The sequence below is a fragment of the Pseudomonas sp. HD6422 genome (assembly GCF_025377065.1).
In the GTDB taxonomy this organism is placed as follows: domain Bacteria; phylum Pseudomonadota; class Gammaproteobacteria; order Pseudomonadales; family Pseudomonadaceae; genus Aquipseudomonas; species Aquipseudomonas putida_U.
The window spans coordinates 57,254-113,516 of record NZ_JAHWIW010000019.1; the positions used below are offsets into that span (position 1 = coordinate 57,254).

The window sequence follows — 56,263 nt, forward strand, 5'->3', positions numbered from 1 at the left end:
TGCCGAAGGAGGCATCGCTCTCGTCGATGACGAAGCCCGGTGCCAGCTGGCCAAAGGTCGGACGCACCACGCTGTTGGTCCAGGCCGCACGGATCGCCGTCGAGGGCGACAGCTGATAACGGGCGTGCACACCTGGCAGCCAGTGGTCGTAGCGGTTGTCGCTGCTGATGTCCTCGTAGACACCGTCGCGCAGCCCGGTGCCTTTGGCCGAGAACTCGGTGCCCTCGTAGCGCAGGCCGGCAATCAGCCGCCAGTCACCAATGTCCAGGGTGTTCATCAGGTAGGCGGCATTGATGTCCTCGCTCATGTCGAAGTCATTGATCCGCGACGCCTCCTCGTCGTAGAACGCCGCCTTGTCCAGGCCGGCGATCAAGCTCTTGATCGCACTGGCACTGATGCCGTTGCCGTAATGGCCCAGGGCGTAGTCGACGCTGCCGCTCTGGTAGTCCGCGAGGCTGATGTCGTCGAAATCGTCGTAGACCCAGGTCTCGGTGTCGCTGGTCTTGTCGCGACGGCTGAGCTTGCCGCCGAACTTGACCTGTGAGGCGTTGCCTTGCCATTCATAATCACGGGCCAGGTCCAGGCGGATGTTCTTTTCCTGATCCTTGCCGTCGACTTTTTCCCACTCCACTTCGTCGAGGGTAAAACGTGTCGGGTCGTAGAAGTCGCTGCCGACGCTGAGGCTTGGCTTGCGTGTGCCATCGAAGCCGACATCGGCGAAATCGCCGACGAACTTGGCGCCGGCGATGCCGCCCGGATCGTGCTCGGTGGCCTGGCTGTAGCCGGCCTGGGCGCTGATGGTCCACAGATCGATGATGCGCTCGCCACCGAGTACGTAGGACTGGATTTCCTGAGTGTCCTCGCGGGACTTGAGATCACGCCAGCCCTCAGCTTCGCCCCGCGCGCCGGAGGCCTGTGGGTCAGCGAACTCCAGGCCCATGGCGTTACGTGTCTCGGTATCCTTGAACTTGCTGTAGAGAGTGCGCAGGTAGTAACTGGAGAAGTCGTCTGGCTGATAGTCGAAGTTCAGACCCAGACCGGTGCGCTCGCGGGTGATTTCATAATCGCGGGCCTCGACCTCTTCGAGTCGGGCGCCGTCGTCGAAGTCCCAGTTGCCACCGGTTTCGACGTTGTCCGATCCGAACTTGCGCTTCTGCCAGCTGAACGCCGCGGCCACACCGAAGTTGTCGATGCCGTCACCGAGGCTGAAGCGGTCGCTGACCGCGCCGGAAAACTTCGGGCTGTCGCGGTCGACGTTGGTGTCATGGCTGGCTTCGCCGCTAAGGGTGTAGAACAGCCCGTCATGATCGAAGGCCGACAGGCTCTCGACCTCGATGGTGCCGCCCAGGGAGTTGGCGTCCATGTCCGGCGTCAGGCTCTTGACCACCGATAGCGACTGCACCAACTCAGCCGGCAACACATCCAGGGCCACTGCTCGGCGATCGCCTTCGGGGGCGGGCACCAGTGTGCCGTTGATGGTAACGCTGTTGAGGTCCGGCGCGATGCCGCGCACGCTGACGAAACGCCCTTCACCCTGGTCGCGTTCAACCGACACCCCGGGAATCCGCTGCAGGGCCTCGGCGGCGTTGTCATCGGGCAGTTGGCCAACGGCATCGGCGTGCACCACGCTCTCGATGCTGTCGGAGCGCTTCTGCTCCTGCAGCGCCTTGTCGATGCTGGCGGCCTGGCCGATCACCTCGACCCGCTCCACCACCTCTTCCTGCCCCCAGGCGGGGGCGGCGGTGATCGCGACGGTCAGCAGGCTGAACCTGAACCCGGCATTGCGGATGTGACGAAACGGCATTGCCACCTTGAAATCCTCGCTTGCAGTGGCCCGGTGATTCCGGGAATGGCTGCGAAAGCTAGAAATTGTCTGTGGCAGTTACGTGACAGGCTCTGCTTCGCAGGCTCTGAAACGCTCGTTTTCAGACTATTTCGGGGTGAATCTGAGCTGATATGACCTACCCATGCGTTCGTGTAGGAGCGGGTTTACCCGCGAACACCGGCACCGCCGGTGCCATCCACGCGGTTGTTCTTCGCGGGTTTACCCGCTCCTGCAAGAGACGGTTTCGCCCGATAAATCGCGATTTTTCTGATAGTCATCTGAGCTAAATCGACCCCCTGCCGCGTCACCGAACCGTCATCTGGCTTTGTTTCCTTTGCGCCCCAACACGCCTTACGGGCCTAAAGAGGAAACCCCATGCATCGCCCCCTGCTGTTCGCCACCCTGCTGTGCGTCGCCCTGCCCTTGGCCGCCGCGCAGCCCGAAGCCCAGCCGCTGCCGCGCTCGGCCGGTCTGCCCTACGCGGCCAAAGGCCTGGCCGACCGTATCGTGCTCACGCCTGGGCAGAACGCCGCCACCCAGATGGCCGTCAGCTACCGCACCGACCTGGCCCAGGCAGACGCCGTACTGGAACTGGGCCCAGCTCTTGCCGGCCCCTCGCTGGCAGCCAAGGCCACGCAGGTCGAAGGCATCACCCAGCGCCTGGACAGCGATAATGGCCCGGCCAACTACCATCAGGTGCGCCTGGACCATCTGCGGTCCGACACCGCCTATGTATACCGAGTCAAAGGCAGTGCCGGATGGAGCGAATGGCATCAATTCCGCACCGCCAAGGCGACCTTCGCGCCGTTCACTTTCGTCTACCTCGGCGACACCCAGAACGACATCCTCGCCATCGCCTCGCGCACCATCCGCCAAGCCCTGCGCAGCGTCGCCCATCCAGCCCTGGTGGTGCACGCCGGCGACCTGGTGGCCTCACGCGACGACCTGGCCCATGACGACGAATGGGGCGAATGGAACCAGGCCGGCGGCTGGTCCTATGCAGCTGTCCCGCAGTTGCCGGCGTTCGGCAACCACGAATACCTCGAGGCGCGTAATCCGGATGGCAGCGAAAGCCGCACCCTCAGCCCCCATGTACCGGCGCAGTTCGCCTTGCCACGCAACGGCGCAGCTGGCGTCCAGGCCACCAGCTACTTCAGCGACTACCAGAACGTGCGCTTCGTGGTCCTCGACGGCACCTCAGCCCTGGACCTGGGCACCTTGGAAGCACAAACACGCTGGTTGGAAGACACGCTGGCCAACAGCAAGGCACGCTGGAACATCGTGGTGATGCACCAGCCGGTCTACACCTGCGCCCGACCGGACGACACCGAGGTACTCAAGACGGCCTGGCAACCCCTGCTCGAGCGCTACAAGGTCGATCTGGTGCTGCAAGGTCATGATCACTGTTACAGCCGCCTGACCCATGCCCAGGGCCGCGTTGCTACCCAGGCAGCGCAACGCAACAAACGCCCCATCGGGCCGGTATACATGGTTTCGGTCACCGGCTCGAAGATGTATGGCCTGAACGACCGCGCCCACACCCAGCCCGATCGTATTGCCGAGGATACCCAGCTGTACCAGACCGTCGTGGTCGAGCAGAACCGCCTGCGCGTACGCGCCTACTCGGCGGACGACCAGCTCTACGATGCGTTCGACATCCAGCGCGACGCCAAGGGCCGTAAATTCCTGCAAGCGCCCAGACTAGCGCTGGCGCAAGAACGCTTCTGTCGCGAGAACACAGGGCCGGACGGGCTGCCCTGCACTACACGGGGCAAGTGAGCGTCATCGGATTGAGATAAACCCCAGGCATGCTGCGCAAGCCCCTGGCGCTTGCGCAGGCATCCATGCCAGGGCCGCACTCGACTACAACAATGAAGGATCACCCGCACATGCGCCTTCCCCCGCTTCTGAAACAGCATGGGCTGACCCTGGCCTGTTTGGTCCTGGCAGCCAACTGCGGCCTGCTCATCTACCTGGCCGCCGGCACCGTCAAACCCTGGGCCGAGATCAACTGGATGGACGTCGCCGGCGAAGGAGGCACCTGCCTGATCCTCTGCGGTTGGCTGGTGATGCTGCTGCGCGGACGCCCTGCCGGGCGAGTCACCCGCTTGCTGTCCCTGGGATTGTGCTGCATCGCCTTCTCGGTGTGGATGGACACCCTCGACGAATTCATCCGCCTAGCCCCCGAGGCGATCTGGGATAACTGGCTGGAAACCGCACCGATGCCGATCGGCATGCTGCTGATGACCCTCGGCATGTATCACCTGCAACAGGAGCAGCGCGCCATCACCGAACAGATGCGCAAGCGCGAGCAACTGTTTCGCGAACATCGCCTGTTCGACAAGCTGACCCCGCTGGCTGGCGCCCAATATCTGCGCCAACACCTGCAGCAGGCGCTGGTCCAGGCTGCCGACGAGCAGCAACCGCTGTCGCTGGTGGCCATCGACCTCGACAGTTTCAACCTGATCAACCAGCGCTACGGCCAGGACGAGGGCGACCAGGTACTTCAGGTGGTCGCCCAATTGCTGGTGCTGAACCTGCGTCAGCAGGACATGCTCTGCCGTCTGGCGGGTGATCGCTTCGTCGCCGTGCTACCCAACACCGGCGAGCGCCAGGCCCAGGCAATGGGCGACGCCCTGCGCCTGAGCGTCGCCCACCTTGCCCACCATACCCGGCGTCATGGCGAGCGCCTGCAACTCAGCGCAACGGTGGCCAGCGTGATGGCTCTGGACGAAGACCCGGCGCAGCTGCTCAAGCGCCTCAACCTGGCACTGAGCCGCGCCAAACCACGCCAGGTACGCAGCGCATGAACGGCTACGAAGGCGACAACCGATTCATCGCCGCCCACCACCTGCCGGCGGTACTCATCGACCTGGCCCGCTCGCGGGGTATCGACACCCATCACTTGCTGCGCGGTTGCGGGCTGTTTTACGACGACATCATCACCGGCAACGCACTGATCAGTGCGCAGCAGTTCTTGCGCCTGATCGGCAACGCCCAGCGTCTGCTGGATGCTGCCGACAGCAGCTTTCTCTACGGTCAGCGCCTGTGGCCTGGGCACTATGGCCCGGCCAGCCTGTTGCTGGAGCAGGCCGACCACTTGCTCCAGGCACTGGAGCGCATCGGTCAGTATCGGGCGCTGCTATCGCCTCTTGTGACCCCGGTGTTGCACCTGGACGAGCGCTACCTGCATCTGCACTGGCGGGAAAGCTGCGCAGTGGACGAGCACCGAGTGTTCCTGCTCGAAGCCAGCATGACCGCGGTGGTGGCCCTCGCCCGCCGCCAACAGCAGGCGCAGTTGCCCTGGCGCTTCCAGTTCGCCCATGCCGAACCTGCGTACGTGGAGCAGTACTGGGTACACCTGGGCGACGCACTGAGCTTTGGCTGCCCGTCGACGGTCATGAGCCTGCCCCGTGAGTGCCTGCTGCAACCCTGGCCCGAAGCCGGCTCGACGGCCCAGCAGGTGGCTCGCCAGGCGTGCGATGCGCAACTGACGGTCTGGGGCTGGCACAGTAGCTTTCTGGATAGCCTGCAAGAATACCTGCTCGGCTTGATCCGCCAGCCATTGAACCTGGAGCGCGTGGCGGCGGCGTTCGGCAACAGCCCGGCGTCGTTCAAACGCCGCCTGGCCAAGCATGGCACGCATTTTCAGGAGCAACTGGATCTGGTGCGACGAGACTTGGCGCTGTACCTGTACCAGATCAAGGGTTACGGCAATGACGAGGTCGCCCAGTACTTGGGCTTCAACGACAACACCAACTTTCGTCGCTCATTCAAACGCTGGACCGGCCGGGTTCCCAGCGAGCTTGGCCTGTTGAGCAACTGACCCATTAAGGCCTGTGCGGCAGCGATCAGGTAGGCAGCCACGCGGCGCTCCGCTACAGTGTGCTGCATGGACACAGACAATGCCGCGAACATGGCCGTACCGCAACAGCCCACGCTCACCGCTGGCAGACCAACTGCTAATGATGCCCAACAGCGCCCCTGCGCTACCGAGCGCCTAACCGTGCAAGCCAAGCCATGCAGTTGAACAACCTGATCCGCCGCCTCGACCTGGTCACCCTGCAACTGTTCGTGGCGATCCACGAAGAAGGCAGCCTGACCCGCGCCGCCACGCGCGAGGCGATCGCCCTGTCGGCGGCGAGCAAACGGCTGAACGAGCTCGAGAGCGCCCTGGGTACGCCGCTGTTCGCCCGCCAGGCACGCGGCATGCAGTTGACGCCGGCAGGTGAGACGCTGCTGCACCATGCTCGGCGCATGCTGTTCAACCTGGAGAAAATCGGCCTGGAGCTGGGCGAGCATTTACAAGGCGTGCGCGGTTACGTGCGCATGCTGGCCAATCTCTCGGCGATCATCCAGTTCCTGCCAGAAGATCTCGCTGAGTTTTCCGCACGCCACGAGCGGATCAAGGTGGAGCTCGAGGAACGCCCGAGCAATGGCGTGGTCCAGGGCTTGCTCGACGGCGTCGCCGACCTTGGCATCTGCTCCAGCGACTGCGATACCCGGGGCCTGCACACGGTGCGCTACAAGCGCGACCAGCTGGTGCTGGTCGTGCAAGCGGGCCATCCGTTGGCCGTTGCCCGACAAGTGGCCTTCTGCGACACCCTGGACAACGATTTCGTCGGCCTGCACGCCGCCAGTTCGATCAACATGCGCAGCGTCGAGGCGGCCCGTCGGGCCGGCAAGGTGTTGCGCCTGCGCATCCACGTGCCGAGCTTCGACGCCGTGTGCCGCATGGTCCAGGCCGACATGGGTGTGGGCATTCTGCCGCGCAAGGCGTTCGAGCTGTTCGGCGCGGCGCTAGGGCTGAGCGCGGTGACCCTGGAGGATGAATGGGCCGAGCGTGAACTGCTGTTGGTGGCCCGTGAACGCGAGGCGCTGTCACCGGTGAGCCGGTTGCTGTTCGAACACCTGAGCGGCAACCCCTGCTGAGGACCCTTCGCGTTTGGCGAAGGGTTGTTGCCAACACGGAAGTGGTGCCGCGTGCACAGGCTGCTTACGCTCTGCCTCAAAGTCCAAGAACAAAGAGGTCTGCAGCATGCCTGCCCCGCTCGAAGGCATCAGGGTCCTGGAAATCGGCACCCTGATCGCCGCCCCCTTCGCCGCTCGCCTGCTCGGTGAGTTCGGCGCCGAAGTGATCAAGATCGAAGCCCTGGGTCAGGGTGATCCTCTTCGCAAGTGGCGAAAGCTGCACGAAGGCACCTCGCTCTGGTGGTATCTGCAATCGCGCAACAAGAAGTCCCTGGCACTCGACCTCAAGGCCGGCGAAGGCCTCGAGATCGTCAAGCGCCTGCTCGGCGAAACCGATGTGTTGATCGAAAACCTGCGCCCAGGCGCCCTGGAAAAGCTCGGTTTAGGCTGGGACGTGCTGCACGCACTCAATCCCAAGCTGACCCTGGTGCGTATCTCCGGCTATGGCCAGAGCGGTCCGTACCGTGACCGGCCGGGTTTCGGCGCGATCGGCGAAGCCATGGGCGGCATCCGCTACACCACGGGTGAGCAAGGTTCGGCACCGGCCCGCGCCGGGGTCAGCCTGGGCGACTCGCTGGCCTCGCTGCACGCGGTGATGGGCGCCCTCCTGTCGCTGTTCAACGTGCGCGCCAACGGCGGCGTCGGCCAGGTGGTGGATGTGTCGCTGGTCGAAAGCGTGTTCAACCTCATGGAAAGCCTGGTGCCGGAGTACGATCTGCTCGGTCACGTCCGCGAACGCAGTGGTGGCTCGCTGCCGGGTATCGCCCCGTCCAACACCTACCGCACCGCCGATGGCGCCTTCGTGGTCATCGCCGGCAACAGCGACCCGATTTTCCGCCGCCTGATGCAGGTCATCGGCCGCCCGGACCTGGGCGAGGCGCCGCAATTCGCTCACAACGATGGCCGCGCCGCCCAGGCTGCGCTGCTTGACGAGGCTATCGAGGCCTGGACGCGTCGCCATGACATCGAACAGGTGCTGACCGCGCTTGAGGCCGCAGAGGTGCCCGCCGGGCGCATCTACTCGGTGGCCGATATCGTCAACGACCCGCATTACAACGCCCGCGACATGTTGCTCGACAGCCGTTTGCCGGACGGCACGCCGGTGCGCATGCCGGGCATCGTCCCCAAACTTTCGGCGACCCCAGGACGAGTCGACTGGCAGGGCCCGGCGTTGGGCGAGCATACCGATGCGCTGCTCGGCGGCCTCGGCATGGATACCGCTCAGATTGCCCAACTGCGAGCCCAGGGGGTGGTGCAATGATTCCGACCCATCCAGATCGCATGCTGATCCAAGAGGTGGCCCCGCGTGACGGCCTACAGATCGAGCCCACCTGGGTCCCCAGCGAAGACAAGATCACGTTGATCGATGGCCTCTCACAACTGGGCTTCAGTCGTATCGAGGCGGGCTCGTTCGTGTCGCCCAAGGCGATTCCGGCGCTGCGCGATGGCGACCAGGTATTCCGTGGTATCCAGCGTGCGCCCGGCGTGGTCTACGTAGCCCTGATTCCCAACCTGAAGGGCGCCGAGCGGGCGCTGGCAGCGGGTGCCGACGAGTTGAACCTGGTGCTGTCGGCCAGCCAGTCGCACAACCTGGCGAACATGCGCATGCGCCGGGAGCAATCCCTGGCCGGCTTCGGCGATATCGTCCAGGCCGTGCAAGGCCGGGATGTGAGCCTCAACGCGACGGTGGCCACGGCCTTCGGCTGCCCATTCGAGGGTCGGATCGACGGGGATCAGGTCATGCGCCTGGTCGATGCCTACCTAGCGCTGGGCGTGCAGGGCGTGACCCTGGCCGACACCACTGGCATGGCCAACCCGCGTCAGGTCGAACGTCTGGTGCGGCGCAGCCTGGAGCGACTGCCGGCGGCGATGCTCACCCTGCACTTCCACAACACCCGCGGCCTTGGCCTGTGCAATGTGCTGGCCGCCTTCGAAGCCGGAGCGAGGCGTTTCGACGCTGCGCTCGGCGGACTCGGCGGCTGCCCTTTCGCACCCGGCGCCTCGGGCAACATCTGCACCGAAGACCTGGTCAACCTGTGCATGGAAACCGGCATCCCGACCGGTATCGACCTCGACGGCCTACTGGCCTTGTCCCGCGGTCTGCCCGCTTTGCTCGGCCATGAAGTACCTGGCCAGTTGGCCAAGGCCGGACGCAACTGCGACCTGCACCCGCTGCCGGCTGACCTGCCAGCCTGATTCACCGCTGTAGATCGGGGGCTTGCCCCCACCAGAAAACAAGAACAACAGGGCTGCCCTCAGGTGGCCCAACTGGAGAAACTACCCATGAGTCTTACTGCTCTGCAGTCGGCCGCCGAAGGCGTGGCCGATACTGAAAAAGCGTTGATCCGCAAGGTAGCCTGGCGCCTGATGCCGCTGATCATGGTCTGCTACCTGTTCGCCTTCTTCGATCGCATCAACATCAGCTTCGCCAAGTTCCAGCTGCAGACCGACTTGGGCTTCAGCGACACTGCCTATGGCCTTGGCGCCAGCCTGTTCGTGGTGGGCTACGTGCTGTTCGAGGTTCCCAGCAACCTGATGCTTTACAAAGTCGGCGCACGCCGCTGGATCGCCCGCATCATGATCTCCTGGGGGCTGGCGACGGCGGCCATGGTGTTCGTCACCACCGAATGGCAGTTCTATGCCCTGCGCTTCGTCATCGGTGCGATGGAGGCTGGTTTTGCGCCCGGCGTGCTGTACTACCTGACCCTATGGTTCCCGCGCCATTATCGCGGCCGTATCACCTCGTTGCTGTTCCTCGCCTCGGCATTCGCCGGGCTGTTCGGGGCACCGATCTCCGGCCTGGTACTGGGCCATCTCGATGGTGCCTTGCAGATTCGCGGCTGGCACTGGCTGTTTCTGCTCGGCGGCATCCCCTGCGTAGCCCTGGGTCTGCTGGTGCTGACGCTGCTCAAAGACCGCATCGAGGATGCCGGCTGGCTCGATGCCGGTGAAAAACGCCTATTGCTGTCGCGAATCGACCCACCCCAGGCCGGGCATGGCCAGGGCTCGCTGCTGCAGGCCATTCGCATTCCCGGTTTCCTGACCTTGGGGCTGATCTACTTCCTGATCCAGATAGCGTCCTACGGCCTGAACTTCTGGGCACCCCAATTGATTCGCAGTGCCGGTACCGAGAATCCAACGGTGATCGGCCTGCTCACCGCTGTGCCATACATCTGCGGGGCTATCGCCATGGTGGTGTGCGGACGGCTGTCCGATGCTACGGGCGAGCGGCGCTGGTTCACCGCTGGCCTGATCGGCTTGGGTGCGGTGGGCTTCCTGTGCGCGGGCCTGTTCGATGACAACACGCCGTTGCTGCTGGTTTCCCTGGGCCTGCTGGGTGCGGGGGTGGTCGCATCGATCCCGAGCTTCTGGGCATTGCCACCGAAACTGTTGGCCGGCGCCGGCGCCGGAGCCGCAGGCGGAATCGCGTTGATCAACACCATGGGGCAATTGGGCGGCATCGTCAGCCCGGTGCTGGTGGGACGTATCCGTGACCTGACCGGCACGACCACGCCAGCGCTGTATCTGATTGCCGGAGCCTGCGTGGCGACGGTGCTGCTGCTGTTGTTCGCTCTGCCGGAGAAGCTGCGCAGCCGAGATGTGCCGACTCCTTAGCGGTCCCGGCATCTGCATGGCACCGGCCTTGCCGGTGTTCGCAGCGGTTCGCCACTCCGACGAGCCCGCTCCTTGTATCCTGAGATGCCGTCCTGCCACGATTGCGCCGCTCTAGTACGTGGGGTCTAATTCGGCCCACCGCAATACTTTCGGCAATCCAAGGACGCTTCATCATGTACAGGAAGATCGTACCCCTGGCGCTGCTATCGGCGCTGGCCGGCTGCTCCGGCAACGAGCAGCCGAACAAGGCCACATTCCAAGCAGCCGCCCAGGCCTACCTCGATACGCAATATCCCCACTGCTTCGTGATCAGCGCGTTTCCCACCCAGACCAAGGACTTCGACATCCACGGCACCAACCAGGCCCTGCATGCGCTGGCCAAGGTGGGCGTGGTCAGTGAACAGGAGATTTCCCGCACGGAGGTGCCGGCGCGCCTGTGGCAACCTGCTCGTACCGATATCTACTACGCCTACGACCTGACCGAGGAAGGCCGCAAGTACTACAAGGCCAATGTCGGCCGGCAACGCGATGGCAAAGCCGTCGGCGGGCTGTGCTTCGGCAAGGCGCAGGTCACGGATGTCAAACGCTTCAGCGAACCTACGCGCAGCAACGGCAAACAGACTTCACAAGTGACCTATGCCTACAAGGTCATTGGGCTGCCACAGTGGGCAAAGCAGCAAAGCGTTCGCAACGGCATCGCCGACCTGGACAAGGCGGTGGCCAGCGCAGAGCGACCGCTCCAGGCCACCGATGCCATGGTCCTGACCGACGCTGGCTGGAAACATGAGCGTCTGGTCACGCCCTGACCGTCCGCACGGCTGCCACTGGAGCCAGAACCTTCACAGGGTCCACGAAAGCACCAGCGGCAGCCAGGCGAAGGACAGCACCGTCGAACACATCACCAGGTTCGCCACCTGCTCGGGTTCACGGTTGGCGCGCACCGCCATGAGGTAATTGAACACCGCAACCGGCATCGACGACTGCACCATCAGCACCGCCCGCTCCAACTCCCCCATGCCCAGTACCAGGCCGGCCAGCCAACCCACCGCCGCCCCCAATACAAGACGCAGACCGCCCAGCAGCAGACCGCTGCCAACATGGCGCAAGCGCAGGCTGGCCAGAGACACGCCAAGAGTCAGCAGCATCAACGGAATGCTCATCCCGCCGAGCAGGTCGACCGTATTGGCCAGCCAGCGCGGCAACTCGACACCCAGGAAGATGATCGGCATCGCCCCCGCCAGGCTAATGACAATAGGGTTGCGCACAAAGGCCTTGAACGAGGCGGCAGTGCCGGAAATGGCCAGCCCCAAGGTGAACTGGAATACCGACAAGGTCAGGAAGAACGCCACGGCCAGTGCCAGGCCATGCTCACCGAACGCATACAGGCTGATCGGCAGCCCCATGTTGCCGGTATTGGGAAACATGAATGCCGGCATCAGCACCCGCCACTGATACCCACCCACCCGGCACGCCAGCCAACCCGCCAGGGCCATGCCGACCAGACACAGGCTGCAAGCGCCGGCCATGCTGAGAAAGGCTTCGGCCTGCAAGTCGGTCCGGCTCAGTGTCGACAGCACCAACGAGGGCGTGCCGACAGTCATGACCATGCGCGCGACAAACTCGGTGGGGTAGTCGAACCCTTTTCGGGCCCAGAGGTAGCCTATGCCAGCAACGATGAATACGGGTGCCAAAATGGCAGACAACGACGCCAGCATGAACCTTGCCCTCCTTGGAAATGCGACAGTATGCCGCAGCCAGGGCCGTGTGGGGCAGGCATATGTGATCGCAACCGTCATCCATTTGCCTATTGCAGACACCGCCCCGGCAAATCCTGCGGTGCGGCGTCTCGTCGCAGGTGTCAGCCCCTTGGGCAAATCGTTCGCAGGGCTTAGAATCGCGCCTCCTTTTCGGCCGTCGCCTTGAACGGTGGCAACCGGCAGCAACGACAAAGTCCGTGCCTGAACACATGCCCGCCCATGTGCAATAGGCTCAACCGACCCCGCCCGACCTACTTCCTGACAGGTTTAGCGGTTGAGTCTTGCCCAGGTCGCATCCAGCTTAGGCACACCCGTGCAGCCCACCGGCCCGTCATGGCCCGGTGCGCCGTGCGTGTTCGAAGAGGCGCTCATCCCGTCTTCATCCATTCGAGGTAACTATGTCTCCGCGTTTGCTGGCCATGGCGCTGGCACCCCTGCTCGGGCTTTTCATCATCGCCTTGGGCAATGGCTTCATGTCTTCCCTGACGACTCTGCGCCTGGGCGCTGCCGGCGAATCGGCAACCATGATCGGTATCGTCTCGTCGGCCTATTTCATTGGCCTGACCCTGGGCGCCGTATTCAACGACCGGCTGATCCTGCGAATCGGCCACATCCGCGCCTACAGCAGTTTCGCCTCACTGATCGCCGCGACCATCCTGGCCCAAGGCCTGTTCTACGACACCACCTGGTGGATCGCCCTACGCCTGATCAACGGCTGGGCAACGGTGGGGGTGTTCCTGGTGATCGAGAGTTGGTTGCTGCTGGCCGGTGACGCGAAGATCCGTGGCCGCCTGCTGGCGCTGTACATGATCGCCTTCTATGGAGCCGGAGTGATCGCCCAGGCCACCTTGGGCGAGATCACCGGTTGGGGCGAGACCGCGCCATTCATGGTCGCCGGCATGCTCGCGGCACTTTCGGTGATGCCCATCGTGATCCTGCCACAAGTCTCGCCGTTGCTGGAGCAGGTCGAACCCCTCAAGCCCCGCCAACTGCTGGGCGTCGCGCCGACCGGGCTGGTCGGTTGCTTCGGCTCGGGCGCGGCCATTGCCGGGATCTACGCGCTGCTGCCGTTGTACCTGCAACGTATCGGCATGGACGTGGGTGAGATCGGCAACATGATGGCCTGGGTGATCCTCGGTGCGATGCTGCTGCAATACCCGGTCGGTCGCTGGTCCGACCGCAAGGACCGCCAGGACGTCCTGATCGCACTGGCAGCACTGTGCACCGTGCTGTCGGTGATCGTCGTGCTGCTGCCGGCGAATTCGATGCTACTGCCGGTCTTGCTGTTCCTGCTCGGGGGCGGGGTGTTCGCGCTGTACCCGGTCGCGGTCAGCAGTGCAGCCGACCGTGCGCCTTCCGATGCCCTGGTGCCGATGATCCAGGGCTTGCTGCTGATCAACTCGCTGGGCTCGGCGCTGGCACCGCTGGCGATTTCACCGGTAATGACCTCGTTCGGCGAGGTCGGCCTGTTCTGGGCCTTCACCGTGATCAATGGAGCGATGTTCGGCTTCTTCCTTTGGCGTCGCGGCAAGCGGCCCAAGGCCGAACACCCGGCGCCGTTCGCCGCCACCGCGACATTCTCGCCCACCGGTGCCGAACTGCGGGTGACCGAAGACCTGATGCACGCCGCCCAGGAACATCCGCCGCTCGAGGCGGCGGAGCAAAGCCCGCCGCAAACGGCAGCGCATGCCGAGCATTCTTGACTGCACCAGGGCCGCCATCGCGGCCCTGTTCACGACCGCCTGTCGGCCGGACAGCACTGCGCCATGATTGCAACGCCCAACGAATGACACATCGTTCGCACAGGAGATCGACCATGAAGCGCATTCGTCCGCTTTCGCTCAGCCTTGCCCTGGCACTCGGCCTGGCCTCGGCAGCCAGTTTCGCCGCCAGCGAGGGCAGCACCGATACCCGGCCCTCTGCCACCCAACCGGCCGACCCGACGCCTGGCAAGACGGCAGGTGAAGGGAGCAGTGTGAATACCCCAGGCGGAACCGGCGACAACGACAGCGCCGACACCGGCAGCAATTCCGATGCCGCCGACGGCGCTGCCGGCGGCTCCAACAACACCGGCGAAGGCACAGGTTCCGGTGCCGGTGCCTCGGGCGGTACGGCCGAGGATCAGGACAGCCGCTGAGGGCAGCTGTTTCGCTCGGTGCACTTGGGATCGAGGGTAGTGCGTAAATTGTGCGCCGCGCCGGCGGCGCGCGATATCGGCGCCGCCGATGAATCAGCTAGCCGCCCTTCCCCAGTCACCGCCAATAACGCTGGTCGTCCACCACCCGCTCATGGCTCTGGAACAGCGCCGGTAACTCTTCCTTGAGGTAATCGATCCAGGTCCGCACCTTGGCGTCGAGGTAATGTCGCGACGGGTAGATCGCATACAGCATGCTCTCGCGCAGCCTGTACGGCGCCAGCAGACGGCGGAGGCGGCCCTGCTCGATGGCTTCGCTTGCCGTATAGAAGGGCAACAGACCGATCCCCATCCCCAACTCACTGGCCACCAGCATGGCATCGGCCACATTGGTCAGGAAGCTGTCCCGCGGGGCGATCACGAATTGATCGACCCCCTGTGGGAACACCCAGTCCCCTTCGTACATCGGATAGGCCATACGCAGGCAGCGATGGTCGTGCAGGTCTTCGGGACGCTCCGGTACGCCATGGGCGTCGAGGTAGCTGGGCGCCGCGCAGGGAATGCTGAAGATGTTGCCCAACGGCACTGCGATCAGTTGTGAATCGGGCAGCGCCTCGTCGACCGTGATCACCACATCGTGCCCCTCGGCCAGCGGGTCGGGATTGCGCTGTGACAGCGTAAGCTCGATCACCACCTCCGGGCACAAGGCGTTGTAGCCAGCCACCAGGGGCATCAGCAACATGCCCATGCCATGCGGGCAGTGCAGGCGCAGGCGCCCGCGCGGCGTGAGGTGCGCACCACGGGCCTCGTCCATGGCTTCGTCGGTCAGCAGCAAGATCTGCCGTGCCCGTTCGAGAAACCGCTCGCCCGCCTCGCTCATGCGCAAACGCCGGGTGGTGCGATGCAGCAAGCGCGTCTGTAGCTGGTTCTCCAGCTCCGCGATGATCCGTGAGACTTGCGCAGCGGAAATGTCCAGGGCATTGGCAGCAGCCGCAAAACTGCCGCACTCGATGACCCGGGTGAAGGTACGCATGGCGTGCAACATGTCCATCCGCGTGGCATCCTCGCTATATTCTTACGCCGAAGGCAGGAATCTATCACGGTATAGCCCATTTATTGTGCATGACCATTGAATACATCATGAGAAATCCACGATAAAGGAGCCTGCCATGAAACATTCGATCGCTTTCCTTGCCCTGTCGGCCACCCTCGCCTCTTTCACCGCGTTGGCGGCCCAACCAGTCCCTCAATCGGCGAACAGCAGCAACTACGAATACGGCATACCTATGGATGTGGCCAAGGTCGTCTCGATCACGCCGGACAGCAATGCTGCCGACTGTGAAGTGGGTACCTCGCACATGGTCTATATCGACCACCAAGGCCAGACCCACGAAATCGCCTACCGGGAAATGGGTAACTGTTCGCGCCTGTGATTCAGGCCAGGACCTCGTTGATCCAACTGACCTGCCGCTCGAAATCGCGGGTCTTATGTTCCGGGACCGTCGCCCGGGCACGTTGGAAATTCGCCAGGGTCTGTTGTTTCTGCCGTAGCATGCGCTGCCATTTGTTCAAGAACGCAGGGCTGCGCTGGCGCAATAACAAAGGTCCGAAATACAGTTCCTGCGCGCTATAGGCCTGCCCCTCGCCCGGCTCGGCGACAATGATCTCGTAATCGAAACGGTGTTCGCGCAGCAGTTCTTCGCTGACGATGCGGTAGCCGTTCGCCGCCAGCCACTCACGCAGTTCGCGCTCATCGCCATTGGGCTGCAGGATCAGCCGCTCGCGCCCCGACAGATGCCGGCGGCCGCGCTCGAGGATGTCGCGAATGGTCTGGCCGCCCATGCCGCAGAAGGTGATGGCGGTAATCCGATCATCCGCCTCGATGGCCGCCAGGCCATCGGCAAGACGCACACTGATACTCGCTTGCAGGCCGTTTTCACGTACCGTGCGTTGGGCAGAGGCGAACGGTGTCTGCGCCACTTCACCCGCTACTGCCGCTTCGATCACCCCACGCAGGCGCAACGCCACCGGCAGGTAGCCGTGGTCCGAGCCGATATCCGCCAGGCGCGCGCCCTGCGGCACCTGCGCCGCCACGCGCTCAAGGCGCCTCGACAATGTCTGTTCGTTCAACGTTAACCCCTAGCGTCAGAATCGGGCGCGATTCTGACCTGCACGGCCGGTGATGACAATGCTCGATGGCCCAGCGGTGCCTTGACCGGGCCATCGTGCTCGACCCGCCCGTGCCGCTCGCGTAGGCTTGCACTTTTTCCCACGTCGCAAGGCAAAACGACTCATGGCAAACGCAGACATCATCTTCACTCCGGACACCGATGCCGAATCCATTTCCTCCGACGTCGCCGAGTTCAATGGCGTACTGGTCACCACCCAAGTGCCGATTCGTGCCGACGGTAGCCTGGAATTGGGCGACATCGTCACCCAGTGCGAATGCACCCTGCAGGCCCTGAAGGACGCTCTGGAAAAAGCCGGTAGCAGCATGGACCGCGTCCTGCACCTGACCATCTACCTCACCGATATGGCCGACCGCGCCGTGTTCAACGAGGTATACCAGCGCTTCTTCAGCAAGCCCTGGCCGGTCCGCGCCGCCGTTGGCGTGGCATCGCTTGCGTTCGAGGGCATGCGTGTAGAAGTGACCGCCATGGCGGCCAAGGCCTGACCGACCCCAGGATGCTGCACCAGCAGGACGCTGCCCGATGCCCGATACCTCTCTACGCCGCAGAGCGCTGAGCGCCTTGCTCCCCGGCCTGAGCCTGTGCCCCTTGGCCCAGGCCGAACCGCCCAGCCGTTTCGAGTTGCTCGAGCCGGTGGTGATCACCGGCAGCTACGTACCCAATCCGACTTTCGACCTGCCGTACTCGATCGACACCGTCGACCGAGCGCAGATCGCCGACGGCCAGTTGGGCGTGAACCTGTCGGAGGCGCTCAATCGGGTGCCGGGCCTGGTGGTGCAAAACCGCCAGAACTACGCCCAAGACCTGCAAATCTCTTCACGCGGCTACGGCGCCCGCTCGGCGTTCGGCGTGCGCGGTATCAAGCTGCTCAGCGATGGAATTCCGGCCAGTACGCCGGACGGCCAAGGCCAGGCTGCCACCTTGAACCTGGATGTGGCCGATCGCATAGAAGTCCTGCGTGGCCCGGCCTCTGCCATCTACGGCAGCAATGCAGGCGGTGTCATCCAGATGTTTTCCCGCGACGGCGCAGGTCCACCCAAGGTGGGCGCCGAAACCACCTTCGGTAGCGACGGGTTCAACAAGCACCACGTGTACAGCGAAGGTGGCGACGACAAGGCCGGTTTCCTGGTGGACGCTTCGCGGATGGACACCGATGGCTACCGCGACCACAGCTCGGCCCGCCGCGACCAGACCTTCGCCAAGGTGCACGTGCGGCCCGACGAGGACAGCCGTCTGGCGCTGATCTTCAGTACCTTGGAGCAAAACGGCACCGAGGATCCGCTTGGGCAGACCTGGGAGGCCTACAAGCATGATCCGCGGTCGGTGTCCGAGCGAGCCGAGCAATACGACACGCGCAAGAGCATCCATCACCAGCAACTGGGCATGAACTACGAGCGCGCCTTTGGCGATGCGACCTTGCAGTTCAACCTGTATGCCGGCAAGCGCAGCGTGATCCAGTACCTGTCGATTCCCAAGGGCGCGCCAGCCAACGACCGCGGCGGTGGCGTGGTCGACTTCGACCGTGAATTCCATGGGGGCACGTTGCGCTGGATCCAGCCCATCGCCGCCGCTCCCGGCAACCTTACCGTGACCGTCGGCGCCGACTACGACCGCAGCACCGACGACCGTCGCGGCTACCAGAACTTCAGCGGCGCCACCCTGGGCGTCAAGGGCGAGTTGCGACGCAAGGAAAAGGACACCGCCACCAGCCTCGACCCTTATATCCAGGCCCACTGGGAGCTGGACCGCTGGACCGTGGACGCGGGCCTGCGTCATAACACCATGAAGATGGAGGTCGACGACCACTACCTGGCCAACGGCGATGCCAGTGGCTCGAAGAAATACCAGCGCGCCACACCAACCTTGTCGGTGATGTACGCCTTCACCCCCGACCTGCACGGCTATATCAGTGCCGGCAAGGCCTTCGAGACCCCGACCCAGGCCGAGATGGCCTATGCGCCCGGCGCCGTGGAAGGTTTCAACTTCGGACTCGACCCGGCCACCAGCACCCAATACGAGCTCGGCCTCAAGGCGCGTCCGGATGAACGCACCCGGGTCAACGCCGCGATCTTCGAGATCCGCACCAAGGACGAGATCGTGGTGGCGGCCTCGGAAGGCGGGCGCACCAGCTACCGTAACGCCGGCAAGACGCTGCGCCGCGGGTTCGAACTCAGCGTACAACGCCAGTTCAATGCCCAATGGCAGGCCAATCTGGCCTATACCCTGCTCGATGCGACCTATGACGAAGCATTCAGCCAAGGTACCACCAGCATCGACAAGGGCAATCATCTCCCAGGCGTGCCTCAGGCCAGCCTGTTCGGCGAACTGATCTGGAAACCGCGCGACGGCATCAGCATGGGGCTTGAAGGGCAATACCGGAGCAAGGTGTACGTCGAGGACAGCAACGACCAGCATGTCGCGCCCAGCTATGCCGTATTCAACTGGCGAACCCGGTTCGAACAGCACTACGGGCCGTGGACCTTCCACCAGTTATTGCGGCTGGATAACCTGCTGGACCGCCAGTACGTCGGCTCGGTGATCGTCGGCGACAGCAACGGGCGCTACTACGAGGCGGCGCCGGGGCGGTCCTGGTATGCGGGGGCTGGGCTGCAATACCAGTTCTGACAATGGGCCGCCAAGCGGCCCCCGACACTCCCCTGTCTAGCGCCGCACCTGCATCCCCAACAGAGCCGCCCCCAGGCACTTGCCATGTGCATCCAGCGCCAGCGACCGTGTCACGCCACCGCGCAGCAGCCCAGGCAACACGAAGTTCAGCGCCCGTAACTGCGGCAGCTCGTAACGCCGAACCGGTCCCGCATCGGCATCGCGCAAATGGGCGAACCAGGCCTCGACCTTATCCACCGTGACCTCGCGCAACAGCACGGCGTAGTCCTCCGCCCGATAGGCGATCAGCGAAATGTTCGAAGTATCGCCCTTGTCTCCGGTACGGGTATGGGCAATTTCATGTAATGCGACGGTCATGGGCAGACCTCCAGATGGACACGGGCGATGGCGAACTCACGGGGCAGGTACAGGCTGGCCACTGCCAACACCTCGCGCACTTGGCGGGTGGCACCGCCGCCGCCGGCAGGGCCGTTGGTGTACAGGGTCTCCACTTCGTTGGCCAAGGCCTGGGCAGCCGCCCGCGTGGCGCAGCGCCCGGCCACGCGCAAGCGCACTTCCCAGGGCTCGCCAGAGTGGCCGAAATCACTGCCGTGCAGCGAGTCGATGCCCATTAACTCGCAACGTAGCTCCTCGACCGGCACGCCGGTCAGGGTCAGCCGCTGCTCGACTATCTTCCCGGCCAGGCGGGCTCGCGCCAGCGCATTGGGGCCACCATAGGAAATCTGCCCTTCACCGATCCAACCGTCACGATAGCCAACGGTCACTTTCAGTCGTTCGGGTCGCTGAGTGCCGGTGGCACCGCTGACCTGCACCGTGTCCGGCCCCTGCAAGGCAAAGTGCACAGCGGAAAAGTCAGCGACCACATCGGGGGTGAAGTAGCAGCCCGGGTCGTGCACCTCGTACAGCAGTTGCTCGGTGCAGGTCGCGACGTCGATGCGCCCGCCGCTGCCGGCGACCTTGGTGATGCATGCCTGGCCCTCGGAGTCGATTTCGGCGAGGGGGAAACCCAGCCGCGCCAGGTCGGGGACATCCTTCACGCCGGGGTCGGCGAAATAACCTCCGCTGACCTGCCCGGCGCATTCGAGCAGGTGACCGATGAGCGTGCCGCGGCCACGCCGCAGCCAATCGTCTGCCGCCCAGCCAAAGGCATGCAACTGTGGCGCAAGGAACAACGAAGGATCGGCGACGCGCCCAGTGATCACCACATCGGCATCCTCGGCCAAGGCCTGGAGAATGCCCTCGACCCCAAGGTAGGCGTTGGCCGACACCATGCGCTCGCCCAGAGCGGCCACATTCAGACCGTTGTCCAACTGCCAATCTGGGTGTTCGCGCAGCACGGCGAGTACGTCGTCGCCCTCCACTGCCGCCACCTTGAGCCCGTGCAACCCCAATTCAGTGGCGACAGCGACGACCTGGCGAGCTGCTGCACGTGGGTTGGCGGCGCCCATGTTGCTGATGATCCGCAGGCGTCGACTGCCCTGACGGACGAAGGGCAGCACGGCCCGCATGCGCGTGACCAGCAAAGGATCGAAGCCGGCTTCGGGTTCGGCCAGGCGTGCTTGCTGGGCCAAGGCGATAGTCCGCTCGGCCAGGCATTCGAATATCAGGTAGTCAAGATCGCCGTCACGGGCCAGTTCGACGGCAGGCTCCACGCGGTCGCCGGAATAACCGGCGCCAGCGCCGATGCGCAGGGTGTTCATCTTCAGAATACTCCCAGTGCCAACGCGGTCAGAGTCATCAGCACCGACGCGGCAAACAGTAATGGCAGGGTGAACCGTTGGTGGTCGGCCAGCTCCAGCTTGCACAGGCCGACCAGCAGGAAGGTGGCCGGGGTCAGCGGGCTAACCGGGAACCCGGTGGTATGCACCCCAAGCAGCGAAGCCTGGGCCACCTGCACCGGGTCGACGCCAAGCGAACGGCCGACTTCGGCGATCACCGGCATCACGCCGAAGTAGAAGGAGTCAGGGTCGAACAGCAGGCTCAGTGGCATCGATACGAAACCCACCAGCGCGGGGATCAACTTCCCGTGCCCTGGTGGAATCTGCTGCACCGCCACCTCAGCCATGGCCTTGAGCATGCCGGTACCTTGCATGATGCCGGTGAACACGCCAGCGGCCAGGAGGATGCTGGCCATGGTCAGCGCGGTCTTGGCGTGGGCGTCGATGCGTTCGCGCTGATGATCGACGCGAGGATAGTTCAGGCACAGCGCAATCACGGTACCGAGCATGAACATCACCACCGGGTCGACCCAGCCGGCGATCATCACGGCCATGACCAATACCGTCAGCAACAGGTTCGGCCAGAACAGGCGCGGTCGGCGCAACGCCTGCTCCTCGGTGCTGAGGGCACGCTGCGGCGCGGCGACATCGCTGCCGCCACACAGGCCCAGGCGCTTTTCCTCCCGCCGGCCCAGCCACCAGGCACAGGCGAAGACGAACGCCAGGCCCACCAGTTGCACCGGAATGAGCGGCTGGAACAGGTCCGCCACCGGCACGTGCAGGGCCGCGGAAGAGCGCAGCACAGGTCCGGTCCACGGCAGGAAGTTGACTCCGGCAGCCATCGCTGCGACACAGGCCAGCACCCGTCGGTCGATACCCAGGCGGGTATACAACGGCAGCATCGCCGGCACCGTGACCAGAAAGGTCACCGCACCCGAACCGTCCAGGTGCACCAGCAACGCCAGCAACGCAGTGCCACAGACGATGCGCGTGGGCCGGGTGCCGACGGCGCGCAGGATGCGGTCAATGATCGGATCGAGCATGCCGGCATCGGTCATCACACCGAAGAACAGGATGGCGAAGATGAACATGCCCACTACCGGCGCGACATTCTTGATCCCGGTGAGGATGAAACCGCTGGTCTGCAGGCCGAAGCCGGCCAACAGGGCTGCAATGATGGGAAAGGCGATCAACGCCACCAACGGCGAGAGGCGTTTGCTCATCACCGCGACAAGCAGAGACAGAATGGTAATGACGCCATAGAGGGCGAGCATGGGCGACTCCAGCATGTGATTTTTGTTGTTGCCTGGAGTATCAGGAAGGGCCACGGCGCGTGTAAATTGCAATTTAAAGCCACTCACGTTCGAAAAAACAAAATGAAGAATGCCTTGCAGCACATCCGCGCCTTCATCACCGTGGTCCAACGCGGCAACTTCGCCCGCGCCGCCGACGACCTGCACCTGTCGCCGTCGGCACTGACCGTGCAGATCCGCCAGTTGGAAGGTTGGTTGGGGGTGGAACTGCTGGAGCGCAGCCCTCGCCATGTGGCATTGACCGCAGCCGGGCGCGAGGCGCTGCCGGCGATGGAGAAACTGCTGCTGGACCTGGGCAACATCGTCAGCGCCAGCCAAGGCCTGGCCGCCGTGCGTCGCGGCGTGGTCAGCGTGGCAGCCCTGCCCTCGCTGTGTGCCGGTGCCCTCCCCGAACGACTGGCCGTGTTCCATGAGCAATACCCAGGTATCGAAGTGCGCTTGCGCGATCTGGTGGCCGAGCGCATCACCGAGCGGGTGCGCGATGGCGACGTCGATTTTGGCCTGGGAGTACGGGCCAGGCTTGGCCATGGGCTGTCGTTCACACCGCTGCTGCACGACCGCCTGTGTCTGTTCGTACCTGCCGGGCATCCGCTGGTCAGCGGTGAGTTGGGCCTTGTCGACCTGCACGAGCAGCCAATGATCCTCACTGGCCGCGACAGCAGCGTGCGGGCGCAGATCGAGCAGGTGTTCCAGGCGCGTGGATTGACGTTACGAGTGGCCATGGAGGCCAACTACATGTCCACGGTCTTGGCGCTGGTGCGCAATGGCTTGGGTATCGCGTTGCTGCCGGAATCGGCGGATGACGGTGAGCGGCGTCTGGTCCGCCGGTATCTGCCCGAGCCTGGGCTGGAACGGGAACTGGGGGTGATCACCCGCAGCGAGAGCAGTCTGTCGCCGGCAGCGTTGCGCCTGGTCGAGTGCTTGAAGGGGATCAGCCTTTGATCTTCGGCACAGACCACACACCTCTTGGCAGGCAAAGATGCCACCAATCCATTTCACCGCTACAATGCCGCCCTAAACCGTGACCGCCCGAAACCATAACGATATGTCCCTTCCAAAGAATCACCTGGAACTGCTCAGCCCTGCCCGTGACGTGGCCATCGCCCGCGAGGCGATCCTGCACGGCGCTGATGCCATCTACATCGGCGGCCCGAGCTTCGGCGCACGCCATAACGCCTGTAACGAAGTCGGCGATATCGCCGAACTGGTCGAATTCGCCCACCGCTACCATGCGCGCGTGTTCACCACCATCAATACCATCCTCCACGACAACGAGCTCGAACCTGCGCGCAAGCTGATCCACCAGCTGTACGACGCCGGTGTCGACGCGTTGATCGTGCAGGACCTGGGCGTGATGGAACTGGACATCCCGCCGATCGAGTTGCATGCCAGCACCCAGACCGACATCCGTACCCTGGAGCGGGCGAAGTTCCTCGACCAGGCCGGTTTCTCCCAACTGGTGCTGGCCCGCGAGCTGAACCTGCAGCAGATCCGTGCCATCGCCGCCGAAACCGATGCCGCCATCGAGTTCTTCATCCATGGCGCCCTGTGCGTAGCCTTCTCCGGCCAGTGCAACATCTCCCACGCCCAGACCGGGCGCAGTGCCAACCGTGGCGACTGCTCCCAGGCTTGCCGCCTGCCGTACACCCTCAAGGACGACCAGGGCCGCGTCGTCGCCTTCGAGAAGCACCTGCTGTCGATGAAGGACAACAACCAGACCGCCAACCTGGCCGACCTGGTGGATGCCGGCGTGCGCTCGTTCAAGATCGAGGGTCGCTACAAGGACATGGGCTACGTGAAGAACATCACGGCCCACTACCGTCAGCAGCTCGACGCCATCCTCGAAGGCCGCCCGGAACTGGCCCGCGCTTCCAGCGGGCGTACCGAACACTTCTTCCTGCCCGACCCGGACAAGACGTTCCACCGCGGCAGTACCGACTATTTCGTCAGTGAGCGTAAGGTCGACATCGGCGCCTTCGACTCGCCGACCTTCACCGGCCTGCCGGTGGGCGTCGTCGAAAAAGTCGGCAAGCGCGACATGTTGGTGGTCACCGAAGTGCCGTTGACCAACGGCGACGGCCTCAATGTGCTGGTCAAGCGCGAAGTGGTCGGGTTCCGCGCCAACATCGCCGAGCCACGCGGTGAATTCGATGAGGACGGTCAAAAACGCTACCGCTACCGCGTCGAGCCCAACGAGATGCCCGAAGGGCTGCACAAGCTGCGTCCCAACCACCCGCTGTCACGTAATCTCGACCACAACTGGCAACAAGCCCTGCTGCGCACCTCGGCCGAACGCCGGGTCGGCGTGCAGTGGCAGGCGCGGTTGCGCGAGGAGCGTCTGACCCTGACCGCGACCAGCGAAGAAGGCGTCAGTGTCCAGCTGGCCCTGGACGGACCGTTCGGCGTGGCCAACAAGCCAGCCCAGGCCCTCGACCAACTGCGCGACCTGCTCGGTCAGCTGGGGACTACCCAGTACCACGCCAGCGCCATCGAACTCGATGCTCCGCAAGCGTTCTTCATTCCCAATTCGCAGCTCAAGGCTTTGCGCCGCGAAGCTATCGAGGCACTCACCGAGGCGCGGGTCAAGGCTCACCCGCGCGGTGGGCGAAAGGCCGAAACCACGCCACCTCCGGTGTACCCGGAATCGCACTTGTCGTTCCTCGCCAACGTGTACAACCAGAAGGCGCGTGACTTCTATCACCGCCACGGTGTGCAACTGATCGACGCGGCCTACGAGGCCCATGAAGAGCACGGCGAGGTGCCGGTGATGATCACCAAGCACTGCCTGCGCTTCTCGTTCAACCTCTGCCCCAAGCAGGCCAAAGGCGTCACCGGCGTACGCACCAAGGTCGCCCCCATGCAGCTAATCCAGGGCGACGAGGTACTGACCCTGAAGTTCGACTGCAAGCCGTGTGAAATGCACGTGATCGGCAAGATGAAGAGTCACATCATCGACCTGCCGACACCCGGCAGTGCGGTGGCGCAGGTGGTCGGTCACATCAGTCCTGAAGACCTGCTCAAGACCATTCCCCGCGCGCCCCATTGATCGACGAGGTGGCAAGGCCGGTCATCGACTGGCCTTGCCCTCCACGTCGCGCAAGCGTTTTTCGATGGCCTCGGTCTGTTCTTCGACCTCCTGGGTCGAGGTGGGGGTGATCACCTTGTCCACTGCCTCGGTATCAGGATCCGGGCGTTCCAGTACGGGCTTGGGCGCACGTTCACCCTGCTGCGCCTGCTCCGATGACACCACGTGGGGGACTTTGTCAGCGGGTTTACGGTCGTCGTGTTCCATGCTCGGCTCCTTCATGCGAGGGTTGTTGTTCAGAAGAACCCAACGGGCCGTGAAAGTTTGATTGCGACGACCCGGTGCAAGTGAACACGCTACGCAACATCAGAACGATCTTTCGCTCCCCGAGCGAGGCTTCGGCCAGGTAATGCTCGGCATTGGCCAGGTGGACAGCCAATCGGTCGCGGACCGCCTCCTCGCCGCACAGGGCCAGTAAGGTGGACTTGCCGTGATCCTTGTCAGGATCCTTGCCGGTACCTGCGTCGCGGTCTCGCAGGTCGTCATACAGTTGGAAGGCTTGGCCAAGCTCGCCGGCGAAGCGCTGCAGCGATGCCTGCAGCGCAGCGGTGGCATCGGCCAGGTGTCCTGCCATGGCCAGGATCGCGCCGAACAACGCACCGGTCTTCAACTGGTTGGTCTCGACGATCTGCTCGGCGCTGCGCGGCAGGATGCCGTCACGCAAGTCCTGCAACTGGCCCTTGACCAGCCCCTGGCTACCGATCGCGTCGGCCAAGGTCGCGACCAGATCGGCACGCACCTGGGGCGAGACACCCTCGAGCCTGGCCACCAGGGCGAATGCACGGGACAGCAAGGCGATCGCCGCCAGCAGCGCCACATCCTCGCCGAACGCCAAGTGCAAGGTGGCCCGGCCTCGACGCAAGGTGGCGTCGTCCATGCAGGGCAGATCATCGAGCACCAACGATGCCGCATGGACCATCTCTATCGCACAACCAACGTCCAGTGCGGCCTTGGGGCAGGCGCCCAGCCCTTCTGCTGCCAGGACCAGCAGCAACGGGCGCAGGCGCTTGCCTGGCGCCAGGGTGCAATCACGCATGGCAGCGGCCACCAGGTCGCGCTCGCTACCGGCGGCGGGCAACAACGCCTCGAGGCGGGCTTCGATGGCGCCCTGCAGGTGGATCAGCGAATCAAGCGAGCCGGTCTCGGCGGCCTGGGGCGAGTGGGCGATGGTGGTCATCCTTGCCTCATTGGTTGCGCGGCACCCGGTGCACAGGTCGAAGGAACGAACCGACAGTTGCCGTTGCCTCACATGCTGTGCCGTTTTGGGCTTAGCTATACAAATCGGGCTGCGTTGTACAACCCCCCTGTCTTTTGCACAGACCTCACGCGCCCTCGGATGATTCCCTGGCAATGGAGCGGGCATGAAGAAAAGCTTGCTGAGTCAACGCAAGGACGACCACCTGGACATCGTGCTGGCCCCCGGACAAGCTGCCTCCGCCGTCGACCCGGGCTGGTCGGCCATTCGCTTCGAGCACTGCGCGCTGCCGGAGATGGCCCTGGACGAGATCGACCTGGGCACCTCGCTGCTGGGCATTTCCCTGCGTGCGCCGTTGTTGATCAGTTCGATGACCGGCGGTGCGCAGCGCGCCGAGCACATCAATCATCACTTGGCGGAAGCGGCCCAAGCGCTAGGCATCGCTATGGGGGTAGGCTCGCAGCGAGTGAGCCTGCAAGGGGGCCCGGCCACGGGCCTGACCCCTGCTCTACGACGGCTTGCTCCCAGCATTCCATTGCTCGCCAACCTTGGCGCGGCGCAACTGCGCGAGGTCGATGGCCTGGATCTGGCGCGCAGGGCCGTCGACAGCCTGCAAGCCAATGCCTTGATCATCCACCTGAACCCGCTGCAGGAGGCGGTCCAGCCCGAGGGCGACCGCGATTGGCGGGGCGTGCTGGACAGGATCGAGGCACTCACCCGCGTCCTGGACGTACCGGTGATCGCCAAGGAAGTGGGTGCCGGCGTCTCGCCTACGGTGGCCCGGGCGCTGGTCGATGCCGGCGTACAGATCATCGACGTGGCCGGTGCTGGCGGTACCAGCTGGGCAGCGGTCGAGGCCCAGCGCGCCAGCAGCGCCGCCGATCGCGCCGTGGCCCTGGCCTTTCGCGATTGGGGCATTCCGACCGCGCAATGCCTGTTGGGTGTGCGCAGGGCGTTACCGGAGGTCGGCCTGATCGCTTCGGGAGGTGTCAGTGACGGCCTGGAAGCCGCCAAGGCCATTCGTTTGGGCGCCGATCTGGTCGGCCAGGCGGCTGGAGTGCTCGAGGCAGCACTGACCTCCACCGAGGCCGTCATCGAACACTTCGACGTGGTCTTGCGTCAATTGCGTATTGCCTGCTTTTGCACCGGCTCGCGCAATCTCGCGCAACTGCGCCGGGCGCGCTTACTCGGACCCGGGCCGCAACCGGCATGAAGCATGACCTGATCCTGGTCGGCGGCGGCCTGGCCAACGGCCTGATCGCCTGGCGTTTGCGCCAGGCGCGTCCGGAGCTCGATCTGGTGTGCCTGGAACAGGCGCCGCGGATCGGCGGCAACCATACCTGGTCGTTCCACGATACCGACCTCACCCCAGCTCAGCAGCACTGGTTGGCACCGCTAGTGGTCAAGCGTTGGCCGGCCTACCACGTGCACTTCCCGAACCTGTCGCGTCGTGTCGCCAGCGGTTATGCCAGCATCACCAGCGAGCATTTCGCCGAGCGCCTCGAGCTCGCCCTGGGGCCGGCGCTACGCACCCACTGTGCGGTTAGCCAGGTCAGCGCACAGCAGGTGACGCTGGAAGGCGGCGAGCGCCTGCAGGCCCGCGTGGTGATCGATGGCCGTGGCGCCCAGGCCAGTCCGCACCGGGTGCTGGGCCAGCAGGCATTTCTCGGCCAGGTGTTGCGCATGATGCGGCCTCACGGCCTGAGCGCACCGATCCTCATGGACGCCCGCGTGTACCAGGGCCAAGGCTATCGCTTCGTTTACGTGCTGCCGTTGAGCGCCGATACGTTGTTGATCGAAGACACCCACTACGTCGATGGGCAACCTCCCGAGCCTGAACAGTTGCGCGGGCATATCGCCGAATATGCCTGCCAGCACGGCTGGCAGGTGCACGCATGCATACGTGAAGAGCACGGCGTCCTGCCCATCACCCTGGCCGAGGATTTTCCTGCCTGGTGGGCCGCGCAGGGAGGCCAGCCCTTGGCTGGCCTGCGCGCCGGTCTGTTCCATTGCACCACCGGTTACTCGCTGCCCGAAGCGGTCTGCCTGGCCGATTGGCTCGCCCAGCAGCCGCTGTCTGACGCCGACGGTCTGGCAGACCAGCTGGGCCGTTATCTGCACCGACGCTGGCGAGATCAGAGCTTCTATCGATTGCTCAACCGCATGTTGTTCCTGGCTGGACGCCCCGACGACCGCTGGCGAGTGATGGAGCGTTTTCATCGCCTGCCCGAACCGTTGATCGGCCGTTTCTACGCCGGCCACAGCCATTGGCGTGACCGCCTGCGCATCCTCGTCGGCAAACCACCCGTCCCGGTGGCCGAGGCGTTGAGGGCCGCACTGCGCCATTCCCCTCAATCGTTCAAGGAGCCTGCATGACTCAAGGAAAATCAGCCGTGGTGGTGGGCGCAGGGATCGGCGGGCTGGCCTTGGCCATACGACTCCAGGCCAGCGGTATCCACACCACCTTGCTGGAGCGACGCGATCGGCCAGGAGGCCGCGCCTACGTGTACCACGACCAAGGCTTCACGTTCGACGCGGGGCCTACGGTGATCACCGATCCCACGGCCATCGAGGCGCTGTTCACCCTCGCTGGCAAACCCATGGGCGAATACCTCGAACTGTTGCCCGTGAACCCGTTCTATCGCTTGTGCTGGGAGGATGGCACGACGTTCGACTACAGCAACGACCAAGAGCAGCTGGAGCGCCAGATCCATGCCTTGGACGCTGCCGATGTAGAAGGCTACCGGCGTTTTCTGGCGTACTCGCGATCGGTGCTCGATGAGGGCTACCTGAAGCTCGGCGCGGTGCCGTTCCTGTCGTTTCGCAGCATGCTCCAGGCCGGCCCGCAACTGGCCCGTCTGCAGGCCTGGCGTAGCGTTTATGCCATGGTGTCGCGCTTCGTGCGCAGCGAACGGTTGCGCCAAGTGTTGTCGTTTCATGCGTTGCTGGTCGGCGGCAACCCGTTCGCGACCTCGTCGATCTACACACTCATCCACGCACTGGAACGGCAATGGGGCGTATGGTTCGCCAAGGGCGGCACGGGCGCCCTGGTCAACGGCCTGGCGCAGTTGTTTCGCGACCTGGGCGGGACTTTGGAGCTCAACGCCGAGGTCGCCGCCTTCGACACCCACGGCCAGCGCCTGACCGGAGTGCGCAGCCGGGATGGGCGGCATTGGCAGGCCGATGCCGTGGCCTCCAATGCCGACGTGGTGCACACCTATACGGAACTCCTGGGCCAGCATCGACGAGGCGCTCAGGAAGGCCGCCGGTTGCTGGGCAAGCGCTTCAGCAACTCGTTGTTCGTGGTGCATTTCGGCCTTCGCCGTGCCCAGCCGCAGCTGCGCCACCACACTGTGTGCTTCGGCCCACGTTACCAGGCGCTGGTCGAGGAGATCTTCAACGGACCCGCGCTGCCGACGGACTTCTCATTGTATCTGCACGCACCCTGCGCCACCGACCCGAGCCTGGCGCCGCCCGGCTGTTCGAGCCACTATGTGCTGGCACCGGTGCCGCACCTGGGCAACGCTCCGATCGACTGGGCGAGCGAAGGGCCCCGATATCGCGATCGCATCTTCGCCTACCTGGAGCGTCACTACATACCGGGTCTGCGCGACGACCTGGTGACCTGCCGCACCTTCACCCCGCTGGATTTCCGCGAACAGCTCAACGCCCATCTGGGTTCGGCCTTTTCGCTGGAGCCTTTGCTGACCCAGAGCGCGTGGTTCCGTCCGCACAATCGCGACGCCCACCTGCACAACCTGTATCTGGTCGGGGCCGGTACCCACCCCGGTGCCGGCGTACCTGGGGTGATCGCATCGGCCAAGGCCACCGCTGGGCTGATGCTGGAGGACCTGTCACGATGAGCGAACAACGATCCGACCCGCTGCTGCGGCATGCCGAACACAGCATCGCGGTAGGCTCCAAGAGCTTCGCCGCAGCCGCCCGGCTGTTCGATCCGGCGACCCGGCGCAGCGCCATGTTGCTGTATGCCTGGTGCCGCCACTGCGATGATGTGATCGATGGCCAGCAGGCCGGCCATGATGCCCTGCCCCTGCCCGCGGAGCAGGCCCGCCGGCGCCTTGCCGACTTGCAAAGGCAGACCCGCGAGATCTACGCCGGGTTGCCCGCCCAGACGCCCGCGTTCGCAGCACTGGGTGATGTTGCCCAGCGCCACGGCATCCCGCCCGACGAAGCCTTCGACCTGCTCGAAGGCTTTGCCCAGGATGTCGCGGGTCAGCGCTACGCGCGCCCGCAGGACGTCCTGGGTTACTGCTACCACGTCGCCGGCGTGGTGGGCCTGATGATGGCGCGGGTGATGGGCGTGCGCGATCCGGCTGTGCTGGACCGGGCATGCGATCTGGGCCTGGCCATGCAACTGACCAACATCGCCCGCGACATCGTCGAAGACGCCCGCGTCGGGCGTTGTTACCTGCCCCAGGCTTGGCTGGATGAGTTCGAGGTGCCGGCCTGGGGCCTGGCCGAGCCGCGCTACCGGCCAGCCGTGGCGGCCATGGCCGAGCGTTTGCTGGCAGAGGCCGAACCTTACTACCGCAGCGCGCAGGCGGGGCTCGCTGCCCTGCCCTGGCGCTCGGCCTGGGCAGTGGCAACGGCAGCGCTGGTATATCGACGGATCGGAATCAAGGTGCAGGCCGCCGGCGTCAATGCCTGGGATGGGCGCTTGGCGACTTCGCGCAGGGAAAAGCTCGGCGCGATTCTCAGCGGTCTGTGGCGCTCGCTGACGCGTCGGCTGTGCCGTGCCCAGGCTCGGGACGGGCGACTCTGGCAGCGTCCTGGCGGGATAGCGGCCCGTCATGGCGCGCGCGCAACTGACGGCGTAAGCGCTCGATAGGCGGGGCATACAGGAACCCGAACGATACGCAGCCGTCACGGCCTTGTACCGCATGGTGCATCAGGTGAGCCTGGTACAACCGCTTGAGGTAACCGCTGCGGGGCACCCAACGCAGCGGCCAGCGCCGATGCACCAGGCCATCATGGGCGATGAAGTACAGCGCGCCATATCCCGTCATGCCCGCGCCGATCCACTGCAAAGGAAACAGCCCGGCGCTGCCCAGGGCGATCAGGGCAATGGCCAGCACCGCGAACACCACCGCGAACAGATCGTTTTTCTCGAATGCACCATGGCGTGGTTGGTGGTGAGAGCGATGCCAACCCCACCCCACCCCATGCATGACGTACTTGTGCACCAGGTAGGCGACGACCTCCATGGCAACCAAGGTGGTGAAAAAGCTGATCGCGCTGATAAGCATGGCAAGATTCCGTTTTGCGCCGTTGCTGCAATGGAGTGTCTGCGTGGCTCGACGTTCCCCCGTTCGGCGAATCCGACTGAACAGTCCTGGGGCGACCGCTGCCTACCGCACGACATCAACCAGGAGACCTGCCATGACCCACCCCAATCACCCCGATCCCTATGTCGACGAGATACCCCATGACCCCGGTGAGCCAGTGCCTACGCCTGAGCCTGAACAGGAGGCGCCTGATTGGCCGGAGGGGCAAGTGCCGCCGGAGGAACAATCCGATGGTTGAGCGACAAGCGCCTCGGCGAAGGCCCGCCCCGGGCAGTGACCTTCTGTGGCATGATCGGGGCAATCCTACCTGAGCCTTCGGCATGCTGATCGACGAAGAACTGACCCTGAAGAAACTGGAAACCTTTCTCGCCTTCATGCGCAGCGGCAACCTGGGCCGGGCCGCTGCCGAGCTTTCGACCAGCGCGGTCAGCGTACACCGGGCGATCCATTCCCTGGAAAGTGCCCTGCGTTGTCCCTTGTTCAAGCATGAAGGCCGCCAGTTGATCCCTTTGGAAAGCGCCTACGTACTGGAGAAAAAGGCCCGGCAATTGATCCAGGATGCCGAGCAGCTGGTACGTCAGACTCGCGAGGCAGCAGGGTTCTATGCAGAGCGTTTTCGTCTCGGCGCCCTCTACTCGCTGACCGTCAAGACCGTCCCGAAGTTGGTCATGGGCTTGAAGCTGCGCCGCAGCGAGCTCAACATCGATCTCAACCTGGGCTCGAACGTCGATTTGCTGCAGCGCCTGAAGAACCATGAACTCGAGGCGATCCTGGTATCGCTGGACGACAGCATCAACGACCCGACCTGTGCGCAGTTGCCGCTGTTCTCCGACGATATCTTTCTGGCCGTACCCATCGATTCCCCCTTCGCCGAGCAGGCCGAGGTCGACCTGGCCGACCTGGCCGACTCGACCTTCATCACCCTGACCCAAGGCTTCGCCACTCACCGTGACGGTGCGCGGGTGTTCCAGCAGGCCGGTTTCGAACCGAAGGTGGCGATGCAGGTCAACGACATCTTCACCCTCCTCAGCATGGTCAGCTCTGGCGTCGGCTTCGCCCTGCTGCCAGGGCGCATCGCCGCCGTGTATGAAAACCGCGTGCGGTTGATCCTGCTGCAGCCGCGCTACCGGCTGCAGCAGCATATCGGCGTGGTGTTTCTCAAGGCCCGCGAGCGCGAGCCGAACCTGTTGGCGTTACTGGCCGAATGCCGGATGTACAGCGCCGCCCTGACCTGAGGCCAGGCAGCACTGCCTTACAGCGCAATGGCGCGCATGATGAAAAACAGCAGAGACGGCCCGAGCAGGCAACCCAGCGCAGTGTAGAACGCAGCGGTCAGGCAACCGTAGGGCACCAGCTTCGGATCGGTCGCGGCCAGGCCGCCGGCGACGCCGCTGGAAGTGCCCATCAAACCACCGAAGATCACCGCCGTGCGCGGGTTGTTGAGACCGATCATGGGTGCCACGAAGGGGGTCACCACCATCACCAGGATCGCCTTGACCAGGCCTGCGGCAATCGACAGGGCCATGACTTCGGAGCTGGCACCGATCGCCGCGCCGGTCACCGGGCCAACGATATAGGTCACCGCGCCAGCACCGATGGTGGTCAGGCTCACCGCATCGGTATAACCGAATGCCATGGCCACGCCGACACCCGCCACGAACGAAACGGCGATACCGAAGAACAGCGAAATGACGCCAGATACCCCAGCGCGCTTGAGTTCGTCGATGTTGACGCCGAAGGCCGTGGCGACGATCGCGAAATCACGCAACATCGCCCCGCCCAGCAAGCCAACACCAGAGAGCAACGGGATGTCCACCAACCCTTTATGCCCACCGGTCATCACACCGCCGAAATAAGACAGCACCAGCCCCAGGAAGATGGCGATCGCCGAGCCGTGCAGACGGCCGTGGGTGAGTTTCGCGCTCAACCAGTAGGACAACCACATGGTCACGCCGATGACGGCGAAGCCGCTGATCAGACCGTAACCGTTGATCACTTTAATCATGGATTCGTACATGGCGGTCACCGTTGCGGCGTGGTCAGGGATTTGTCGGTTACCGCCTCAGGCTTCTTTTGCCCAAGGCGATCGAGCAGCGGCACCATGGCGAAGCTCGCCAAGACCGCCACGGTCCCTGCCAGAATGGCCATGGGCCCGCCAGACAGCGCACCGAGCACGTTCTGCTGTGCCGCCATGGCCACCACGATCGGGATATAGATGGCGCTCCAGAACTCCACACCCTGTTCGGCTTTACCGGTGAACAAGCCACGTTTGCTGAGGTAGCTGCCGAGGAAGATGAGCAGGAGCATGGCGATACCGACACCGCCGACGTTGGCCGGGATGCCCAGGAGCTTGCCCAGGAGCTCACCGATGAACAGGCCGAAAAGCGTACACAAGGCCAGGAAGGCCACACCGTAGATAATCATTGTTATTGTCCTCGCGTTGGGTCGAAGTTGCTTGTTGTTGTCCTTCGAAAAACACGGCAGTTATTGGCGCCGGCTCACCTCCTGACGCAGCAAGGCGTCGACGGTATCGGGCAAGGTCATTTCCAGGGCCAGGCAGCGGCCCTGTTCGAACACCGGTCGTGCCAAGCCACTGAGTACGCTGCCGGGGGGCATTTCCAGATGCAGGCGCACGCCACGCTCATAGGCGTTGCGCAACGTAGCACGCCAATCGACGACCCGCGCCATGTTGCCGGCCAGATCGTCGCGCAGGCGTTGTGGATCGAAGATCGGCCGTGCGCTGCTGCCACTGAGATACGTGATGCGCGGGCGACGCACGGTGACGCTGGCGAAGGCAGCAGCCAGTTCGGCGGCCGGGCCGTCGAGCAGCCTGCAGTGCGACGGCACGCTCACCGCCAGGCGACGGGCCATACCCTGACCTCGGTGGCGAGCACGCGCTGCCACTTCGGCCATGGCGGCGTCGGCACCGGCGATCACGATCTGGTTTTCGCTGTTGAGGTTGGCAACGAAGACTTCGCCGCCAACCTCGGCCAGCAACTGTTCGACGCAGCCTAGGTCCAGGCCGTTCAAGGCGGTCATGCCATAGCCCTGCGGGTAGGCGCGCTGCATCAGCTCGCCGCGCAGCGCCACCAGGCGCACGGCATCGGTGAAATCCAAGGCCTCGGCCACCACCGCCGCCGGATAGGCACCGATGGACAAACCAGCCACATAGTCCGGGGCCGGGCTGCGCTGGATCAACTCGCCAGCCCAGGCCACTCCGGCGAGCAGCAGGCACAGCTGCACGGCACGGGTGGACTGCAAGGCCTGTTCGCTGTCCAACTCCAGCACCTGTTCGCCGAGCACGTCGCTGGCAGCTTCGAGCAAGGGCCGAGCCCCGGCAGGCAGGCGATGCAACATGCCTGCCTGCTGGGCGCCCTGGCCAGGAAAGGCGAACAGACTGCTCATGCCGCGTCCTCGCAGGCTCGCCACGGATCGGCCAGCAAGCGCGCACCGTGGGCCGACTTGAGCAAAACCCGCGAAGCACCGCTGGCCCATTCACGCAAGGCAATGGCGCCAGCCGGCGTTTCCAGTTGAACATCGATGCGACAGGGGCCGCGATCGAGAATATCCAGCAGGTCACGCGCCATGCTTCGCGCCACGAAACGTGGCGTACGCAGTACCAGGTCGAGATCACTGTCCAGGTGCAGGACCTGTTGACCGGTGGCCAGGTAATAGCCCACGCCGCCGGTCGGCCCCCAGCCCAGGCCAGTCGCATCGAGTACCGGCGTTGCGCTGGCCAGGGCCCGGAGTGCCGGCCAGGGGCTTTCCTCGCCTTGCCAGCGCAACGCCTCCGGGCCTGACTGGCACTGTATATCCATCAGCCGCATGACGACGCCCAGGCGCTGATCGCGCCCCTGCCCGCGCACGCCCACCGCCACCAGGCCCGCCGCGCACAATGCTCGGCGCACGACCACTGGCTGCCCGCTAGCCACCACCTGCCTCGCCCACTCTGGGCTGTCCTCAGGCAAATCTGCCGGGGTCATGCCCCAGAGCAGGTCGTGCGGGCGTGGCGCATTCATCTCACGCCTCCTGCCACTGCTGGCGCAGACGGGCCCGGACCTCGCGAGAGGCGCGGCGGTTCTCGCCGTCCAGGCGCGAGGTCAGGTCGGTGGAGGCGCCGATATCGCGGACCGCCTCAGCCAGGCAGGCGCGCACTTGGGCGATGTCTGCCGGGGTCGGCGACTCGGCGTCCTGGACGCTCAAGCGGCGCCACAACAGCCCCAGCGAGGCATAGCTGTCCAGGTCGTAGGCCATCGGCGCAATCTCGGCGGCAAGGGCTTCGAGTTGTTCGACGCTGCGCAAGGTGATGCGCGCTGCCGCCGCCTTGCCCATGGCGTGCACCAGCACACCGCTGTCATCCAGGGCGATCAGCCGCTGCGCCTGGTAGCCATGGGCGAGAAACGCACCCGACATCGCCTTGCCTACCAGCAGACCGATCACCGGGTGCCCGGCCAGCCGCGCCTGGGCATAGGCCTCGACCGCGCCGGCCAGTGCCTGGTGGATCCCCAACGCTTCTTCGCGACGGCCGTAGGCCTGGCTGGGCACATCGATGACGGCGACGATGGCGCGTTTTTCGCCATGCCGATCCGCCGCCACGGCCTCGTTCACCGCCTTGGCCAGGCCCCAGCCCTCGAGCAATCCGACCTCGCCGGCGCGAGCCCGGGGAAAGGGGTTGTCGGCATCGGGCACCACCGCGATGAAGCGTGCCAGACGATTGTCCAGTTCCGCGTCGACCACCCGCAGCGAAGCGGGATAGCCAGGCAGGCTTTCGCCGCCAGCCAGGCCAGGGAGCCAATTGAGGGCACGGTTCATCGGGCATCTCCTTGATAGAGGGCACGCACGTCGGCGCCGTCGAGTTGGGCGACGTCGCTGCCTAGGCTGGACAAGCGTTCGAGGTACCAGTCAGGACGGCTGGCGCGGGCAGCGCTGGGCGCCTGCAACAGCTGCAGCACCTGCTCGCGCACAGCAGTCAGGTCGTCGGACACGTAGGCATCGGCCAAGCCACTGGCATGACGCTGCTCGCCGCCGGTCAGGCTCCAGATGAATGGACGGTCCTTGGCATCGTACTCGTCGATGCCCGCCTCCTGTTCGATGACCTGCGGGCCATTGAGCCCCAGGCGCGCTTCGCGGGTGACCAACAGGTGACTGCACAGCCCGGCGGCGATGGACATGCCACCGAAACAGCCGACCGAACCTGCGATCAACCCGATCACCGGCTGGTGGCCACGCAACTGGACGATCGCCGCCTGGATCTCGGCGATCGCCGCCAGGCCAAGGTTGGCTTCCTGCAGGCGCACACCACCGGTTTCCAGGAGCAGCACGGCGCAGGTAGGGATGCCGTTACGGTTGTCCTCGATGGCCAGCTCAAGGGCAGCGGCGATCTTGGCGCCGCCCACCTCGCCCATACTGCCCCCCTGAAAACCACCTTCGATTGCAGCCACTACTGCGTTGCGCCCGGCCAGGCGCCCCTTGGCGATGACCACGCCGTCATCGGCCTGGGGCACGATGCCTTGGCGTGGCAGCCAGGGCGACATTAGTCGGTCGAACGGACCGAGCAACTCGCGGAACGTGTCCGGATCGAGCAAGGCCTGGGCACGCTGGCGCGCGCCGAGCTCGACGAAGCTGCGGCTTTGCAGCAGACGTTCGGAATCAGTCATGGGTGATCTCCTCGAATCCTTGTTCCAGGCGTAAGCGCACCACGCCCGGAGTGGCGCCGAAGTCGTGGATATCGATCTTCACGGCCGGCAAACTGCGGCCTTCGAACAGGCGCTGGAACAACTGCGTCCAACGGGCAGCGCTGCCGTTGACCGAAGTCACCACCTGAATGTCCAGGCTGCCGGGATTGCCCGGCTCGATCAGCACTTCGAGGTCGCCGGAACTGACGCAACCGACCAGGGTGCGGCCACGTCCGGGTTCGGCGGCGGGGTATTTGAAGGTCAGGGTTTCCATGTCACAGGCTCCCGGCTTTGTCGAGGAACAGGCAGGCGGCCAGCAGGTCGGCAGCGCCCCCCGGAGAAGCGTTGAGTTGCAGCAACTGGGCGTCCAGCACGCGCAGCAGACGACGGCCCGCCAGCGTGGCACTGCCACCTGCGCCGAGCACATTGCGCGCGCCCTGCTGCACGGCTTGCAAACCATCGGCACCGGCCCGCCAGAGCACGCAGGTGTCGCTAAGGGCGGCCATGATCGCGAGCAAGGCATCGAGCCGTGCATGGTTTTCGCTGGCGCCATTGGCGCGGCTGCGATGCAGTTGCACCAAGCCGTGGTCGATGACCGCAGGAAACCCCTGCTGGGCCTGCTCGCGGGCGCCGCCGGCGCCATAACGCTGGCGGACCTGGCTACCATGGCTGTCGCCAGCGCTGACGTATGGGTCGGCGATCAGGGCGATTCGCCCTGCCCGCGCGGCCAGCGCCTGGGGATCGGCCTCGCTGTCCAGGGCACGGGCCGCCACCAGCAGGCCGAGCGCCCAGATCGCACCCCGATGGGTGTTGACCCCGCCGGTGGTCGCCAGCATCGCCGCTTCGCCTTCCCTGCCGATACGGCCCAGCGCGGCGCGCAGCGGCACGCCGATCGTAGCGTGGGCCTGGGCGGCTTCGGCCATTGCCCGCAGGCAGGGCCACAGTGCCAAGGCCGAGGCGTGCATCATGCTCAGGCTCATGTCGGCATGGGCGCCGCTGCCGCGCCGGTCGACCAGGCCCGGTTTGGGCGACAGATCGGCCTCGTCGATGAGGGCTTCGACTGCCAGGTCGGCCAGATGGTCGGCCAAGGCCACGTCGCTGTTCTGGGCTGACCGCTTCGCGTGCATGCCCGTTGCCACAAGGTTGAGTGCCATCATCACCAGCTCCTGAAGCGCGCAGGCGGGTTGTAGAGACCGCCGGACCATCCGACCAGATCGGCGATGCTACGCGCGGCCAGGAGCTCACGGCTGGCATCGGTGCGGCGGATGCCGAGGTCTTCTGGCAGCGCCACTAGCCCTTGCTGGCGCAGGCGCAAAGTGTCCTTGGGGTCGTGCCGCAAGCCGATGGCGGTGACGCCGGCGACAGCGGCGATCATCTGCCGGCGCTCTTCGAGGGTGCGGGCCTTGTACAGGTAGGCAATGCCTTCTTCGGTCAGCAGGTGGGTGACGTCATCGCCGTAGATCATCACCGGTGCCAGAGGCATGCCCGCCTGCTTCGCCACGCCAACTGCGTCGAGGGTCTCGACGAAGGTGGGCTTGCCGCCTTCCTGGTAGGTTTCGACCATTTGCACGACCAGCTTGCGACCGCGCTCGAGCATCGTGTCGGGTACCGTCATGTCCAACCAGGCTGGCGTCGCATGGCGGCGGCCACGGGGGTCATGGCCCATGTTCGGGGCGCCGCCGAAGCCAGCCAGACGTCCGCGGGTCACCGTGGAAGAATGGCCATCGCCATCGACCTGCAAGGTCGCGCCGATGAACAGGTCGACCGCGTACTGCCCGGCCAACTGGCACATCATGCGGTTGGAGCGCATTGAGCCGTCGCGACCGGTGAAGAACACGTCTGGACGCTGGGCGATGTAGTCCTCCATGCCCAGTTCGGTGCCAAAGCAGTGCACGCTTTCGACCCAACCGGTTTCGATGGCGGGAATGAGCGTCGGGTGCGGATTGAGGGTCCAGTTGCGGCAGATCTTGCCTTTGAGCCCCAGTGACTCGCCGTAGGTCGGCAGGATCAGTTCGATGGCCGCGGTGTTGAAGCCGATTCCGTGGTTGAGCGACTGCACCTGGTGTTTCTCATAGATCCCGCGGATCGCCATCATCGCCATCAGCACGTGCACCGGCTTGATGTGGCGCGGGTCTCGGGTGAACAACGGCTCGATGTAGAACGGCTGGTCGGCCACCACCACGAAATCGACCCAAGACGCCGGGATGTCCACCCGTGGCAGGTCATCCACGCGGTCTACCAGTTGGTTGACCTGGGCGATGACGATGCCGTCGCTGAACGCCGCGGGCTCCACCAGCGCCGGCGTGTCCTCGGTGCTTGGGCCGGTGTAGAGGTTGCCATCGCGGTCGGCCATGAAGCCGGCGACCAGGGTGACGTTGGGAATCAGATCCACCAGCAGGCGCGAATACAGTTCGATATAGGTGTGGATGGCGCCTACTTCGAGCAGGCCATCTTCGAGCAACTGGCCGATGCGCAGGCTCTGGGGACCAGCGAAGGAGAAGTCGAGCTTGCGGGCGATGCCCCGCTCGAAGAGGTCGAGGTGTTCGGCCCGGCTCACGCTGGGCATGATCATGTGCAGATCGTGCAGACGCTCCGGGTCAGCCTTGGCCAGCGAGCGGGATAGAAAATCGGCCTGTTTCTGGTTGTTGCCTTCCAGCACCACGCGGTCGCCGGGCGCGATGAGCAACTGCAGAGCCTCGACGATGCGCTCGGTCGGCAGTACCACGCCGTCGGCGAGGTGGCTGACCTGGTCCAGGCGGCGCTGCTTTTCGGCGCGTCGCCGCGACCATTGCGGCGGTGGATTCTTGGTTGTAGTCATTGGTGACTCCACGGTTTCGCTGTCGTGGACGCACCTTAGGCCGCTGCCGATGGGGGATCAATCAAGGTGGACGGCGGTTCGTTACGCTCAGGGTAAAGGATCCCGTTGCGGCGCTTCTCCATCGCTATACATAGGGACCACTGCAGAAACTTGCTATTGTCAGCAGGAGATAAAAATGCACGATGCCCCTGCACTTTTATCCATTGTGCCAGGCAATTACGCATGCCAGGATCCCAACATCCTCCAGCGCACCCCAGACGTTACGTGGAAAACCAATAAAAAAGCAGGGAGAACGCGATGACCGCGCACGCTCACATCTCGGCAACGGATCATGTACTGGCCGAGGTACGTAACCAGATTGGCCACCTCACGCTCAATCGTCCCTCCGGCCTCAACGCCTTGACGCTCGACATGGTTCGCAGCTTGCGCCAGCACTTGGACCAATGGGCCGTGGACCCGCAGGTACACGCCGTGGTCCTGCGTGGCGAAGGCCCCAAAGGCTTCTGCGCCGGCGGCGATATCCGCTCGCTGCACGACAGCTTCAAGGCCGGCGACAGCCTGCACGAGACCTTCTTCGTCGAAGAGTACGCCCTCGACCTGTGCATCCACCACTACCGCAAGCCGGTGCTGGTGCTGATGGACGGCTTCACCCTGGGCGGCGGCATGGGCCTGGCCCAGGGCTGCGACCTGCGTATCGTCACCGAGCGCAGCCGCCTGGCCATGCCGGAGGTCGGTATAGGCTATTTCCCGGATGTCGGCGGCAGCTATTTCCTCTCGCGTATCCCCGGTGAATTGGGCACCTACCTTGGGGTCAGCGGTAGTCAGATCCAAGCAGCCGATGCCCTGTACTGCGGACTGGCCGACTGGTACCTGCCAAGCGACAAGCTTACCGCCTTCGACCAGGGCTTGGAGCGCCTGGAGCTGGGCGATCATCCGCTCAAAGCCCTGCAGCAACTACTGGCTCGCCTGGGTTCGCAGACCTTGCCCAATGCGCCCCTGGAGGCGCTGCGTCCAGTCATCGATCACTTCTTCGCCCTGCCCGACGTGCCTTCGATCGTCGAGCAACTACGCACCGTGACCGTCGGCGACAGCCATGCCTGGGCCCTGGCCACTGCCGACTTGCTGGAAAGCCGCTCGCCGCTGGCCATGGCGGTAACCCTGGAAATGCTTCGTCGCGGCCGCCACCAGCCCCTCGAAGCCTGTTTCGCCATGGAGCTGCACCTGGACCGCCAGTGGTTCCAGCACGGCGACATCATCGAAGGCGTGCGCGCACTGATCGTCGACAAGGACAAGCAACCCCGCTGGAACCCGCCAACCCTGGCTGGCCTGGACCGCCATCGGGTGGACCAATTCTTCGAAGGCCTGTGAGCCGGGAGTACACAGATGCAAGACCTGGAACTGAGCGAAGAGCAGATCATGATCCGCGACATGGCCCGGGACTTCGCCCGTGGCGAGATCGCCCCCCATGCCCAGGCCTGGGAAAAGGCCGGCTGGATCGATGACGGCGTGGTGCGCAAGATGGGCGAACTGGGCCTGCTGGGCATGGTGGTGCCGGAAGACTTCGGCGGCAGCTACACCGACTATGTCGCCTATGCCCTGGCGGTCGAGGAAATCTCCGCCGGCTGCGGCGCCACTGGGGCAATGATGAGCATCCACAACTCGGTAGGCTGCGGCCCCCTGTTGGCCTACGGCAGCCCCGAGCAGCAAGAAGCCTGGCTGCCCCGCCTGGCCAGCGGCGAGGTGATCGGCTGTTTTTGCCTGACCGAGCCCCAGGCCGGCTCCGAAGCCCACAACCTGCGCACCCGCGCCGAATTGGTCGATGGCCATTGGGTGATCAATGGGGCCAAGCAATTCGTCAGCAACGCACGCCGGGCGGGCTTGGCCATCGTCTTCGCGGTGACCGACCCGGAGCTGGGCAAGAAGGGACTTTCGGCCTTCCTGGTGCCGACCGACAACCCAGGTTTCAAGGTTGATCGCAGCGAACACAAGATGGGCATCCGCGCTTCCGACACCTGCGCGGTGACCCTCGATGACTGCCGCATTCCCGCAGCCAACCTCCTCGGTGAGCGCGGCAAGGGCCTGGCCATCGCCCTGTCCAACCTCGAAGGCGGGCGCATCGGTATCGCCGCCCAGGCGCTGGGCATCGCCCGGGCGGCATTCGAAGCGGCACTGGCCTACTCGCGTGACCGTATCCAGTTCGGCAAACCCATCAACGAGCATCAGAGCGTCGCCAACCTGCTGGCCGACATGCAGGTCCAGGTCAACGCCGCACGCCTGTTGATCTTGCATGCGGCGCGCCTGCGCAGCGCAGGCAAGGCGTGTCTGTCCGAAGCGTCGCAGGCCAAACTGTTCGCCTCGGAAATGGCCGAGCGGGTGTGCTCGATGGCGATCCAGGTGCATGGCGGTTATGGCTACCTGGAGGATTACCCGGTCGAGCGCTATTACCGCGATGCACGCATCACCCAGATCTACGAAGGCTCGAGCGAGATCCAGCGCATGCTGATTGCCCGGGAACTCAAGCACTATCCGTTGTGAAAAAGCTGCAGATAATCACGCCGATAGGATTTAACCATTGAACAGCCTGGGCTGCCTGCAGTAAGCTCAGGCCCATTCACTGGAGAGCAACATGTCGAACCTCACCTGCAACTCTGCCAACCACACCGGTCGCCCGCAGCGCCGCGTGCTGGCCGTTGCCGGTCGTAAGGCTCCCGTGAGCTTTTATTTTGGGTATTGGTTTAGCCACTAGGCGCCGCTGATACCCACACGGCGCCCACCTTCGAGGGGCCGCCGAACATGAGAATACTCAAACCCCCGGTCGGCTCCCCGACCGGGGGTTTTGCTTTTCCAGGCCTTCACAAACACCGATTCTCACCGAGGACAGATTCATGAACTACGCCACCTATTACTACGCAAGCACCTTCGCCTGGCGATTTAGCCAATCCCGCTCGGGCCAGCCTGCCGCCTCCGATCGGTCCGTCTCCGGTGGCAATGCTGCAGACAACACGCAATCAACGATCAGTCGAACACCTCGATAGGGCCGACCGAGCGGGACCGAACCCGCCGTCCGCCCAGGGAATCCAAACGCCATGCAAGCTTCCAACCTCGCCGTGCCCCTGACCCCAGCGCAAGCTGCCAATACCACCGTCAGCCAGCGTCTGCCCAGCCCACACCTGCTCAAACAGCAGATGCCGCTTTCCAACGAGCTCGCCCAGCAAGTGCAAACGCAGCGCCTGGCCATCCGCGCGATCCTCGAAGGCCGCGACCCGCGCCTGCTTGTGGTGGTTGGCCCCTGTTCTCTGCACGACCCGCGCTCAGCCCTCGAATACGCCGACCGCCTGGCCGCGCTCAGCCGTGAACTCGACGACCAACTGCTGCTGGTGATGCGCGCCTATGTCGAGAAGCCACGCACCACAGTGGGCTGGAAAGGCCTGGCCTATGACCCGCACCTGGACGGCAGCGACGACATGCACGCGGGCCTGACGCTGTCGCGGGGGCTCATGCTCAACATGATCGAGCGTGGCTTGCCGGTGGCGACCGAGCTGCTGCAACCGATGGCAGCGGGATACTTCGACGACCTGCTGGGCTGGGCGGCGATCGGTGCCCGCACCACCGAATCGCAGGTCCACCGCGAGATGGTCAGCGGCCTGGAGCTGCCGGTCGGCTTCAAGAACGGCACCGACGGCGGCGTCGGCATTGCCTGCGATGCCATGCGCAGCGCTGCCCACCCCCACCGGCATTTCGGCATGGATGCCCAAGGCCACCCGGCGATCATCGAGACGCTGGGCAACCCCGATACCCATCTGGTACTGCGCGGCGGCCACACAGGCCCCAACTACGATGCAGCGAGCATCGCCCAGGCACGCCAGGGCCTGGCCAAGGCCGGGCTGGATACGCGGATCATGGTCGATTGCAGCCACGCCAACAGCGGCAAGGACCCTGCGCGCCAACCTGCGGTGTTCGAGGACGTGCTCGGTCAGCGCCTGGCCGGTGACCGTTCGATCGTCGGGGTGATGCTCGAAGGTCACCTGTTCGACGGTTGCCAGACACTGGGCAAAGGCCCGCTCAAATACGGCGTTTCGGTGACCGATGGCTGCCTGGGCTGGGCGTCCACCGAAGCCTTGTTGCGCGGCGCAGCCTCCAGGCTGGAGACAGCGGGCGCGCAAGTGCGCTAGGCTTGACCCTTTAAACCCAAGGAGTAGTACCCCATGGCACGCGCAACCGCCCGTCACATCCTCGTTGCCACCGAAGACAAGTGCAACGAACTCAAGGCCGAGATCGAGGCCGGTGCCGACTTCGCACAAGTCGCCAAAGAAAACTCCACCTGCCCGTCCAGCCGCCAGGGCGGTGACCTGGGTTCGTTCGGCCCGGGCCAGATGGTCAAGGAGTTCGACACCGTGGTCTTCAGTGCGCCGGTCAACACCGTGCAGGGCCCGGTCAAGACCCAGTTCGGCTACCACCTGCTGGAAGTGACCAGCCGTCAGGACTAAGTCACGACCGTTGCTGACGTCCGCTATCAGGGCGTGGGTTTTCGGGGGGGTCGGCTTGTGCATGAGCATCATCGCGCAGGCCGCCCCTAGCCATGCCCTCACCGTCTACGGCGAAGCGCCCCGCTACGCCGAACGTTTCCATCATTTCGATTACGTCAATCCCAACGCCCCCAAGGGCGGCAGTCTGCGCCGCTCGGCGCTGGAGATCGGTCAGTTCGACCACATCCTGCCCTACATCGACAAAGGGATCGGCGTCAGTGAAGTCGATGGCTGGCTGTATGCCCCACTGGCCGTACGCTCGTTCGACGAGCCTTATACCGTCTACGGGCTGATCGCCCGGCGCATGGAGCGGGGCCCCGACGATGCCTGGCTACGCTTCGAGCTCGATCCGCGCGCCACCTTCGCCGACGGCACGCCGGTGCGGGCCGAGGATGTGCGCTTCACTTATGAGCGCCTGATGAGCCAGGGCAGCCTCAGGTACCGGACCCAATTCGCCGATGTCCTCAAGGTGACCGTGGAAGGCCCGCGGCAGATACGCTTCGACTTCAGGCAACCCCACGGTCGCACCCTGGCCCTTGACCTGGCCACCCTGCCGGTACTGCCCGAGCATGACTGGCAAGACCGCGACTTCGCCAATGGCGCCGGTTTCGACAAGCCCGTCGGCAGCGGCCCCTACCGCATCGGCCGGATCGACAACGGCCGGAGCATCACCTTCGTGCGTGATCCGCAATGGTGGGCAAAGGATCTACCAGTCAATCGCGGTCGCTACAACTTCGAACGCCTGCGCATCGAGTACTTCGGCGACACCGAGGTCGCCCGCCAGGTGCTCAAGGGCGGGGGCTACGACTACAACCGCGAATTTTCCGCCACTGCCTACACCCTGGGCTACAACGGCGCGCAGCTGGATGATGGCCGCCTGCGCCGTGCTCACCTGGCGCCCGCCAAGCCGCAGCCAGCCCAAGGTTTCGTGTTCAACCTGGACCGACCGCAGTTCAAGGATCGGCGGGTTCGCCAGGCGCTGGCCATGCTCTGGGATTTCGAGTGGAGCAACCGGCAGATGATGCGCAACCTGTACATCCGCCAGCAAAGCCTGTTCTCCAATACCCCGCTGGCAGCCCGCGCGTTGCCCGACGCGGCCGAGCTCGCGCTGCTGGAGCCGCTACGCGGCAAGGTCCCCGACGAGGTCTTCAGCCAGGTGTTCAAGGCGCCAGTCACCGATGGCTCAGGCATCATCCGCGCCCAGCAGTTGCAAGCGCTGGCGCTGCTGCAACAGGCCGGCTGGCGGCCACAAGGCGATCGTCTGGTGAACGCGGCGGGCGAGCCCCTGGCGTTCACCTTCCTCAATGGCCAATCCGGCATGGAGCGCCTGCTGCTGCCGTGGAAGCGCAACCTGGCGCAGATCGGCGTCACCCTGGAGATCCGCAACGTCGATTCGGCGCAGTACGTCAACCGGCTGATGGCGCGCGACTACGACATGATCGTCACCGGCTACCCGGCCACGCTGTCACCCGGGGCCGAGCTGTACAACTACTTTGGTTCCGCGGCGGCCAACGACCCCGGCTCGAACAACTTCATGGTGCTCAAGGACCCGGCGGTGGACAGCCTGATCGACGGCCTGGTGCGCGCCGACAGCCAAGCCGACATGCTGCGCCACGCCCATGCCCTGGACCGCGTGCTGCAGTGGAACTACTACTGGATTCCCAACTATTACCCGCCGGGCACTTCGACCGTGTGGTGGAACCGCTTCGGCCTGCCCAAGGTCCAGCCGAGCTATGACGAAGGCTTGGACAGCTGGTGGGAAATCAGCCCCGAGGCATTGACCCGCGAACAGATGCACGAACGTCTCGAGGGCTCGCCATGACCGCGTACATCCTGCGTCGCCTGCTATTGATCATCCCGACCCTGCTGGCCATTCTGCTGGTCAATTTCGTCATCGTCCAGGCCGCACCCGGCGGTCCCGTCGAGCAGGCGGTTGCCCGCTTGCAGGGCATCGGCGGCGGTGCACCGGGCGCACGTCTCGAAGCCGTACACGGGCAGTCGCGGGCGACCCGCGGGTTGGACCCCAAGCTGATGGAGTCTATCAAACGCCAGTACGGTTTCGACAAGAGCGCGCCTGAACGGTTGTGGCTGATGCTCGGGCAGTATGCCCGGCTGGACTTCGGCCAGAGTTTCTTCCGTGGCGCCAAGGTCACCGACCTGATCCTCGACAAGTTGCCGGTGACCCTGTCGCTGGGCTTCTGGGCCACGCTGATCACCTACCTGGTGTCGATACCGTTGGGTATCCGCAAGGCGGTGCGCCATGGTAGCCGCTTCGATGCCTGGAGCAGCGCGTTGATCGTGGTCGGCTACGCGCTGCCCTCGTTCCTGTTCGCCCTGTTGCTGATCGTGCTGTTCGCCGGCGGTACATCGCTGAACTGGTTTCCGGTGCGCGGCCTGGTATCTGACGATTTCGACCAGTTAAGCCTGCTGGGCAAGGTCGCCGACTACTTCTGGCACCTGGTGCTGCCGGTCGGCGCCTTGGTGATCGGCGGCTTCGCCACTTTGACGCTGCTGACCAAGAACGCCTTCCTCGACGAGATCTCCCGCCAATACGTGGTTACCGCCCGGGCCAAGGGCCTGAGCGAGCGAAGCGTGTTGTACGGTCATGTGCTGCGCAACGCCATGCTACTGGTGTTGGCCGGGCTGCCCCAGGCGCTGATCACGGTATTTTTCGCAGGCTCGCTGCTGATCGAGGTGATCTTCTCGCTCGATGGCCTGGGGCGCATGAGTTACGAGGCGGCGGTATCGCGCGACTACCCGGTAGTGTTCGGTACGCTGTTCATCTTCACCCTGGCCGGTCTGCTGATCCGCCTGATCGGCGATCTTTCCTACACCGTGCCCGATCCACGCATCGACTTCGACGCGAGGGCGCACTGATGCTCTCACCGATCTCCCGACGACGCCTGCAGCGCTTCCGGCGTAACCGCCTGGGCTGGGTCTCGCTGTGGCTGTTCGCCGGATTGCTGCTGCTGAGCCTCGGCGCCGAGCTGGTGGCCAACGACAAACCGCTGCTGCTGGGCTACAAAGGCGAGCTGTACGTTCCGGCGCTCAAACGCTACGACGAACAGACCTTCGGTGGGCAGTTACCCTTCCAACCGGACTACCGCAGCGCCTATGTGCGCCAGCTGATCGAAGGCCAAGGTGGCTGGATGCTCTTCGCGCCCATTCCCTTCAGTGCGGACACACCCAACTACGACCTGCAGGTACCGACCCCCAGTCCGCCGAGCGCCAGCAACTGGCTGGGCACGGATGACCAAGGCCGGGACGTACTGGCCAGGGTACTGTACGGCACCCGCGTATCATTGCTGTTCGCCTTCGCCCTGACCTTCGTCAGCGTGCTGATCGGCGTGGCTGCCGGAGCCTTGCAGGGGTACCACGGCGGCTGGGTCGACCTGCTCGGGCAACGCCTGTTGGAGGTCTGGTCAGGGCTGCCGGTCCTGTACCTGCTGATCATCCTCAGCGGCTTCGTCGAGCCGGATTTCTGGTGGTTGCTGGGCATCATGGCGCTGTTTTCCTGGCTGAGCCTGGTGGACGTGGTGCGCGCTGAGTTCCTGCGTGGGCGCAACCTGGAATACGTCAAGGCCGCGCGTGCCCTTGGCCTGCCCGACAGCCAGGTGATGCTGCGGCATATCCTGCCCAATGCGCTGAACGCCACGCTGACCCTGGTCCCGTTCATGCTCACCGGTGCCATCACCACGCTCACCGCACTGGACTTTCTCGGCTTCGGTATGCCGGCCGGCAGCGCCTCGCTGGGCGAATTGGTGACCCAGGGCAAACAGCACCTGGAAGCCCCCTGGCTGGGCTTCACTGCCTTCTTCGCCCTGGCGCTGATCCTCTCCCTGCTGGTGTTCATCGGCGACGCCCTACGCGAAGCCTTCGACCCACGCCGCTAGCCCGGCTCGCAGGCGAGGTCGCAAACAGCTTCTACACTAGCGACATCGAACAAGGAGCGACCCATGACCCTCAAAGGCAAGACTGCACTCGTGACCGGCTCTACCAGCGGTATCGGCCTGGGTATCGCCCAGGTATTGGCCCAGGCCGGGGCGAATATCCTGCTAAACGGCTTTGGCGACCCGGCCGAGGCCCTGGCGCGCATCCGCCAGCATGGCGTGAATGTCGTGCATCATCCCGCGGACCTGGCGGATGTCTCGCAGATCGAGGCCCTGTTCGCGCTGGCCGAACGCGAGTTCGGCGGACTCGACATCCTGGTCAACAACGCCGGCGTGCAGCACGTCGCCCCCGTCGAGCAGTTCCCGGTCGAGGCCTGGGACAAGATCATCGCACTGAACCTCTCCGCGGTTTTCCATGGCACCCGCCTGGCGCTGCCGGGGATGCGTGCACGCAACTGGGGACGGATCATCAACATCGCTTCGGTGCATGGCCTGGTCGGTTCGACCGGCAAGGCGGCTTACGTGGCGGCCAAGCATGGCGTCGTCGGGCTGACCAAGGTCGTGGGGCTGGAAACCGCCACCAGCAACGTCACCTGCAACGCCATCTGCCCCGGCTGGGTCCTGACCCCACTGGTGCAGAAGCAGATCGACGAGCGTGCTGCCAAAGGGGGTGACCCTTTGCAGGCGCAGCACGAACTGCTGGCCGAGAAACAACCCTCCCAGGCATTCGTCACACCTGAACACCTGGGCGAGCTGGTACTATTCTTGTGCAGCGAGGCTGGCAGCCAGGTTCGCGGCGCCGCCTGGAACGTCGACGGCGGCTGGTTGGCCCAGTGAAGGGCCAAGCGTGCCTGGCAGAGGCCTCGCACCCCTTTTCATAGCAAGGAGGCCCTATGCGCCTAAGCCGATTGTCCGCGATCCTGTCCCTGAGCCTGGCGAGCATCGCCCCCGTGATGGCCGCCGCCCTCAAGGATGTCGCCCCCTACCCAGAAGCGGAAAAAGGCTTTACCCGGCAGGTGATCCACTTGCCGGCACAGACCGATGAGTCTGCCTACAAGCTGGAGGTGCTGGCCGGCAAAACGCTCAAGGTCGACTGCAACCGCCAGCGGCTGGGCGGCAGTTTGCAAGAGCACACTGTGCAAGGCTGGGGCTACCCGTACTATCGCCTGGAAAACGTCAGCGGCCCGGCCAGTACCCTGATGGCCTGCCCCGATGGCAGCAAGACCGATGCCTTCGTACCCGTGATCGGTGACGGTTTCCTGCTGCGCTACAACAGCAAGTTGCCGGTGGTGGTATATGTGCCCGAAGGCGTCGAGGTGCGTTATCGGGTGTGGTCAGCGTCGAACGACGTGCAAAAAGCTACAGTGGAGTAAGGCGTTTCATCCGATGGCGTCATCACCGGCAGTCTGGCGGTGACGCTGTCACTGGCATTTCGTCAGGAGGTTCGGCATGACCGATGTGCTCTGGCGCCCCTCCACGGCGCTGATCGAGGGCTGCCGGATGGAGGCTTTCCGCCGCCGGGTCAACCTGCGCTATAACCTGCAACTGGCCGACTATGCCGCGCTGCATCGCTGGAGCATCGAACAGCGCCCGGCGTTCTGGCAGACCGTCGCCGACACTTTCCATGTCCGCTGGCACACACCGCCGACCCAGGTGCTCAACGAAGGCATGCAGATGCCCGATGCCCAATGGTTTGCCGGCAGCACGCTGAATGTCGCCGAGCACTTGCTGCAGCGCCGCGATGACCGCACTGCCATCGTCGCCCTGCGCGAGGACGGCAGCCGCAGCAGCTTCACCCATCATCAGCTTGCGGCCGAGGTCGCCGGTCTGCAGCGGGCTTTGCAGGCGGCGGGCATCGAGCCAGGCGATCGCGTGGCCGCCGTGATGCCCAATACCTGGGAAACCCTGGTCGCGATGCTCGCCTGCACCAGCCTCGGCGCGGTGTGGTCGACCTCCTCCCCCGACTTCGGTCTGCATGGCATCATCGACCGCTTTGGGCAGATCCAGCCGAAAATGCTGATCGCCTGCGCAGGCTACGACTATGCCGGCAAGCACATCGACATGGTCGAGAAGATCAACCAGGTCTGCGCCCAGTTGCCCGCTCTCGAGCAGTTGCTGGTCGTACCCTATACCCGGGCGCAGACGACAGCGGATGAGTTCACCGCACCCCGGGTCAGCCTGTGGCAGGATTTCTACCAACCTGGCGGCGAACCACGGTTCGCCTCCCTGCCCTTCGACCACCCGCTGTACATTCTGTATTCCAGCGGCACCACCGGCGTGCCCAAGTGCATCGTTCACCGCGCGGGCGGCGTGCTGCTGCAACACCTCAAGGAACACGGCCTGCACAACGACCTCAAGGCCGACGAGGTGCTGTTCTACTACACCACCTGCGGCTGGATGATGTGGAACTGGCTGGTCAGTGGCCTGGCGGTCGGCGCCACATTGCTGCTGTACGACGGCTCGCCTTTCCACCCCGGTCCCGAGCGCTTGCTCGACCTGATCGACGCCGAGGGCATTCACGTCTTCGGCACCAGCGCCAAGTACCTGGCGGCCTTGGAACAACATGGCCTGACACCAGCCAAGAGCCATGCCCTGCACAGCCTGCGCATGATCCTGTCCACCGGTTCGCCGCTGTCCCCGCACAGCTACGACTATGTCTACCGCGAAATCAAACCCGATCTGTGCCTGGCCTCGATGTCCGGCGGCACCGACATCGTCTCGTGCTTCGTGCTGGGTAACCCGACCTTGCCGGTGCGGCGCGGGCAGATCCAGTGCAAGGGCCTGGGCATGGCCGTGGAGGTGTGGAACGAGCACGGCCAGCCGATCGTCGGTGAAAAAGGCGAACTGGTGTGCACCCGCCACTTCCCGAGCATGCCCCTGGGCTTCTGGAACGACGACGATGGCAGCCGCTATCGGGAAGCCTATTTCAGCCTATTTCCAGGGGTCTGGGCGCAAGGTGATTATGCCGAGCAATGTGCCAGCGGCGGCCTGATCATCCATGGCCGCTCGGACGCGGTACTCAACCCCGGAGGCGTGCGTATCGGCACTGCGGAGATCTACCGCCAGGTGGAAAAGATCGAGCAGGTCGTGGAAAGCGTCGCCATCGGCCAGCAGTGGCAGGGTGACGTGCGCGTGGTGTTGTTCGTGCGACTGCGTGAGGGCCTGCAGCTTGACGAGGCCCTGCGCCAGCGCATTCGCCAGGTGATCCGCCAGTACACTACGCCGCGCCATGTGCCGGCGGTGATTGCCCAGGTCAGCGATATCCCGCGCACCCTCAGCGGCAAGTTGGTGGAGTTGGCGGTGCGTAACGTGGTGCATGGCTTGCCGGTGAAGAATACCGACGCCCTGGCCAATCCCGAGGCCCTCGAGCAGTTCCGCGACCGCACGGAGCTGCGTGATCAGGCATAATGGCGGCCTTTTTTTGCCCGAAGCACAGGTGCCCCATGAAAGCTCAAGCCCGCCACATCCTGGTCAAGACTGCTGAGGAAGCCGAAAAGCTCAAGCAGCGCATCGCCAATGGCGAAGCCTTCGACGTGTTGGCCAAGAAGTTTTCCACCTGTCCATCGGGCAAGCGAGGCGGCGATCTGGGTGAAGTTCGTCCTGGACAGATGGTCGGCGCAATCGACCAGGTCATCTTCAAGAAGCCGCTGCGCGTGGTCCATGGGCCGATCAAGTCCAAGTTCGGCTACCACCTGGTGCAGACCTTCTACCGCGATTGATGGCCAGGAGCCACCAGTCATTATTGCTAGTTGTTGCTGTACGGCGCATTCCATATAACTCAGGCACGGCCGAAGGGCAGCCAGCCGCGCTTCACGCAGTGGCCGTCACCATGGATATGGAGACCTGCCATGCGCCGCCCTCACCGCTTTTCGCCCGTAGCAATCCCTCTTCTAGCCCTGCCATTGCTGGTCCATGCCGAAGCCCTGACGGTTTCGCCCGGTGACGACCTGGGCGCCATCTCGCAAACCCAAGCCATCGACGACTTCACCATGACCGGCGGAACGGTTCAGTCGTTGAACCAGGGCCAGGGCTACGACACCTTCGAAATGACCGACGGGCGCATCGTCGGGGCCTTCGAGGACGGTGATTTCGCCCTGTTCAAAGGTGGCCAGATCGGCCGCGTCGACCTCAAACTCGCTGACAACTACTTCGAGATGTCGCAGGATACCGCCGTGCAAACCCGCATCGACGGCAACTTGGTCAGCGGTTTTGGCAACGACACGATCATCCTGCGCGGCGGTACCATCGGCGGCAACATCAGTACCAGCGGCGGCGTGGACAAGATCACCATTGCCGGCGGCCTGTTGCAAGGGAGTGTCCTGGCAAGCGCGGGAAACGACGAGTTCACCTGGAGCGGCGGACTTATCGGCACACGGGTCGACATGGGGCTGGGCGATGACCAGGCGACCATCATGGGCCTGGGCGCCGACACCTTGACCACCGAGCTCGACGGCGGCCTGGGCAACGATACCCTGACTTTTCAGAACAGCGAGATCGACGGCGGCGCCCGCTACGTCAACTGGGAGAACATCAGCCTGGTCGACAACAGCCAACTCACCTTGGACGACACCCTGACATTGGGCGACGGTAGCGCTGAGCAACCTGGGACTGGAACCGGCTCTCTGCTTGTCGATGCCAGCAGTACGCTGATATCCCGACAGGGGACGGTCACCGCCAAGGACCCAGGGCAGATGACAACGGTGCAAAATGCCGGGACCATCGATCTCACCGCCGGCAACGATGCCCAAGGCAGGCTGACCATCAACGGCGACTACGAGGGTGTCGACGGCACGCTGAAACTCAACAGCGTGCTCGCAGGCGACGATGCCGACTCCGACCGGTTGATAGTGAGCCAAGGCACTCTCAGCGGCAGCACTGGCCTGCAGATCAGCAACCTCGGCGGCGCGGGCGCTGCTACCAGTCAGAACGGTATCCAGGTCGTCGAAGCGCGCGACGGTGCCACCAGCAGCGACTCGGCGTTCGTCCAGACCCAGACATTGTCCGCTGGGGCTTACGATTATCGCCTGTTCAAAGGCGGCGTGACCGCTGGCAGCGAGAATAGCTGGTATCTGCGCTCGACCTTGGTGGCGACCCCCGCCCCGGCTGCCGAAACGCCGGGAGAGCCGCCGGTCGAACCTCCGGTGACTCCACCTGTCGCCGCGCCGGCGCCAGGACAGGCCGAACTGCCGGCCCCGGTAGCCGGGCAAAGCGTGCCGCTGTATCGCCCGGAAGTGCCGGTTTATGCGGCCGCACCACGCGGCGCGGCGATCATCGCGCGTCAGGCACTGGGCACGTTCCACCAACGCCAGGGCGACCAGCAGTTGTTGAGCGGCCAGGGCCGGCTGCCTGCCAGCTGGGGCCAAGCCTACGGCGGCGCGCTGCGCCAGCAATGGAGCGGCACCGTAAGCCCGAGCCTGGATGGTGATGTGTACGGTTTCAAGGTCGGCCAGGATCTTTATGCCAAGGTCAGCGACGAGGGCTATCGCCAGCACCTGGGCCTGTACGTCAGTCACAGCCGGCTCGATGCGGATGTCAAAGGCTTCGCCCTGGCCGTCGAGGACCGCAGCGTCGGAGATCTGAAACTCGATGGCGACAGCGTCGGCGGTTACTGGACGCTGGTCGGGCCCCAGGGCTGGTACGTCGATGGCGTGCTGCAGTACACCAAGCTCGATGGCCGCGCCCGCTCGGACCGAGGCGACAAACTGAACATCGACGGCCACGCCTGGACCGGATCGCTGGAATCAGGCTACCCCATCCGCGTTGCCGAACGCTGGACCATAGAACCACAGGCGCAATTGATCGCCCAGAAGGTCTCGCTGGACAGCGCCAACGACAGTGTTTCGCGCATCAGCCATGACGCCCAGGTCGAACTCACCGGGCGACTCGGTGTGCGCCTGGAAGGCGCGTTCACCGGTAGCAGCGGGCGCCTGTTGCAACCCTATGCCCAGGTCAACCTGTGGCACGGTGACGGCGGTCGGGACACGCTGACCTTCGATGACGTGGACAAGATCAAGACCGACTACCGCTACACTGCGGTACAACTGGAAACCGGCCTGGTGGCCCAGATCAACGAGGCCTTGAGCCTGCATGGCGGGGTGCAGTACACGAGCAACCTGGACAGCCGCGAGCAGGAAGCCAGCGGCGTCAACCTGGGCTTGCGCTGGCAGTTCTAGCGGCGCGCCGCCAACAGGCCAAGACCGGCACAACCGAGCAACGATGCACTCACCCGGTTGAATAGCCGGCGCGGCCTGGGTTGGTTGAACCAACGTTGCAGGTACGCTCCCAACCCGGCGTAGATGGCAATGGCCGACCACTCCAGCAACAGGAACAACACACCTAGCCAGAGAAACTGCTGGCTCACCGGGGTGCTGCTATTCACCGAGACGAACTGCGGCAGGAAGGCCGTGAAGATGAGAATCGCCTTGGGGTTGCCAGCGGCTACCCAGAATTCCTGGCGCGCCAGGCGCCAGGTACCCCGTGGCTGATCGTCGGCCTGGGTCACCTCGCCCACCGGCGCCCGCCACAGCTGCCAGGCGATGTAGAACAGGTAGGCTGCGCCGATCAGCTTGATCGCCAGGAACAGGTATTCACTGGTATGCAGCACCACCGCCAAGCCCATCGCCGCCAGGGTGATCATGCCGGCGAAGGCCAGCAGTCGTCCGCCCCCAGCCAGGCAGGCGGTGCGCAGGCCAAAGCGGCTGGCGTTGTGCAGCGACAGCAGATTGTTCGGACCCGGCGCCATGTTCAGGGCGAAACAGGCGGGGATGAATAGCAGCAGGCTCGACAGGTCCATTTCGTTCTCCTTGCGACAGAGGGCTACTGTCGGCGGCCAGCGGACGATGGGTCAAGGTACAGCTGACGGGAAAATCTGTACGGGCAGACCGCCTACGCTGCTAAGCTGACGGCCTGAACGAGGAACCATCGATGTCTCGTAACGAGCTCTGGCGCGACCCAGCGCTGCCTTTCGTGGAGAGCCGCCGCGCCTGCCACAGCCGGGCCTGCTACAAGGCCCATAGTCACCCGACCTTCTCCATCGGTGCAGTGGATGCCGGTTACAGCCGATTCAGCGGCGCCGAAGGCGGCCAGCAACGCCTCACTCCCGGCACCCTGGTGTTGGTGCCTGCGCAGCGGGTACATGCCTGCAATCCCGAGCCAGGGCAAGCCTGGAGCTATCAGATGCTGCATGTGCGTGCCGATTGGCTGGCGCAATTGCGCCTGGAAGCCGGCTTGGCCTGTGCCGCACCCGGCGCACCGGCGCGGATCAGTCATTGCCCGCAGTTGTACCGGCAGTTCTGCGAACTCAACGATGTACTGTTTTCGAGCGCGGCCATACTGGAAAAGGAGGCGGCGCTGGTGGCCTTTCTCGGCGATCACGCTTTTACCGAACAACCGACCCTTGAAGCCGCGCCAGTCCCAGCGCTGGCCCCGGCGACCCTGCATGCAGTGATTACTCGGATCGACGCCGAAGGGGCTGCCCAACTCAGCCTGGGCGTGCTCGCCCAAGCCGCCGGCATGGGCCGTTACCAACTGATTCGGGCGTTCCGAGCTGCCACTGGCTTGACCCCACATGCCTACCTGCTCAATGCCCGGATCAACCAGGGCCGGGAGTTGCTCGGCCAAG

General features: G+C 64.5%; 53 protein-coding genes and 1 pseudogene (2 of these 54 cut by a window edge). 34 read left to right on the plus strand and 20 right to left on the minus strand.

The window, feature by feature from the left end:
- Window positions 1-1,804, minus strand: partial view of a TonB-dependent receptor gene (locus tag KY379_RS15350; protein WP_261240712.1) — the 5' portion only. Its footprint begins 668 nt before the window's first position; only the first 1,804 of its 2,472 coding nucleotides appear in the window; it begins with the start codon at window positions 1,802-1,804; its stop codon lies off the left edge, out of view.
- A gap of 396 nt (window positions 1,805-2,200) precedes the next feature.
- Between KY379_RS15350 and KY379_RS15355 the strand changes: the two genes are divergently transcribed.
- The 8 genes from KY379_RS15355 to KY379_RS15390 all read left to right on the plus strand — a co-directional run bounded on the left by KY379_RS15355 (window position 2,201) and on the right by KY379_RS15390 (window position 11,217).
- Window positions 2,201-3,604 carry a purple acid phosphatase family protein gene (locus tag KY379_RS15355; protein ID WP_261240711.1) on the plus strand — a complete coding sequence of 468 codons (1,404 nt, stop codon included), beginning with the start codon at window positions 2,201-2,203 and terminating at the stop codon, window positions 3,602-3,604.
- A 110-nt stretch (window positions 3,605-3,714) separates the two neighbouring features.
- Window positions 3,715-4,635, plus strand: coding sequence for a GGDEF domain-containing protein (locus tag KY379_RS15360; RefSeq protein ID WP_133323892.1), 921 nt, complete (start codon window positions 3,715-3,717; stop codon window positions 4,633-4,635).
- On the plus strand, window positions 4,632-5,651 hold the full coding sequence (locus tag KY379_RS15365) for an AraC family transcriptional regulator ligand-binding domain-containing protein (RefSeq protein ID WP_196173735.1): 1,020 nt from the start codon (window positions 4,632-4,634) through the stop codon (window positions 5,649-5,651). Before KY379_RS15360 ends, KY379_RS15365 begins: the two co-directional genes overlap by 4 nt.
- A gap of 194 nt (window positions 5,652-5,845) precedes the next feature.
- Window positions 5,846-6,757: a LysR family transcriptional regulator gene (locus KY379_RS15370; protein ID WP_196173733.1), complete on the plus strand. Its 912-nt coding sequence runs from the start codon at window positions 5,846-5,848 to the stop codon at window positions 6,755-6,757.
- 106 nt (window positions 6,758-6,863) lie between these two features.
- The gene (locus KY379_RS15375) at window positions 6,864-8,057 is read left to right on the plus strand and encodes a CaiB/BaiF CoA transferase family protein (protein ID WP_261240708.1); all 1,194 of its coding nucleotides are present in this window, start codon (window positions 6,864-6,866) and stop codon (window positions 8,055-8,057) included.
- The gene (locus KY379_RS15380) at window positions 8,054-8,992 is read left to right on the plus strand and encodes a hydroxymethylglutaryl-CoA lyase (protein ID WP_261240707.1); all 939 of its coding nucleotides are present in this window, start codon (window positions 8,054-8,056) and stop codon (window positions 8,990-8,992) included. The genes KY379_RS15375 and KY379_RS15380 overlap by 4 nt, the downstream gene beginning before the upstream one ends.
- A gap of 87 nt (window positions 8,993-9,079) precedes the next feature.
- Window positions 9,080-10,411 (plus strand): MFS transporter, encoded by a 1,332-nt coding sequence (locus KY379_RS15385; RefSeq protein ID WP_261240705.1) that lies wholly within the window; start codon window positions 9,080-9,082, stop codon window positions 10,409-10,411.
- Window positions 10,412-10,584: 173 nt separating this feature from the next.
- On the plus strand, window positions 10,585-11,217 hold the full coding sequence (locus KY379_RS15390) for a hypothetical protein (protein WP_133323886.1): 633 nt from the start codon (window positions 10,585-10,587) through the stop codon (window positions 11,215-11,217).
- Between the two features lie 33 nt (window positions 11,218-11,250).
- Here KY379_RS15390 and KY379_RS15395 read toward each other — a convergent pair whose 3' ends face one another.
- The gene (locus KY379_RS15395) at window positions 11,251-12,126 is read right to left on the minus strand and encodes an AEC family transporter (protein WP_196173726.1); all 876 of its coding nucleotides are present in this window, start codon (window positions 12,124-12,126) and stop codon (window positions 11,251-11,253) included.
- A gap of 440 nt (window positions 12,127-12,566) precedes the next feature.
- On the opposite strand from KY379_RS15395, the gene KY379_RS15400 reads away from it, so the two are divergent.
- Window positions 12,567-13,871 (plus strand): MFS transporter, encoded by a 1,305-nt coding sequence (locus tag KY379_RS15400; protein ID WP_196173724.1) that lies wholly within the window; start codon window positions 12,567-12,569, stop codon window positions 13,869-13,871.
- A 113-nt stretch (window positions 13,872-13,984) separates the two neighbouring features.
- Window positions 13,985-14,305, plus strand: a complete 321-nt coding sequence (locus tag KY379_RS15405; protein WP_196173722.1) for a hypothetical protein — start codon at window positions 13,985-13,987, stop codon at window positions 14,303-14,305.
- A gap of 115 nt (window positions 14,306-14,420) precedes the next feature.
- On the opposite strand, the gene KY379_RS15410 is transcribed toward KY379_RS15405, so the two are convergent.
- A complete protein-coding gene (locus KY379_RS15410; RefSeq protein WP_261240701.1) occupies window positions 14,421-15,353 on the minus strand; it encodes a LysR family transcriptional regulator in 933 nt (310 codons plus the stop codon).
- A gap of 118 nt (window positions 15,354-15,471) precedes the next feature.
- Between KY379_RS15410 and KY379_RS15415 the strand changes: the two genes are divergently transcribed.
- Window positions 15,472-15,735, plus strand: coding sequence for a DUF2790 domain-containing protein (locus KY379_RS15415; RefSeq protein WP_261240700.1), 264 nt, complete (start codon window positions 15,472-15,474; stop codon window positions 15,733-15,735).
- Window position 15,736: 1 nt separating this feature from the next.
- Here the strand turns inward: KY379_RS15415 and KY379_RS15420 are convergent, their stop codons facing one another.
- Window positions 15,737-16,432, minus strand: a complete 696-nt coding sequence (locus KY379_RS15420; RefSeq protein ID WP_196173716.1) for a tRNA (adenine(22)-N(1))-methyltransferase — start codon at window positions 16,430-16,432, stop codon at window positions 15,737-15,739.
- A 163-nt stretch (window positions 16,433-16,595) separates the two neighbouring features.
- On the opposite strand from KY379_RS15420, the gene KY379_RS15425 reads away from it, so the two are divergent.
- Both KY379_RS15425 and KY379_RS15430 read left to right on the plus strand, forming a co-directional pair.
- Complete coding sequence (locus KY379_RS15425) at window positions 16,596-16,976, plus strand: RidA family protein (protein WP_196173714.1); 381 nt, start codon at window positions 16,596-16,598, stop codon at window positions 16,974-16,976.
- 37 nt (window positions 16,977-17,013) lie between these two features.
- Window positions 17,014-19,116: a TonB-dependent receptor family protein gene (locus tag KY379_RS15430; RefSeq protein WP_261240699.1), complete on the plus strand. Its 2,103-nt coding sequence runs from the start codon at window positions 17,014-17,016 to the stop codon at window positions 19,114-19,116.
- A 36-nt stretch (window positions 19,117-19,152) separates the two neighbouring features.
- On the opposite strand, the gene KY379_RS15435 is transcribed toward KY379_RS15430, so the two are convergent.
- Genes KY379_RS15435 through KY379_RS15445 form a run of 3 tightly spaced genes read right to left on the minus strand, consistent with a single transcriptional unit; the run spans window position 19,153 to window position 22,108 of the window.
- Window positions 19,153-19,473, minus strand: a complete 321-nt coding sequence (locus KY379_RS15435) for a hypothetical protein (RefSeq protein WP_133323877.1) — start codon at window positions 19,471-19,473, stop codon at window positions 19,153-19,155.
- Window positions 19,470-20,816 (minus strand): acyclic terpene utilization AtuA family protein, encoded by a 1,347-nt coding sequence (locus KY379_RS15440; protein ID WP_133323876.1) that lies wholly within the window; start codon window positions 20,814-20,816, stop codon window positions 19,470-19,472. The genes KY379_RS15435 and KY379_RS15440 overlap by 4 nt, the downstream gene beginning before the upstream one ends.
- Window positions 20,817-20,818: 2 nt before the next feature.
- Window positions 20,819-22,108: a CitMHS family transporter gene (locus KY379_RS15445; protein ID WP_261240698.1), complete on the minus strand. Its 1,290-nt coding sequence runs from the start codon at window positions 22,106-22,108 to the stop codon at window positions 20,819-20,821.
- 102 nt (window positions 22,109-22,210) lie between these two features.
- On the opposite strand from KY379_RS15445, the gene KY379_RS15450 reads away from it, so the two are divergent.
- Both KY379_RS15450 and KY379_RS15455 read left to right on the plus strand, forming a co-directional pair.
- Complete coding sequence (locus KY379_RS15450) at window positions 22,211-23,089, plus strand: LysR family transcriptional regulator (RefSeq protein ID WP_261240697.1); 879 nt, start codon at window positions 22,211-22,213, stop codon at window positions 23,087-23,089.
- Between the two features lie 103 nt (window positions 23,090-23,192).
- Complete coding sequence (locus KY379_RS15455) at window positions 23,193-25,193, plus strand: peptidase U32 family protein (RefSeq protein WP_261240696.1); 2,001 nt, start codon at window positions 23,193-23,195, stop codon at window positions 25,191-25,193.
- A gap of 21 nt (window positions 25,194-25,214) precedes the next feature.
- On the opposite strand, the gene KY379_RS15460 is transcribed toward KY379_RS15455, so the two are convergent.
- Both KY379_RS15460 and KY379_RS15465 read right to left on the minus strand, forming a co-directional pair.
- Window positions 25,215-25,439 (minus strand): hypothetical protein, encoded by a 225-nt coding sequence (locus KY379_RS15460; protein WP_133323872.1) that lies wholly within the window; start codon window positions 25,437-25,439, stop codon window positions 25,215-25,217.
- Window positions 25,420-26,409, minus strand: a complete 990-nt coding sequence (locus KY379_RS15465; RefSeq protein ID WP_133323871.1) for a polyprenyl synthetase family protein — start codon at window positions 26,407-26,409, stop codon at window positions 25,420-25,422. The genes KY379_RS15460 and KY379_RS15465 overlap by 20 nt, the downstream gene beginning before the upstream one ends.
- Window positions 26,410-26,593: 184 nt before the next feature.
- On the opposite strand from KY379_RS15465, the gene fni reads away from it, so the two are divergent.
- The 4 genes and pseudogenes from fni to KY379_RS15485 all read left to right on the plus strand — a co-directional run.
- On the plus strand, window positions 26,594-27,640 hold the full coding sequence (gene fni / locus KY379_RS15470) for a type 2 isopentenyl-diphosphate Delta-isomerase (RefSeq protein WP_261240693.1): 1,047 nt from the start codon (window positions 26,594-26,596) through the stop codon (window positions 27,638-27,640).
- Window positions 27,637-28,803: a lycopene beta-cyclase CrtY gene (gene crtY / locus KY379_RS15475; protein ID WP_261240691.1), complete on the plus strand. Its 1,167-nt coding sequence runs from the start codon at window positions 27,637-27,639 to the stop codon at window positions 28,801-28,803. The genes fni and crtY overlap by 4 nt, the downstream gene beginning before the upstream one ends.
- Window positions 28,800-30,290 (plus strand): phytoene desaturase, encoded by a 1,491-nt coding sequence (locus KY379_RS15480; RefSeq protein ID WP_133323868.1) that lies wholly within the window; start codon window positions 28,800-28,802, stop codon window positions 30,288-30,290. Before crtY ends, KY379_RS15480 begins: the two co-directional genes overlap by 4 nt.
- Window positions 30,287-31,219 (plus strand): annotated as a pseudogene (locus tag KY379_RS15485) (phytoene/squalene synthase family protein); the annotation flags it as partial. The gene KY379_RS15480 and the pseudogene KY379_RS15485, both read left to right, overlap by 4 nt.
- Here KY379_RS15485 and KY379_RS15490 read toward each other — a convergent pair.
- Complete coding sequence (locus tag KY379_RS15490) at window positions 31,143-31,694, minus strand: sterol desaturase family protein (RefSeq protein WP_133323867.1); 552 nt, start codon at window positions 31,692-31,694, stop codon at window positions 31,143-31,145. The pseudogene KY379_RS15485 and the gene KY379_RS15490 sit on opposite strands and share 77 nt — an antisense overlap.
- Window positions 31,695-31,827: 133 nt before the next feature.
- On the opposite strand from KY379_RS15490, the gene KY379_RS15495 reads away from it, so the two are divergent.
- On the plus strand, window positions 31,828-31,971 hold the full coding sequence (locus KY379_RS15495; protein WP_165976020.1) for a hypothetical protein: 144 nt from the start codon (window positions 31,828-31,830) through the stop codon (window positions 31,969-31,971).
- Between the two features lie 82 nt (window positions 31,972-32,053).
- Complete coding sequence (locus KY379_RS15500; protein WP_261240690.1) at window positions 32,054-32,968, plus strand: LysR family transcriptional regulator; 915 nt, start codon at window positions 32,054-32,056, stop codon at window positions 32,966-32,968.
- A 17-nt stretch (window positions 32,969-32,985) separates the two neighbouring features.
- Here the strand turns inward: KY379_RS15500 and madM are convergent, their stop codons facing one another.
- The 9 genes from madM to mdcA are packed head-to-tail and all read right to left on the minus strand — an operon-like array spanning window position 32,986 to window position 40,226.
- The gene (gene madM, locus KY379_RS15505) at window positions 32,986-33,750 is read right to left on the minus strand and encodes a malonate transporter subunit MadM (RefSeq protein ID WP_133323865.1); all 765 of its coding nucleotides are present in this window, start codon (window positions 33,748-33,750) and stop codon (window positions 32,986-32,988) included.
- 5 nt (window positions 33,751-33,755) lie between these two features.
- Complete coding sequence (gene madL / locus KY379_RS15510) at window positions 33,756-34,157, minus strand: malonate transporter subunit MadL (protein WP_133323864.1); 402 nt, start codon at window positions 34,155-34,157, stop codon at window positions 33,756-33,758.
- Window positions 34,158-34,217: 60 nt separating this feature from the next.
- Window positions 34,218-35,138, minus strand: a complete 921-nt coding sequence (mdcH, locus tag KY379_RS15515) for a malonate decarboxylase subunit epsilon (protein WP_261240689.1) — start codon at window positions 35,136-35,138, stop codon at window positions 34,218-34,220.
- Window positions 35,135-35,752 carry a malonate decarboxylase holo-ACP synthase gene (locus KY379_RS15520; protein ID WP_261240688.1) on the minus strand — a complete coding sequence of 206 codons (618 nt, stop codon included), beginning with the start codon at window positions 35,750-35,752 and terminating at the stop codon, window positions 35,135-35,137. The genes mdcH and KY379_RS15520 overlap by 4 nt, the downstream gene beginning before the upstream one ends.
- Window position 35,753: 1 nt before the next feature.
- The gene (mdcE, locus tag KY379_RS15525) at window positions 35,754-36,545 is read right to left on the minus strand and encodes a biotin-independent malonate decarboxylase subunit gamma (RefSeq protein WP_133323861.1); all 792 of its coding nucleotides are present in this window, start codon (window positions 36,543-36,545) and stop codon (window positions 35,754-35,756) included.
- The gene (locus tag KY379_RS15530) at window positions 36,542-37,390 is read right to left on the minus strand and encodes a biotin-independent malonate decarboxylase subunit beta (protein ID WP_133323860.1); all 849 of its coding nucleotides are present in this window, start codon (window positions 37,388-37,390) and stop codon (window positions 36,542-36,544) included. The genes mdcE and KY379_RS15530 overlap by 4 nt, the downstream gene beginning before the upstream one ends.
- Window positions 37,383-37,682 carry a malonate decarboxylase subunit delta gene (locus KY379_RS15535; protein ID WP_133323859.1) on the minus strand — a complete coding sequence of 100 codons (300 nt, stop codon included), beginning with the start codon at window positions 37,680-37,682 and terminating at the stop codon, window positions 37,383-37,385. Before KY379_RS15535 ends, KY379_RS15530 begins: the two co-directional genes overlap by 8 nt.
- A 1-nt stretch (window position 37,683) precedes the next feature.
- Window positions 37,684-38,535: a triphosphoribosyl-dephospho-CoA synthase gene (locus tag KY379_RS15540; RefSeq protein WP_409977276.1), complete on the minus strand. Its 852-nt coding sequence runs from the start codon at window positions 38,533-38,535 to the stop codon at window positions 37,684-37,686.
- 29 nt (window positions 38,536-38,564) lie between these two features.
- The gene (mdcA, locus tag KY379_RS15545; protein WP_261240687.1) at window positions 38,565-40,226 is read right to left on the minus strand and encodes a malonate decarboxylase subunit alpha; all 1,662 of its coding nucleotides are present in this window, start codon (window positions 40,224-40,226) and stop codon (window positions 38,565-38,567) included.
- A gap of 297 nt (window positions 40,227-40,523) precedes the next feature.
- Here mdcA and KY379_RS15550 point away from each other — a divergent pair, with 297 nt between their 5' ends.
- From KY379_RS15550 to KY379_RS15605, 12 genes are all read left to right on the plus strand, one after another.
- Window positions 40,524-41,594 (plus strand): enoyl-CoA hydratase/isomerase family protein, encoded by a 1,071-nt coding sequence (locus tag KY379_RS15550; RefSeq protein ID WP_261240686.1) that lies wholly within the window; start codon window positions 40,524-40,526, stop codon window positions 41,592-41,594.
- A 15-nt stretch (window positions 41,595-41,609) separates the two neighbouring features.
- A complete protein-coding gene (locus KY379_RS15555) occupies window positions 41,610-42,761 on the plus strand; it encodes an acyl-CoA dehydrogenase family protein (protein WP_133323855.1) in 1,152 nt (383 codons plus the stop codon).
- 551 nt (window positions 42,762-43,312) lie between these two features.
- Window positions 43,313-44,398 (plus strand): 3-deoxy-7-phosphoheptulonate synthase, encoded by a 1,086-nt coding sequence (locus KY379_RS15560; protein ID WP_261240685.1) that lies wholly within the window; start codon window positions 43,313-43,315, stop codon window positions 44,396-44,398.
- A 33-nt stretch (window positions 44,399-44,431) separates the two neighbouring features.
- Window positions 44,432-44,713, plus strand: a complete 282-nt coding sequence (locus KY379_RS15565; RefSeq protein WP_133323853.1) for a peptidylprolyl isomerase — start codon at window positions 44,432-44,434, stop codon at window positions 44,711-44,713.
- A 61-nt stretch (window positions 44,714-44,774) separates the two neighbouring features.
- Entirely contained in the window at window positions 44,775-46,574 is a 1,800-nt protein-coding gene (locus KY379_RS15570) for an extracellular solute-binding protein (RefSeq protein ID WP_196173687.1), read from the plus strand.
- The gene (locus KY379_RS15575; RefSeq protein WP_261240684.1) at window positions 46,571-47,629 is read left to right on the plus strand and encodes a microcin C ABC transporter permease YejB; all 1,059 of its coding nucleotides are present in this window, start codon (window positions 46,571-46,573) and stop codon (window positions 47,627-47,629) included. The genes KY379_RS15570 and KY379_RS15575 overlap by 4 nt, the downstream gene beginning before the upstream one ends.
- Complete coding sequence (locus tag KY379_RS15580) at window positions 47,629-48,645, plus strand: ABC transporter permease (RefSeq protein ID WP_133323850.1); 1,017 nt, start codon at window positions 47,629-47,631, stop codon at window positions 48,643-48,645. Before KY379_RS15575 ends, KY379_RS15580 begins: the two co-directional genes overlap by 1 nt.
- Before the next feature lie 63 nt (window positions 48,646-48,708).
- Window positions 48,709-49,479: a 3-hydroxybutyrate dehydrogenase gene (gene hbdH, locus KY379_RS15585; RefSeq protein WP_133323849.1), complete on the plus strand. Its 771-nt coding sequence runs from the start codon at window positions 48,709-48,711 to the stop codon at window positions 49,477-49,479.
- Window positions 49,480-49,535: 56 nt separating this feature from the next.
- Window positions 49,536-50,015, plus strand: a complete 480-nt coding sequence (eco, locus tag KY379_RS15590; protein WP_261240680.1) for a serine protease inhibitor ecotin — start codon at window positions 49,536-49,538, stop codon at window positions 50,013-50,015.
- A gap of 76 nt (window positions 50,016-50,091) precedes the next feature.
- Window positions 50,092-52,050, plus strand: coding sequence for an acetoacetate--CoA ligase (locus KY379_RS15595; RefSeq protein ID WP_261240678.1), 1,959 nt, complete (start codon window positions 50,092-50,094; stop codon window positions 52,048-52,050).
- 35 nt (window positions 52,051-52,085) lie between these two features.
- On the plus strand, window positions 52,086-52,361 hold the full coding sequence (locus KY379_RS15600; RefSeq protein ID WP_133323846.1) for a peptidylprolyl isomerase: 276 nt from the start codon (window positions 52,086-52,088) through the stop codon (window positions 52,359-52,361).
- Between the two features lie 129 nt (window positions 52,362-52,490).
- Window positions 52,491-54,815 (plus strand): autotransporter outer membrane beta-barrel domain-containing protein, encoded by a 2,325-nt coding sequence (locus KY379_RS15605; RefSeq protein ID WP_261240676.1) that lies wholly within the window; start codon window positions 52,491-52,493, stop codon window positions 54,813-54,815.
- Here the strand turns inward: KY379_RS15605 and KY379_RS15610 are convergent.
- Complete coding sequence (locus KY379_RS15610) at window positions 54,812-55,435, minus strand: LysE family translocator (protein ID WP_133323844.1); 624 nt, start codon at window positions 55,433-55,435, stop codon at window positions 54,812-54,814. The genes KY379_RS15605 and KY379_RS15610 overlap by 4 nt on opposite strands.
- A gap of 131 nt (window positions 55,436-55,566) precedes the next feature.
- On the opposite strand from KY379_RS15610, the gene KY379_RS15615 reads away from it, so the two are divergent.
- On the plus strand, window positions 55,567-56,263 hold the 5' portion of the coding sequence (locus KY379_RS15615; RefSeq protein WP_133323843.1) for an AraC family transcriptional regulator. Its footprint extends 128 nt past the window's final position; the window shows 697 of its 825 coding nt (coding positions 1-697); it begins with the start codon at window positions 55,567-55,569; its stop codon lies off the right edge, out of view.

Coding starts and splice junctions, on each gene's coding strand:
- KY379_RS15465 (WP_133323871.1), bottom strand. CDS start 26,409: ATGACCACCATCGCCCACTCGCCCCAGGCCGCCGAGACCGGCTCGCTT.
- KY379_RS15455 (WP_261240696.1), top strand. CDS start 23,193: ATGTCCCTTCCAAAGAATCACCTGGAACTGCTCAGCCCTGCCCGTGAC.
- mdcA (WP_261240687.1), bottom strand. CDS start 40,226: ATGACTACAACCAAGAATCCACCGCCGCAATGGTCGCGGCGACGCGCC.
- KY379_RS15575 (WP_261240684.1), top strand. CDS start 46,571: ATGACCGCGTACATCCTGCGTCGCCTGCTATTGATCATCCCGACCCTG.
- KY379_RS15380 (WP_261240707.1), top strand. CDS start 8,054: ATGATTCCGACCCATCCAGATCGCATGCTGATCCAAGAGGTGGCCCCG.
- madL (WP_133323864.1), bottom strand. CDS start 34,157: ATGATTATCTACGGTGTGGCCTTCCTGGCCTTGTGTACGCTTTTCGGC.
- KY379_RS15400 (WP_196173724.1), top strand. CDS start 12,567: ATGTCTCCGCGTTTGCTGGCCATGGCGCTGGCACCCCTGCTCGGGCTT.
- KY379_RS15535 (WP_133323859.1), bottom strand. CDS start 37,682: ATGGAAACCCTGACCTTCAAATACCCCGCCGCCGAACCCGGACGTGGC.
- KY379_RS15495 (WP_165976020.1), top strand. CDS start 31,828: ATGACCCACCCCAATCACCCCGATCCCTATGTCGACGAGATACCCCAT.
- mdcH (WP_261240689.1), bottom strand. CDS start 35,138: ATGAGCAGTCTGTTCGCCTTTCCTGGCCAGGGCGCCCAGCAGGCAGGC.
- KY379_RS15460 (WP_133323872.1), bottom strand. CDS start 25,439: ATGGAACACGACGACCGTAAACCCGCTGACAAAGTCCCCCACGTGGTG.
- KY379_RS15385 (WP_261240705.1), top strand. CDS start 9,080: ATGAGTCTTACTGCTCTGCAGTCGGCCGCCGAAGGCGTGGCCGATACT.
- KY379_RS15445 (WP_261240698.1), bottom strand. CDS start 22,108: ATGCTCGCCCTCTATGGCGTCATTACCATTCTGTCTCTGCTTGTCGCG.
- KY379_RS15560 (WP_261240685.1), top strand. CDS start 43,313: ATGCAAGCTTCCAACCTCGCCGTGCCCCTGACCCCAGCGCAAGCTGCC.
- KY379_RS15425 (WP_196173714.1), top strand. CDS start 16,596: ATGGCAAACGCAGACATCATCTTCACTCCGGACACCGATGCCGAATCC.
- KY379_RS15360 (WP_133323892.1), top strand. CDS start 3,715: ATGCGCCTTCCCCCGCTTCTGAAACAGCATGGGCTGACCCTGGCCTGT.
- KY379_RS15370 (WP_196173733.1), top strand. CDS start 5,846: ATGCAGTTGAACAACCTGATCCGCCGCCTCGACCTGGTCACCCTGCAA.
- KY379_RS15605 (WP_261240676.1), top strand. CDS start 52,491: ATGCGCCGCCCTCACCGCTTTTCGCCCGTAGCAATCCCTCTTCTAGCC.
- KY379_RS15580 (WP_133323850.1), top strand. CDS start 47,629: ATGCTCTCACCGATCTCCCGACGACGCCTGCAGCGCTTCCGGCGTAAC.
- KY379_RS15610 (WP_133323844.1), bottom strand. CDS start 55,435: ATGGACCTGTCGAGCCTGCTGCTATTCATCCCCGCCTGTTTCGCCCTG.
- KY379_RS15600 (WP_133323846.1), top strand. CDS start 52,086: ATGAAAGCTCAAGCCCGCCACATCCTGGTCAAGACTGCTGAGGAAGCC.
- madM (WP_133323865.1), bottom strand. CDS start 33,750: ATGTACGAATCCATGATTAAAGTGATCAACGGTTACGGTCTGATCAGC.
- KY379_RS15365 (WP_196173735.1), top strand. CDS start 4,632: ATGAACGGCTACGAAGGCGACAACCGATTCATCGCCGCCCACCACCTG.
- KY379_RS15405 (WP_196173722.1), top strand. CDS start 13,985: ATGAAGCGCATTCGTCCGCTTTCGCTCAGCCTTGCCCTGGCACTCGGC.
- eco (WP_261240680.1), top strand. CDS start 49,536: ATGCGCCTAAGCCGATTGTCCGCGATCCTGTCCCTGAGCCTGGCGAGC.
- KY379_RS15435 (WP_133323877.1), bottom strand. CDS start 19,473: ATGACCGTCGCATTACATGAAATTGCCCATACCCGTACCGGAGACAAG.
- KY379_RS15570 (WP_196173687.1), top strand. CDS start 44,775: ATGAGCATCATCGCGCAGGCCGCCCCTAGCCATGCCCTCACCGTCTAC.
- KY379_RS15395 (WP_196173726.1), bottom strand. CDS start 12,126: ATGCTGGCGTCGTTGTCTGCCATTTTGGCACCCGTATTCATCGTTGCT.
- fni (WP_261240693.1), top strand. CDS start 26,594: ATGAAGAAAAGCTTGCTGAGTCAACGCAAGGACGACCACCTGGACATC.
- KY379_RS15450 (WP_261240697.1), top strand. CDS start 22,211: ATGAAGAATGCCTTGCAGCACATCCGCGCCTTCATCACCGTGGTCCAA.
- KY379_RS15530 (WP_133323860.1), bottom strand. CDS start 37,390: ATGACTGATTCCGAACGTCTGCTGCAAAGCCGCAGCTTCGTCGAGCTC.
- KY379_RS15410 (WP_261240701.1), bottom strand. CDS start 15,353: ATGGACATGTTGCACGCCATGCGTACCTTCACCCGGGTCATCGAGTGC.
- KY379_RS15540 (WP_409977276.1), bottom strand. CDS start 38,535: ATGCACGCGAAGCGGTCAGCCCAGAACAGCGACGTGGCCTTGGCCGAC.
- KY379_RS15480 (WP_133323868.1), top strand. CDS start 28,800: ATGACTCAAGGAAAATCAGCCGTGGTGGTGGGCGCAGGGATCGGCGGG.
- KY379_RS15390 (WP_133323886.1), top strand. CDS start 10,585: ATGTACAGGAAGATCGTACCCCTGGCGCTGCTATCGGCGCTGGCCGGC.
- KY379_RS15595 (WP_261240678.1), top strand. CDS start 50,092: ATGACCGATGTGCTCTGGCGCCCCTCCACGGCGCTGATCGAGGGCTGC.
- KY379_RS15375 (WP_261240708.1), top strand. CDS start 6,864: ATGCCTGCCCCGCTCGAAGGCATCAGGGTCCTGGAAATCGGCACCCTG.
- crtY (WP_261240691.1), top strand. CDS start 27,637: ATGAAGCATGACCTGATCCTGGTCGGCGGCGGCCTGGCCAACGGCCTG.
- KY379_RS15550 (WP_261240686.1), top strand. CDS start 40,524: ATGACCGCGCACGCTCACATCTCGGCAACGGATCATGTACTGGCCGAG.
- mdcE (WP_133323861.1), bottom strand. CDS start 36,545: ATGAACCGTGCCCTCAATTGGCTCCCTGGCCTGGCTGGCGGCGAAAGC.
- KY379_RS15415 (WP_261240700.1), top strand. CDS start 15,472: ATGAAACATTCGATCGCTTTCCTTGCCCTGTCGGCCACCCTCGCCTCT.
- hbdH (WP_133323849.1), top strand. CDS start 48,709: ATGACCCTCAAAGGCAAGACTGCACTCGTGACCGGCTCTACCAGCGGT.
- KY379_RS15520 (WP_261240688.1), bottom strand. CDS start 35,752: ATGAATGCGCCACGCCCGCACGACCTGCTCTGGGGCATGACCCCGGCA.
- KY379_RS15430 (WP_261240699.1), top strand. CDS start 17,014: ATGCCCGATACCTCTCTACGCCGCAGAGCGCTGAGCGCCTTGCTCCCC.
- KY379_RS15555 (WP_133323855.1), top strand. CDS start 41,610: ATGCAAGACCTGGAACTGAGCGAAGAGCAGATCATGATCCGCGACATG.
- KY379_RS15500 (WP_261240690.1), top strand. CDS start 32,054: ATGCTGATCGACGAAGAACTGACCCTGAAGAAACTGGAAACCTTTCTC.
- KY379_RS15440 (WP_133323876.1), bottom strand. CDS start 20,816: ATGAACACCCTGCGCATCGGCGCTGGCGCCGGTTATTCCGGCGACCGC.
- KY379_RS15565 (WP_133323853.1), top strand. CDS start 44,432: ATGGCACGCGCAACCGCCCGTCACATCCTCGTTGCCACCGAAGACAAG.
- KY379_RS15490 (WP_133323867.1), bottom strand. CDS start 31,694: ATGCTTATCAGCGCGATCAGCTTTTTCACCACCTTGGTTGCCATGGAG.
- KY379_RS15355 (WP_261240711.1), top strand. CDS start 2,201: ATGCATCGCCCCCTGCTGTTCGCCACCCTGCTGTGCGTCGCCCTGCCC.